Below are 57,671 nucleotides of genomic sequence, written 5' to 3'. Positions count from 1 at the left end.
CATCAACCCAATGCAGGCCGCCCGCGATCTGGGCGCGAACTACGTCATCGAAGGTAGTGTGCGGAAGGCGGGCGAGCGGATTCGCATTACTGCACAGTTGATCGACGCAAGGACAGGCAACCACGTCTGGGCGGAGCGGTATGATCGCGAATGCCACGACATTTTTGCTGTGCAGGACGAAGTCGTGGCAGCAATCGTGACGACGCTCGAGGGGCGAATGGTGGCCGCTGCTGCTCTTCAGGTGCGCAAGCGGCCAACGTCGAGCTGGACGGCCTATGACTTTTTCCTGCAGGGCCGGGAGCTGGCCGACGCCAACATGGAGAAGGAGGCCGTTCCGCTTTTTTCCCGCGCGACGGCGATCGATCCCGATTTTGCGCACGCCCACGCCTGGCTGGCGATCGCTCTCCTCGGCCGCTACTGGTTCGACACCGATCCACTAACGCTGCACGAAGCGTCACTTGCCGCACAAAGAGCCATGGAGTTGGACAGCAACGATCCGACGGTCCACCACGCCAACGGCATGGTCATGGTGTGGCTCCGCGAATACAAACGGGCCGGCGTCCATTTCGACCGCGCCGTCGCTCTCAATCCGGCAGATGCGCAAATTCGCGCGGACCGAGCGAATTGGTTGCGATACGCCGGCCGGCCGGAGGAGGCTCTGGCTTCAATCGACGACGCGCTGAAGAGAACCCCGTTTCCACCACACTGGTTCTGGGTAATTCGCGCCAAAATCTTGTTGGAACTGAGGAGATATGGCGAAGTCGTAGCGGCCTTGGACAACATGCCAAAAAAGGATCACCCCGCTTGGCTCACACTGGCGGCCGCCCATGACCATCTCGGCCATGCCGCTCTCGCTGCGCATGCGCTGGCGAAGGCTCGCGAACTTAGACCCAGCATCTCATCGCGGGAACTGATCGCTGTGAATCCTTATGCTCACCGAGATGCGCTCAAACCTCTGCTCGATGGCCTGCGCAACGCCGGATTGCCGGAGTAAGTAGGCCGCCAATGGGACATTGAAAATTTACACCACGCGACGAGTTCACCGGAACGCATGCGGATGGCTTCGCGGTCGCAAACGATAGTTCGTCCTTTGAGGTTGCGGAACACCGCGCCTCTTGCCCCGGCCGTAGGCTACGCGCGGAGTGGGTGACGAATGCGGCGTTTCGCGTTCGTATCGTGAATGCCCAAAGATGGCGTGATCAAGGCGATGCACGCTTCAGCCGCTCAGTATGTCCAGAGCGGCATTAAAGGACCGGATCGGGTGGGAAGTTCACGTTACTTGCCGCCGATCCGAACGGTTAAGGAGCGTCCCAAGGACGGACATCCAAATCCAAAGAGTAGCCTTCGGCATTGTCCTAGCCTAGTTGTTGTAGCGTCGATCAAATGGACTCGCCCGAGTGGCAGAGGAACTGACATACAGGGATGAAGCTGCGGCCGGTTACGACGGTGCCTTCGCGCGCGTCACGACACACTTCGCACCCTACCTACTTCGCGCGGCTCACATCGCGCCGGGTATGCGCGTCCTCGACATCGCCGCGGGCACAGGTCTCGCAGCCGAAGCGGCCCTAAATATCGTTGGCCCAACCGGCCACGTCATTGCCGCCGACTTGTCGCCCGCAATGGTCGAGAAGTCGCGCGGACGCCTTGGCCACGCAAAAAACGCTTCGGTGGCGGTCGAGGATGGCCAGGCACTTTCATTTCCCGACGAAAGCTTCGATGCGGTCGTGTGCAGCCTCGGACTGATGTTCTTCCCCGACCCGCTGCGCGGACTTGCCGAGTTTCGTCGCGTACTTCGTCCCGGTGGGCGCGTCGCGGTTTCAGTCAACACAGTGCCAGGACGGTCCTATAACACTCGCATTAACCTCGCCATTGCACGGCACGTGCCATCGTTAGCGGCCGCCGCCGCCCGCGTATTTTCGCTTGGCGACGAAATGAAATTGAGGTCGCTGCTCGAGGTCGCGGATTTCCGGGACGTGGAGATCACCACCGAGATGCATCGCTTCGTGCTGCCTTCCTTTCATGCATACTTCGAACCCTTCGAGAAAGGTGCGGGCTCGGCTGGGCAAGCATTTGTCTCGCTTTCCGCGGAGGCGCGCAAAGCCGTGCGCGAGGAAGTACGGAGCGACCTCGGGGATACTGGCGGCATCATCGAGGTAGACGTCGAATACAGGTTGGCTGGCGGGCGACGATAACGGCCGCGTGCATGACCGCTTTGAGTCAACTTGTGCCGTTTGCGTGCTCGAATCCCAACGACTGGAGGCGGGTCGACTCGATCCGTTGCGCGAACGGCAGCTTTTTTTCGCGAGCGACCAAAGCACTCAGCGTTCGTCTCGAGCGTTCAGTTCCGTAGTTGCGTAATAAATTCTTCAAGCACCTTGATGGCTTCGGCTCGGCTAGCGCCTTTCAGGAAGGGCACGTCGATCTCGACCCGCAATCCTTCCTGGATGTGGCGGAGCACCGGCGCGGGAGTCGGTTGATCGCCCCGAATTCCAAGCACCCGATATGACCGAACCGGTTCCGAAAAGCCTTTGATGGTCAGCGGCGTCAGCTCCTCTGACTCGATGTCGTCCTTGACAAGCGCCCAGGTCTCATGCGCCAGCAGGATGCCGCCAAGGTCGGCATGTGCCTGAAGACGCGAGGCGAGATTCACCTCTCCGCCAATGATGGTGTAGTCCATCCGGTCCTCGCTGCCGAAATTGCCGACTGTGCAGTAGCCGGTGTTGATTCCGATACGCAGATGGAAGGGCAGTTTATAGCCTGCGTCCACCCACTCTCTCTGCAGCTCCTTCATGCGCCTCTGCATCGCGATCGCCATGCTGACGCAGGCGAGCGCATCCTCTCTGGTGCCTTTGGTCTCGGGGTCGCCGAAGAAGGCGAGGATGGCGTCCCCAACATACTTGTCGATGGTTGCGCCGTGCTCCAAGGCGATCTTCGCCATCTCGGTCAGGTACTGATTGAGCAGTTCTGTCAATTCCTCGGACTCGAGTTTGTCCGTCGTCGCGGTAAAGTCGGCAATGTCGGAAAAGAACACGGTGAGTTTCTTTCTCGATGAAGAAATCTCGACGTTCCGTTTGCCCGAGAAGATCGATGAATAAACCTGCGGCGAGAGATACTTGGACAGCTTGCTGGAAAGCGATTCGAGCATGCGGTTCTGTTCGCCGACGCGATTGCTCGCTTCCTCCGCCTCGCGCCTGGCAGCCGCCGTTGCAGTGTGAAGTTGAGCGTTTTCCAGCGCGATCGAGGCGAGCTGTCCAAAGCGCTTCAACAACTCGACCTCTTCCTCGCCGAAGTCGAGCGCCGAGGCGTCGTCGTAAGCAATGCCGAGCACGCCAACGACCGTGTCGCCGGACTTGAGCGGCACCCCCATGATCGCCCGAATAGTGATGTCCATTTGGGCTGCGGCAGCGGCCCGTCCCGGCCAGTTCTGATAGTCGGTGATCACGAGCGGCTCGCCAGTATTCCACACCGTGCCGGCTACCCCTTCGTTTATCACCAGCCTCTGGCCGATATGCGTGGCGTAGACCCCGACTCCGACCTTGCGCTCGAGAGATTCACCGGCCTCGTCAACCAGGTAGACGTAGCCGTGCTCGGTACCCAGCAACTGCGCTGCTCGACTCGTGAGATCCGACAGAAGCTCGGCAAGATCGAGCCTCGCGATCAACCCGAGCGACGTGTCATGCAAGGCGCCCAGATATTCGCTCTGGCGGCGAAACCGTCTGGCGAGGTTCTCCTGCTCTCTGCGGCGGTTCTCGAGGTCTCCAATGTTCGAAGCCAGTTGCACGGTCATGCTGTTGAAGCTGGCAGCGAGCTTGCCGATTTCATCGCCTGACTCGACCTTCGCGCGGGCCGCGAGGTCGCCTCTGCGCACGCGATCGGCGACACCGGTCAGTCGCTGGATCGGTCCGGCGATACTGTCCCGGAATATCAGGCCAAGCAGTAAGCCCGACAAAACGGCTGCTGCCCCGACGGTCAGGATTATTTGTTGCGCACGTTCGAGCTGGTCCCGGCCGCCCGCGAGGTCGACTTGAAGCCGCTGCTGCTCTTGAGTGGCGACAGCGTCGAGGAGCGCGAGCATGCGCTCTGCGATCGGCACTGCCTTCGTGCGGAACAGATAAAGGTCCTCGCGTGCGTGTTCGCCCTCCACCGCCTCGAACATCCGCGCGGGCAGCTCGAGGAATGCAGTCCGGCTCTTGGCCATTCTATCGATCAATACAGTCTGGTTAGCCGCAAGCGTGGTGCCCTCTTTCGCGATGTTGGACCAGGCCCCTTCATTGATATTAAGGTTGGCCTGATACTCATATTTGAAGCTCTCCCGTCCAGTGGTGACATAGCCGCGCAGCCCAGCGACCATCGCGTAGAAGGAGCTCTGGAACGAGGCCAGGTCGGCCAAGAGCGCCGTATTGGCAGCCGTCGGATCACGGTTCTGCTGGGCCAGCATCATGGCTTTGGCCGACGCCACCACCGTCGCTATGAGCGGGTTGGCGTCGCTCACAAGGATCTTGAGCGCGGGTTCCCTGCGCAGCTGGTCGTTACGCAGTTCGAATAGCTGCTCGGACAGTGGTTTCCATTCAGCCAACAGTTGACCGATTTCTTGCATGCCGAGCTCGGCATTGCTGCGCCCGGCTGGCGACTCCCCCTTTGCGCGCAGGAGACCCTCGAGCTCGCGCATGTCGCCAAGGAAGGCCTCGTTGGCCAGCCGATAGTCATCCCGATAGGATTCGTCGCCAAGTGCCAGATAACCTCGGACCTCGCCCAGCATGCGGAGCAGATTCGCTTGAGCCCGAGCCGATGCAACCGCGCTTGGCGCGCTGAGATCGGTGGTTCTGTTGATGTTGCGAACGGCCGCTATGCTTCCCAGGTAGTTCAACCCGACGACAAGCAGCATTAAAGCGACCAGGATGCCAAAGCCGACCGTAAGCTTGCCGCCAATGTTGAGCTTGCGCAGCGCCGCCGCGACCCAAGCGGTCAGTTTCCCCAAGGGAGCGGTGTACAACTGCCGAATTTGCCCCGACTTCCCGTCCGCTTGGATGCCTTCTGCGTCCCGGCCGCCTCCGATCACTTCTTGCGATGCCACTTCGCTATGTCCCAGGTTTCAGCGTCCCAAGGGGTAGGATCGTAGCCGGCTATGTCATTGCGCAGGCCCGAAGTATAAGCCCATTCGATGAGCGGAATGACCGCGGCATCGGCGATCAGGAGATCGTTCATCGCCATGAACAGCGCGCCCCGTTTCTCCGGATCGACTTCGGTCGCCGACGCCTGGAACAGCGCATCATACTCGGGATTGCAATAGCGGGCCCAATTCGTTCCCGACCAGTTGTTTTTCTTCTGTGCTGCTTCGGCGCAGGTCCAGCCGATCATGTAGCTGCCGGGATCGGGGCCCTTGTTGCCGTAAGCGAACTCCTCGAGGTCCGCATAGAAGTGCCGTCTGGTGTTCGTATTGTCGGGCGACGACCCCAGGAAGATGCTGGAATCGATCAGCTTGTTTTCCACCCGGACTCCGATCGAGCCGAAGTCCGCCTTTATGAAGTCCTGGGTCGCCTCCCGCACCGGGTTGATGCTGGTCTGAAACACCAGCGCCAGCGGGACGCCGTCCTTGTCGCGGACGCCGTCGCCATCGGTGTCGCGCCATCCGGCTTCGTCCAGCAGAGCGCGCGCCTTATCGAGATTGAACTCCCATTTCGTGTTCGGCGAGGCGAAGGCCGCCGGTGCGACTAGGAGATTGGCGGTGGCGCGGCCACTCCTGCCGTGCAGTTCGGCAGCTTTCCGCCGGTCAACGGCGGCGGCCAGCGCCTGCCGGACGCGCCTGTCGGTCAGGATTGGATGCGGGAACTCCACGCTCGCGCGTTCGCCGTCGGCGGTTTCCCGTCTGGGATCGGTGAAATTGAGCATGATGCGTTCGACATAGGATCCCCAATACAACTCGACCCTACCAACGCCCTTGGTTTCAAGGCTTCGAAGGTCAGCCTCGCCGACCTGAAGGTTCCACGCGTAGTCGACGATGCCTTCGCTCACGGCGTTTGCAGCGGTTCTGGCGTCGCCACCGCCCTGAAGCGTGACCTGCTTGAACGCCAGGCTGTCACGATCACGATACTCGGAATTTGGCTCGAAGATGATCTTGACCGTGTTGACGACGTCCTCGCCGATGAGAAGGACGTCCTCCGTCCGGAACTCCTTGAGTCGGTAAGGACCGGTGCCCACCGGGGCGAGGTTTGCCGGAGCGCTGGCGGCATCTTTGTTATTGTACTGGCCGAATACGTGTTCCGGAATAATCATTCCCTGCACGCCGACGAAGGGCAGCGACCAGGCGGGATTGACGTCCTTGAAGGTGACCTTGACCGTTAAGTTGTCGAGCGCCTCCACCTTCGCGACTGATTTGTACGAGCCCGCGCTCGACGAGCCCACGTCCTCGTTCACTATGTATTGGTAGGTGAAAAGGACATCCTTCGCGGTGAACGGCACGCCGTCGGACCACTTGATGCCCGGCCTAAGCTTCCATGTGACCGATCTGCCATCGGGCGCGACCTGGCCATTCTCAAGCGATGGAATCTCGGCTGCGAGAAAGTGCACCAGCCGGCCCTCTGCGTCGAAGCTGGCCAGTGGCTCGTAGACGATACGGCTTGCCGTTTGATCCTTGATGCCCGGCGCTTGGTGTGGGTTCAGTGTGCTTGGCGCTTGCCACAGCAACAATCTCAACGGATCGCCATCCAGCTCGGTCGGCTGTGCGGGTTGGGGCAAACCGACAACGAGCGTCGCGACCATGAGCAGCAATAACCTGCAAATAGCATTGATGCGGGCCAACGATACACCCTCTCGGCTCCGAGACGCTCGCATCCCTTCCTCCCTGCCCCTGTGATCCTGCGGCCGCAGCTCCCTTTCAGACAGTTGGCTGTGCGAGGAGATGTATATCTCCAGTCTATGAAATTGATCGCAATTGCAGCCGCTGGCAAGACCAATCGGTCCGAGACAATGAACCTGCACCTGGGGCCCGAATGATGCATCCGCTGAAATCGCTGGAGAGGTCACCGCGATATGCAAGCGACTGTGCGCTCGGAATCTGCAACCGCTGTTTAGATGCAAGCGGTAGGCCAAGAATGACAGCCCATCGCTCATGCGAATCCTTGCCCTAACGGTGGAAATGGTGTTTTCGGGTCGCTGGAGGATTGCTGCGAACGAAGGGCACAAAATCGTTGGGATTGAGCCATTCGGCGGGCGTCGGCCGGACGTCAGCTCCTGGCGCTGCCTGTGCGTTCCGGCAGTCGGCTCAGACAGCAAGATTCCACCCGACCCGGTCCTTTAATGCCGCCCTGGACATGCTGAGCGGCTGAAGCGCGCAATCGCCTTGATCGCGCCATATCCTGACCTACACAGCGGGAAAAGGTAAGGTCGCCTCACGCCCCGATTCCCGACGGTGGGGTTGGCTGGGATGGCGACCACCGATCAGTTGATTTGACAATTGGTCGGGTCGGGCTCTGGATGATTTGTTCGTGCGCACCACGCACATGCTAAATGGAGGAAGCGATGAAATCTATGAATCGCAGATCCACACTTGCCTTCGGTATTACAGTTGCAGCAGTTTTGACCGTATGTGGAGGTTCGGCATTCGCGGACGATATGGATGTGACCCTGCTTACGCCTGACAAGCTGGTATGGAAGGATAATCCTAGCCTGCCAAAAGGGGCTAAAGTCGCTGTCTTGACGGGCGATCCGACAAAGACTGGCGAAGTGGTTGTCACACGCTCCAAGTTTCCGCCCAACTATCAGATTCCGCCCCACACTCACCCGTATGCCGAGACCATCACCCTGGTCAGCGGCAGCATTGGCTTTGGAGTCGGCGAAAAGGGCGAAAAGACTGGCGACCTGCTAAAACCCGGAGCCTTCCACGCGCTGCCAGCAAATCAAGCGCATTACGTCTGGACGGGAGGCGAAGAGACTATCATCGAGGTTCATTTCGTCGGACCGTTTCGTATTACTTACATCAACCCGGCTGACGATCCGCGCAAGAAGTGAAATGCGGCTCAGCCGGCTACTTTGCACCTCGCACACCCTTGTTGCCCGGAATAGAAGCGCGAGCTTTACCTCACGCGGATAAATGCAAACCGCATCAACGGAAGCGGAGCTCGGCAGCTCAGGCTCCCTCTCTCTCCTTCTGCCAAAAATCGTGGCCCATTGGCGATATTAAGAAAGCTGGTCCCGGAGACGTTGGAATTTGCCACTGGGGCATGACCGCCTCGGATCATTCCGAACGGGAAGGTCGCGCCAGGAGCGGTCTTTCGATGCTCTGCCGCTGTGATTTCGGCTGTCGTGATTGGGTCACGGATTGTCGTAGCGCTGCCCAGAAGGAAGGGCATGGAAGGGTCGGATCAGGTCGTAGCGCGAACGGCAGGTTTGGAGCAGCGCCATGAAGGTCAGCAAATGGCGCGACCGACCCAGCCGAAGGATTCGTTCTGCCGTACAGCCGCGGAGCGTTCTACATCGCGGTCGAGTGGAAACCGGCCATTTGCCGAGCCGTCTCAAAGCGCTGTCGCGAAACTTGTCTTGGCCCTGCTATACTGACCAAGCCAACCCGCGCTGCGCCGCAGTTAGTGAAATGCCTCACCGCTGCGGACACACAGAATGTTGAACCTGCAGGAGTCGCCAGTCCGGATCAGAAATAAAACGACAGGGAGGATGACGTGTCTCTCGACGCCAATGATTTCGATCAAGCAGTTGAAAAATATCACCTAGCCCTGGATGAGTTCATGAAAGGAAACCCCGCGCCTGCGAAGAAGCTCTTTTCCCAACGAGACGATGTAACACTGGGCAATCCCTTTGGCCCTTTCGCGCATGGATGGAAGCAGGTCGCTGAGACGATGGAGCAAGCGGCATCGAATTACAGGGACGGCGACGCTACCGGCTTCGAGAGCATAGCGAAGTGTGTGACGTCTGAGCTGGCATACCTCGTCGAAGTAGAGCAGCTCAGGTCCAAGGTTGGCGGTCGGAGCGATGTCACACCTCTAGCGTTACGCGTGACGAGCGTCTTTCGCCCAGAAGATGGTCTCTGGAAGATTGTGCATCGTCATGCCGATCCGATAATGACGGCTCAGCCGGCCGATTCGGTACTCCGCCAATAGGCGCGGTTGTGGTTTTGGGGAGCGGTCGATCTCGCAAACCCCTTGCTGCGGCAGCGCGGCTATTCTTCAGTCCGTTCTCTGCGAAGGGTCGGCCCATGTCATCAGGCTCGCAGCATCGGACGGCCGCTTTGGGTCCCATCAAGTCATAGCGCGAACGTCAGGTTTGTAGATGCGCCATGAACGTCGCGAAATGGCGCAACCACGACCCTAAGCGAGGTTCTTGGGATGTCGGCTTTCAGGAAGGGGCAATGCTGATCTCAACGTCCGATTTTGGGCGCATTGCTGCTCGAGAGCATAGTGGGCCGAGAGCAGACCGGCAGCTTCGGGCCGCGAATACTCAAGAGCGGGCATTCAGGTTGCTGTGGCATCGTCGTGACTTTGCCGTCCTTCATCAGCCCATTTCGCTGCCTGATAGCCGACGTTAACCGGAACCAACGTTCCTGACCCCTTGCTGACCTTCTTGAGCCGGTGCTCTTGCCAGAAAGCAGACATTGGCCGCGACCAGTGCTCATGATCCGTTTTTGACCTTGCCTACGAGGTAGGCCGGGGTCGGACTGATAGACTCGTTCACGAAGCGTCGGTACACTGCCGGACTGCTTTCAGATGAGAGCAATCGCCGCACATGACCGACGAACGCATCCAGCGTCGACTCGCCGCCGTAATGGCGGCCGATGTCGTTGGCTACAGCCGCCTCATGGAAACGGATGAGGCCGGCACGCTGGCCGCGCTCAAGTCCCGACGTAAGCAAGTGCTGCAGCCGTTGGTCGCCAGGCACCATGGCCGGGTCTTTAAGGTGACTGGCGACGGCGTGATGGTGGAGTTCGCCAGCGCCGTCAATGCTTTGCAATGCGCCATAGACGTGCAGCATGCGATGGCTGCCGCCAATGCCGCTCTGCCTGAGAAGCTCCGTATCGTGCTGCGCATTGGCGTCAATTTAGGTGATGTGATGGTCGAGGGCAGCGACCTTTATGGCGATGGCGTCAACATCGCTGCGCGCCTGGAAACCACCGCCGAGCCAGGCGGCATCCTCATCTCCGGAACGATCTACGACCACGTCCGAAATAAGATCGAGGTTGGTTTCGAGGATCTCGGGGCCCAGACCGTGAAAAACATTGCCCTGCCAGTTCGCATCTACCGCGTTTCCGGCACGCCGCCTGTTGTGATTTCTACGTCCAAGGCCATTACCGACAAGCCTTCGATTGCCGTTCTGCCATTCACGAACATGAGCAGCGATCCCGAGCAGGAATACTTCGCCGACGGTCTTGCGGAAGACCTGATCACTGACTTGTCGAAGGTGCCTGGTCTGTTGGTGATCGCACGCAACTCCACATTCGCCTACAAGGGGAGGTCAGTCGATGTCCGCTCCGTCGCCAGGGATCTGATGGTGCGTTATGTGCTTGAAGGAAGTGTGCGCAGGGAGAAGGCAAGGGTGCGGATCAATGCCCAGCTAATCGACGCGACGGACAGCAGTCATCTCTGGGCTGATCGCTTCGACCGGGATTTGGCGGACGTATTCCTGTTGCAGGACGAAGTCGTCGGCACGATTGTAAATGCCCTGTCCGGTGTATTGCCAGCCGCTGCGACCTCAAGCACGCGTAGGGCGGCAAGTCTCGAAGCGTATGATCTGTTCGTCCGCGGCCGGGTGCTGGTGATTCAGTCGCCCGAAAGCAACAGGGCCGCGCCGCCGCTCTTGGAAAGGGCCATCGAACTCGATCCCGGCTTCGCCGATGCTCATGCTTGGCTTGCGATGAGCCACCATTTTGCCTGGGCGTATTGGCTGGATGCTCCAGAGCGCCATCATTCGCTGGCTCTGGCGGCAGCCCGGCGCGCCGTATCGCTTGATCCGGAAAATGCCGTGGCCCATGCAATTTTCGGCGACGTTCTGATCTACGATGGCAAGCCGGATGAAGGCGCGGCGGAGCTGGCCACTGCCCTTCGGGTCAACCCCAATCATGCCGATGCCTGGGCATTCCTGGGGCAACTGCAGGCATTCGAGGGAAAGGCTATCGAGGGCATCGGACATTTGCGCCACGCCATTCGCCTCAATCCGCACCCGCCGGGGTGGTACTATTGGCTTCTCGGGCTCGCCCAATACGCAGCGGGTCAATACGCCGATGCCGTCGAGACACTCCGGCATGAGGCCACGCACCGGCTCGGCTCGCAACGCATCTTGGCTGCAAGTCTGGCGCGGCTCGGGCATATGGAAGAGGCCAGGGAGGAAGCAAGGCAATTCCTCGCCTCGAATCAGCATTTCTCGATACAGCACTGGGCAAGCACACAACCGTTCCGGCACGGGGCCGATCGACAACATTTCATCGATGGCTATGAAGACGCCGGCCTGCCACAGTAGGGCCGGACGTGGCCACAACCCCATCCGTGCAAATTTGGATATCTAGCCTTGCTGACCATTCGCACAGCCACACTTGCCGACGCAGACGCCATTTGGAACATAGTCGAACCCATCTTGCGGGCAGGCGAAACCTACGCGCTGCCGCGTGACTGGAGCAGATCCGACGCGCTGTCCTACTGGTTTTCCCCGGATCACGAGGTGTTCGTCGCAGAAACGGACGAACTGGTGATGGGAACTTATTATCTGCACGCGAACCAACGGGGCGCCGGTGCCCACGTCGCCAACTGCGGTTATATAACCGCGCCGGACTCGGTCGGCCGGGGTGTTGCAACGGCGATGTGCCAGCACTCTCTGGGTCACGCGGCTGCGCGAGGCTTCCGGGCCATGCAGTTCAACTGTGTGGTCAGTACCAACGAACGCGCGGTCAAGCTTTGGCGTCATCTTGGATTCGACGTTGTCGGAACGATTCCGCGAGGTTTCGAGCATCCGGTTCTGGGGTTCGTGGACACGCTGGTAATGCACCGATCGCTCTGACTGCCTTGCGCAGGCGCATAGCAGCCCTTCGTTCGCCGCGGCCATGGGCCGGGCGATACCGCAGAGGATCGACGATCAGCAAGAAGGCCGCAGATGGCTGGCGGCGGACTGGCATGGACTCTATTCACTTCAGGCTGTCGAGCATTGCTTTAGCCTCTTTGAGGTCCGATGTCTCAAATCCCTCGGTGAACCACGCATAAACCGGCACGAGCAGATTGCAGGCGTCGGCATGCTTGCCCTCGTCGCGCCAGAGCCGGGCGAGACTGGTGGCAGCGCGTAGCTCCCAGGACTTTGCGGATTGACGCCGGGCGATCTGGATCGCGCTCTGAAACGCGGCGCTTGCCTCGCCTGGTCTTCCGCCGTCCGGCAAAGCTGTCAGGAACTGCCCTCGCAAGCGATACAGTTCGGCCTCCGGCCAACGCTCCCCTGTCCCCTCGACCACTGCCAGAGCCTCATCCAGTGCACCGAGCCCCCGTTGCATGTCTCCCGAGAGGGCACAAGCCTCGGCCAGCAGGCCCAGGAAGAACGGACGCATCCACGCCGCGCCGCTCTTCCCCCAATCCGCAAGCCCGCGCTGGATCGCTTCTATCCCGGCGGCCTCCTGACTGTGGCGAGCCATGGTCCAGCCCTGGACCACGGTCGCGCTGGCGGCCCATAGATCCAACTTGTGTTCCCGGGCCAGCTCCAGCAACGCCGCCGCATGCGCCGCGGCCGCGCTGTCGTCGCGGCCAAAAGCCCCCACCAGCGCGCTGTACATCAGGGCAAACCCGAGGGTGTTCTTATGGCCGACCCGGTGGGCTAAGGCCAATCCCTCGGCTTGTCGGCGGGATGCCTGATCCGGGTAGCCCAGCAGCCACAGCACCCAGGTCAGGTGGGCGAGCGCGGACACGCCAAGGTCCTGGCCAAAAACAAAGGCCGTCGAACCATGCCGTTCCGGGTCGTACAGCGCAACGGCACACTCGAGGTGCTCGCGGGCGGCGAGCAGCTCGCCCCCCACCTCATCTGTCGCGCCGCACATCCGGTGCGCCAAGCACAGCCGCTCGGGGTCTGGGTGCAGCTCGGCCAAGGCGAGAATTTGCCTGGCCAGCTTCTGCTGCTCGGGAAGCGCCATGCGTACGAATTGGACAGCCCAGAACCCATACAGCACAGGAAACTGTTGTGATACGTCGCCTACGGCCTCTACCAACTCCTGCGCCCGGGCGAAAGCGGAGGCGGTCTCAGGTGCTGCGTGGCCGTACCGGGCAATGCACGCCTGACCAAGCATAGTCTGAAGATGAAGTTCGCGCTCTGCCCGGGCGCGGCTCTCGGGCAAGGTCCGCACGAGGTCAATGCTCCGGGTGAGATGGCCGATGGCTTCCGCAACGGCCGAGCGCCGGAAGGTGCGTTCCCCGGCCCGCTGCCAGTAGTCCGCAGCCCGCTCGGTCAGTTCCGCCTGGGTAAAGTGATGGGCCAGCAGCTCAGGCTGGGTTTCGACCACCTCCGGCCAGCGCTCTTCCAGCACCCTGGCGATCCGCGAGTGGAACTTCTGCCGTGTGCTGCGTAGCAGGCTCCCGTAGGCGGCATCCTGAACGAGAGCGTGCTTGAAGGAGTAGATACCTTCGGGCGGGGTGCCGCGGCGGAACGCGAGACCGGCGCTTACGAGCTCGTCCAATCCTCGCGTCAATGCCGCCTCGGGAATTCCCGCCACCGCGGCCAGCAGCTCATAGCTGAACTCTCGGCCGACGACCGCGCCGATCTGTGCCACCTGTTTTGCGACCGGCAACCGATCCAACCGCGCCATCAGTGAAGCCTGCAAGGTGCTCGGCACCGAAAGCGCTGAACCAGCGCTATCGGGCTGACTGGCGCGTTCCAGCACGGCCTTGGTCAATTCCTCGATGAAGAGAGGTACGCCATCGGTCTGCGCCACAATCCGCTCCAGCATCCCCGCCGGAAGCGCCTGACCGACGACAACCTGACTTGCGAGCGTCGTCGCCTGGCGAGGACCAAGCCGGCTCAGCGCCATCAAGCTTAAGCTGGCCTGGCCGACCCAAGGCGCGTGAAACTCTGGCCGGAAGGATATGATCACCATCACCGGCAAAAAGGCCAATCGCATGATTAACCTGTCCAACAGCTCAAGCGAACTTGGGTCGGCCCAATGCGCGTCCTCGAACAGGATCAGCACGGGGGACCGGCGTGCCCTTTCGTCCAGAATCCGGTTCAATGCTCCGAAGGTCTGCTCCTTCTTGCGCTCCGAAGTGAGTTCCAGCGGCGGATACCGCTCTCCACCCGGCACGCCGAGCAACTCGGCAATGAGCGTCACCTCTTCGCGAGTTGCCCCGAGTGGGAGAAGCAGGGCTTCCAGCTTGTCAAGCCGAGCGTCCGCAGACTCGCTGCGCACAAAACCCGCATCGTTCTGCCAGCGTGCGATGACGGGCTGTAGTGCGCTGTCGCGGTGATGCGGCGAGCAGAAATACTTGAGTCTGAGATGCGCCTCCCCGGCCACGCGCTCCTCGAGCGCAGCGATCAGGCGGGATTTGCCGATGCCGGGCTCGCCGGAGATGAGCACTGCCTGCCCTTCGCCGTCCTTTGCTTGCTGCCAGCGGCGCAGCAGCAGATCGAGCTCGTCATCGCGCCCGACCAGCGGCGAGAGGGAGGCCGCGTGCATTGCCGCGAAGCGGCTCTCAACCAAGGCTTCGCCAAGCACTTGCCACGCGCACACAGCGCCAGACAGGCCTTTGAGATGAAATTCGCCAAGCTCGCGGCACTCGAACAAGCCGCCGATGCGCCGCCGTGTTTGTGCGTCGATCACTGCGCAGCCAGGATCAGCGAGGGATTGTAGGCGCGCGGCGAGGTTTGGGGTCTCGCCTATTACCGACTGCTCCTGTGCGGCCCCGGCACCCAGCAGGTCGCCGACGACCGCGAGACCACTGGCTATGCCAATGCGAGCGACCAGCCGTTCGCCGGCTGACGCGGCCTGGCCGACCTCCTCCAGCGTAGCCAAGGCGGCGCGCACAGCGCGCTCGGGATCGGCTTCATCAGCTTGCGGCCAACCGAAGTAGACCAGGACCCCGTCGCCCATATACTTCGCCACGAAGCCGCCGTAGCGGCCAACTGTGTCAGCGACACTGCGATGGTAGGCCCCGATCACCTCGCGCATGTCCTCCGGATCCAAGCGGCCAGCGAGTGCCGTCGAGCCGACGATGTCAACGAACATGACCGTTAGCTGCCGCCGCTCAGCCTCTGGAAGCGGCGGGGCTGTCCCTGGGACCGCCGCCAGGGATCTCGTGGTCGAGGTGGCCGCTCTATCCGAACTAGCGCGCAGGGCGTCGATGGCGGCGAGCAGCTTGCGGCGGTGACCAATCGATGTAACCCCGAGCGCCACGAGATCGTCGGCCGTAAGCTGGAGAAGCGTATCAGCTTCAATGTCGTTGTCGCGAAAAGCCGGCTCGTATTGCTGCAGGCCGAGGCTCAGTAGCCATGCCGCGATATCCACGCCCCTTCTCCTCTTCGGCTGCGGGGGCTGCCCTGTTCTCCCGACTATATCCCAAATTGATGGAGTAGGCGGAAATCTCTTTGGAAGAGGCCGCTGAAAGGGAGATATCGGCCGTGGAACGAGTGGCCTGGCGAGCATAATGTTGCAGACGCTAGAGTGTGCACTCCGCAGGCAAAATCGCCATATAAGCGATGTGTTTCTCTTCTAACTCCGCTTGTTCTCGCATGCTCTTTTCAGGCGCCCTGCGCGCATCGTGAGGTTGGATGCGTCGACCGGCACCACCTCATGCCACAAGTCGCACGGGCAACTGTGCGAGGGCGCGGATGCCAAGGCGCTTGCGCCACTCGATATTCCCCGTCCTGTTGTCGAGGCGCATGTCTGGAAAACGCGCAATGATGCGCTCGAGGGCGATAGCGGCCTCCGCCCGAGCGAGTTGGAAACCGAGGCAGAAATGCGCGCCTGTGCCGAAGGAGAGGTGCGGGTTCGGGTGGCGCGTGATGTCGAAACGGTGCGGATCCTCAAACTTGGCAGGATCGCAATTTGCCGCCGCCAGGAATCCGGCGAACATGTCGCCGCGGCGGAATTGCCGTTCCTGCCAAACCATGTCGCGGGTCGCAAAGCGCGGCTTGGTCATTTGCACTGGCGATACGTAGCGCAGACATTCTTCGACGCAGGTGGGCATCAGGCTTAGTTCGCTCTGCAGCCTGCGGCGTTGATCTTCATGCGATAACAATGCAAAGAGCCCGCCGGAAATCAGATGGGTGGTGGTTTCCTGCCCGGCACCGAAGAGCAGGAAAATCATCGAGACTAGTTCGTCCTCGCTGAGCTTCTGCCCATCGGTTTCGGCATCCCGTAGCGCAGCGATCAGTCCGTCCGGCAAGGCTCCGCCTCCGGGTCGTGAGACGCGGCGAAGATAGCGGACGACACTGATCACGCCGGGAACGGCGCGGATCACCGCTCCGATATTGGCAGTGTCCTTGAGCCCGCCTAACCAGTTCTTGAACCGATCGTGATCCTCCTCCGGCAGGCCGAGCATCGCGCAGATGACCGAAAGAGGCAGGTCCCGGCAGAATTCAGACATGAGATCGACCTCCAGTCTTCCCTCCATCCTGTCGAGAAGCCGATCTGCTATTTGCGCGATCATCGGCTTCATGGCCTCGATGGTTCGGCGCTGGAAAGCCTGATCGACTAGGCCGCGTAGGCGGCGATGCTCCGGGTCATCGTGACCGAGCATATTCAGCGCCAGAAGGCTGATCGTCCTTGGCAGGAACCTCAATATCCGCGCCTGTGTCCTGCTCCCGGCGTTCCTAGGGTCGCGCGCGAAGCTCTCGTGATCCTTCAACAACGCCGCACAGGCTTCATGTGTGACCGCGAGGTACGTGCGGCCAACAATCGGCAGCTTCATGCAAACGACTGGGCCTTCGGCTCGCATGCGGTCAACCGTGGGGAAGGGGTTTGTATGGAAGCCCGGCGATAAGATGTCGAAATCGCGCGTCTCGATCATGCGCTCACTCCCAATGTTGCCAGTCCTTCATGAGGCACTGCTGCGCTTCTCCGGCTAATCCGTCTCGGCACTTGCACGGCACCGGCACGCTAGCAGAAAAGAGTCCAGACTACCTCGGTCGCGCGGCTGAGTGTGATGAATGCAGGTGTCTCAGCTTGTCAGGGTTGGCACCACATAGATTGCTGCAACCTTTCCGTCCTCGATTTCGGGCGCGGTCGTCTGAAGTTCACCATCGGCCCTCTAACGTGGTGAAACCGGTCAATCCGTTGACGAAACCGGCACGAACTAGCTTCGAGCCATTCTTCCGAAAAGAGTCGCCAGGACTTTCATGGACCTCCATGACGGCATCGAAGCCGAAGATCGGCTCGTGACGGCCGTCGGCATGCGGGCACTATAGCTCGGGCCAGACTGAAGCGAGCAAAAGAAGGACAATTCCAACGAACGCGGCATTCCAGACGAGCGACCGGAGCAAAGGAACGCCCGCTGCGTAGAGTAGAAGGTAAACCAATCTGGCGGAAAAATAGAGACCAGCTCCCCATTCGCTGAGGGCGCTCTCACGACCGAGCACGTGAACAAGGAAGACCGCCACCACAAACACCGGGAACGTCTCAAGAAAGTTTCGAAGTGCTCTTTCCAGGCGTCCTGCTACGCCCGTGAGCGGAGAGACTTCGGCGTCACGAGAGCTGGCCGTCCAACGATAACCTCGTTGAAAGCTGGCAGCGTGGGAGGAGACAACAATTTGAATTAAACAGAGCACGCAACTCGCCACAAGCATCGCTAGTTCGAAGCTCATTCAACCCTCACACCTGCCCGTTCTTCAAAGACCCTACCAGAATCGTGCGTTGTATGCCGGTCCGCTGGCCAGGTTGATGTCCGGGAAGGGTCGATCGTTGGGATTCATCAACGCCGGTGGGCAGCGGTCCTTCCTTACTGCCCAGATTCAAGGGAGAGGTGCGGGTTCAGTTTCGCCAAGGCTTTGGTCCATGCGAAGTCATAGGGCAAAAACGCGAAACAAATTGCGATCAGTCCGCCTGCCAGCATATCGACCGTGAAGACCGCAACCGTCGTTGCGGCTACCAGCAGTAGGCCCAGTCGAGGCGTCTGTAGCGGAACAATAGGTAGTTCCAAACCCCATCGGTGACCATAACGGCTATTATCATCACGAGCGAAGCCTTGCTCCCGGGCCTGTAGCATCGCGGAGGCTCCATAGGTCATGATGACATAGAACGCCCCGCCCACGATCATCCATCCCCAAATCGGCAGTGCCCAGCGCGGCTGTTTGAGCGATGCCAAAAAGCGAAAGGGCTTCGGCCCGGACAACCACGCTTCGAGCGCAGCGCAGAACGCCGCCAACATCAGTGCCAGGAGCCAGGGCGAGAAAGGCAGGTAGCTTGATGGCATGGCTCGTTCCACTCGTCGTCCCACGACACGATCAGAAGGGCGCGCAGCTGGCAAGTTCGGCATTTCCGCATGTCCACTCCAGGTCGCGGCGCGAAGATCGGCTCTGGAAAAGCGCCAGGAAAGTCGGCGATTGGCGCAACGTCGACCTACAGCTTGCCGTGGTAACGTCTGCTTTTGGGCAGTGGCAAAGGCGCCTTGAACGGCCGAGATGGGGCGCTGAACGGCTGGGCCGAATACGGAGCGATGACGACCCGGCTTGACTCACGCGAGGTCGCCCTCTGTTAGATTTCAGTTCCCTCGGCCAGCGTCAGTGCATCCTCGACGTCGACGCCGAGATATCGGACGGTGTTCTCAATCTTGGTGTGGCCGAGCAGAATTTGAATTGCTCGGAGATTCCCGGTGGCCTTATAGATGATGGAGGCCTTGGTACGACGAAGCGAATGGGTGCCGAAATCCTCACGGCGAAGGCCAATCGCCGAAACCCATTCATCGACCAGGCGCGCATACTGCCTGGTACTCAAATGGCCGGCATGGTCGACTGGGAAAGGCAAAATCGTCGACCGTGCCACCTCTACGTTCAAGCCATGCAAGGAGGCTTGTTCGGGCGTCTGCCGTCAGTTCGAATTGAACTGGCCTCCCAGTCTTTTGTTGCACAACCATGGCCCGAGTCCGAATCTCAACGAGGCGGATGGCAAACATAGTCTCGGTGGCAGGGCCGGTGGCAGCCAACGCTCGGCTGACTCAGGATTGCCTGCACGAAATCTAGAGCCACGAAAGCGAGGGATGCGCAAAGCTGTAAACATTTAACAACCCACAACCTTTGACCGCGTTGCTGAGATGTGCTCGGAGGCTCGTCGCGACGCCACGTACAGCGCGGTCACAGGAGATGTCTGCTTCCGGGCAACGTCGAGATCGACTTCTACGGCCGACATTGGGGCGCAAAGCTGCCGTTGGTAGTTGCAACATAATGACATAATGATTTGTTTTGGCCAGCAGACGAATAGGCCGTCACGCAGTTCCCCGGAACAGATCCTCTCGAAGCGTGTTGCGCCAGCTCCAAGCTGAATTGGAGCACTACCATGAAGCCCGAAGACGCCACTTACCCTCCTCTTGATGTCGCCAAGCCTGTCGCCCCTGGGATCTGGATCGTCGACAGCGGACCGCTGAGCGTGATGGGCATTCCAATTCCGGTGCGCATGACGGTTATCCAGCTCGAGAATGGCGGTCTCCTGCTGCATTCACCAACACGGTTCGTTTTTGAGCTGAGAAAGCAGCTCGAGCAGATTGGTCCGATAGTGCATCTGGTTGCGCCAAACAGTGCACACTGGACCCTCCTCAAGGAGTGGCAGAACCATGTGCAGGGAGCGTCGACTTGGGCCGCTCCGGGCTTGCGCCATCGGGCACAGGTCCGCCGGGCTGGCGTCAGGATCGATCACGATCTGGCCGCTGCGGCGCCGGAAGCCTGGTCGAAAGATCTCGATCAGGTTCTCATTCCAGGAGCCGGTGGGTTCACCGAAGTCGCATTCTATCACAAGAAGAGCCGAACTATGGTGCTTACGGATCTAGTTCTGAATCTCGAGCCGGAGAAGCTGCCGTTCATCATCAGGCCGGCGGCGCGCCTCTTAGGCGTCACGGCACCTGTGGGGAAGGCCCCCATTTACCTGCGCATAACCATCAAACGGAAGCATGAGCAGGCGAAGGCGGCCGCGGAGCGCCTCGTGGCTTTTCAGCCAAAGCGCGTGATCTTCAGCCATGGCCGGTGGTTCCACAAGGATGGGACGACATTTCTTCGCCAGTCGCTGGCCTGGCTTCTCTGAGGGCGGCCGCAGAAAGATTGTCAGCAGGAAGTAGCCATCAACTCCCGTGCCGTTCCCATTCGACGGGCAAACCCCTGACGAGCGCCTGGAGCTGAACCCCCATGGACTGCCGTCCGTCGAGTATGGCTTCGACCAGATCGGGCGCGAGCAGCGTCAACTGGAGCACATGGGATACGAAGGAGCGGTCAAGCCTTTCGGCCGCGGCAAGTTCGATCACTGTGGCGAACTCGCCTTTCTCCAGCATGTGTTTCCACCGGAACGCCCGCGCCAGCGCCCGGATCAGAGTGTTGTCTATGCGTGGCCGTGCTGGGGTCCATGGCTGTGCGCCGGCGGGCGAGATGATGATCTTGCGGCCACCACGCTTGCGCAGGGTCAGCGGCAGATGGACGGTGAGGGATTTGCCGTCAGGGCTGAGTTCGGCATATTTGGCCTCCGACGGCATCATGCAGTCCTCCTGTGCTCCGGCTGCTGTCAGCTCCGTCGCGAGACTGGCCATGCCTTCCGTGCGGAGCCGGATCGAAATGCGCTCGACGGCGACATCCACCCGCTCGACCAGAAGCTGGACGATGCGAGCTTGCTCGCCCGGGAAGGGAAAGCCCTGGTCGCAGGTCAAGCGTCGCCGCGAACGGGCCCGGAATGCCAGGAGGATGACCGGCTCAGAAATGAAATTTAATAGGCCGTCCCTAGCGTCTTGGTTAGTACGATCTACGGCGCATCCGTTGAAATCATTGGGTAATTCATTGGCGGTCATGCTTAATACCCCCATGTTCCTATCCCAAAAACTTCGTTGAGGAAAAAAAACCTGTGACTTAGAGTGGGACGGGTCTGGGCAAGAGTCGGGTATTTAGTCTGACCCTCCCCCCATCCCATGTGCCATTTTCATTGCGTCTCACCCATGGCGCGAAGCCAAGCGGCTGTCCGCAGCTTTGGGTCGGCGATCGATTGGATCTCACGGGCAATCTTGCGATCGGCAGCCGCCTGAGCCGCGGCGGAAGGCGAGTTATCTCGCTTGCCGCCTTGCAGTGGGTGAACATGGTAATGCGGCGCTTGAGGTTTAGCTCTCTCATTCCTGAGCCCCTTTCGACCGTTCGGAAGGCTCAGCCCGTCGGGATTTCCTCCGATCTGAACCGGCCTATCAACCACGCCAGGTTCCTTAGTTCGGTTCCTTAGTCCGGTTTGTCGCGCATCCTTGCGCGGATCAACCGCGCAACCTTGCGCGCACAAACCGCGCATCCTTGCGCGCTTCGAAGCCGGCCAATCTGGAGGAGTGCCATCCTTCATTCGCCCGTTCCAGTCGGTGACAATGGCCCGGAACTTCTCCCATTGGGGTCGATATGATACGGTATGAAAACGGCCACCGTGGCTCTCCTTTTGGAAGAGACCCTCCGTCACGAGTTCCTTCGTCCCACGGCGCACAGTGGCCTGGTCGATACCGAGCAGCGTGGCCAACCGACCGATGCTTGGATCACAACGACCGTTCACTCGATTGAAGTGGTCGATCAAGGCCGATCCGACCGACTTGCCAGCGCTGGAAATCCTTGGCGCTAGCGCGAGCGCCATGTGGGCGAACAGCACATCTGTTTTCGCAAGGCGCGACATTGGGTCAGGTCACCGCCGGTGCCGTGTTCAGGTCCTTCGTTCCCGACGACGCACGTATCGCGCACACGGCCTCGTGGGCAGTCAGGCCGAAGCGCTGGCGCAGCGTGGGGATAATAGGCCGCTCGCACGCACCTCGGTTCGCGGCGTACCACTGGGCAGCCTCACAAATTGCCATGGTCGCGGCCTGCCGCCAGCCATTCGGCTGCAGCCTGGGGACCGCCACATCAGGTTTTAGGTCGGTCTGCATCATGCGGCATCTTCGATTTCGAAGAGCTTCTTGAGCTTGCCGCGCGATGCTACCCAACGGTTTCCGACCTTTTTTGCCGGTAGTTGATTGGTCTCCAGCAGATTGAAGGTCTGCCTTGGAGTTCGGTGGATAACGGCAGCAATCGCGTCGCAGCCCCAAACGAGGTCGAGCGGTTCATTCTGTTCTGTAATCAAGTACGTTCTCCGTTTTTATGGGGGCAAAATTTTTACGCTAACGCACGCAGGCGCGAACCAAGGGGAATGCAGACCAGCAAGGCTTGAGGCTCGCTTGCTGCGCGAATAACTTGCGTGCCAAAGAAGTTGATTGAGCTATCAAGTGGATCGCCGGGCCTGTTGATAAAAACTAGCATGGGATGTTCGGGATACTCCTCACATCTCCAGAAAAAGACGATCATCTCTCTTTTGCCGGAAATGCAGTCGTCGATCTCGGTTCGATCGGCCGTTTCGATCCACTTGCGAAGGTCGGCGCCGCGCTGGACGAGTTCCCCGATAGACATCTTGAGGTAGGAGAGCGAAGCCAGCATGCACGCTACTAACGCCTCGGAACGTGAGAAGCGACGATAAACCCCGGTGCCGGCTCGCTCGGTCGCGGCATCTGCCTGGATCGCGCCAGCCTCGGCCCACAACTGTACCGTCCGACGCTTCGCGCCCGTGATGCTTGTCACTTCTGCCAAGGTAAATTCGCGATCCATTTCTTCTCCGTAAACCAAGTACGTTTTCCGTTCTTGACATACGTTGCAGATGGCTGTCAAGTGGTTCCAACCGATGACAGCGCGGAGAGGATAAGTGCCGATGTCAGTTCGCAAGCGCACATGGACTAACGACAAGGGTGAAGAGAAAACCGCCTGGGTGGTCGATTACGCCGACGGTAAGGGCGTTCGCCGGCTGAAGACATTCGCGAAGAAAAAGGACGCCGACAACTTCGCCGCCACGGCTAAGGTCGAGGTTCGAGAGGGCTCGCACGTCGCGGACAGCGCCAGCGTCACGGTCAAAGCGGCGGGAGCATTTTGGATTACAACTGGCGAGAATGAGGGGCTCGAACGTTCATCGATCGACCAGCGCAAACGGCACCTGAAACTGCACATCGAGCCGTTCATCGGAACAACTCTACTTTCGCATCTCACAGTGCCGTCCGTCCGAGAGTTCGCCGACACGCTGCGAGAAAATGGACGGTCCCAGATTATGGTCCGAAAGGTTCTCGGCTCGCTTGGCTCCCTCCTAGCGGATGCTCTAGAACGTGGCCTGGCCACGCGCAATCCCGTCAGGGATCTGCGTGGCGGACGCCGCAGAGGCAAGGAGCGTCAGGCGGACAAGCGTCAGAAAGGCAAGCTCAAAATCGGCGTCGACATACCGACACGCGAAGAGATCAAAGCGATCGTCGACGCCTCGTCAGGACGCTGGCGCCCGCTTCTGATCACCTCTGTCTTTACCGGCATGCGATCATCCGAATTGCGCGGTTTGCGCTGGAGCGACGTCGATTTCGAACGCGCGCGTGTCACCGTCCATCAGCGTGCTGACGACTATGGTGAAATAGGGAGACCGAAATCTGAAGCTGGGGAGAGGACGATACCGGTGCCGCCGGCGGTTATTTATGCATTGCGAGAATGGAAGCTCGCCTGCCCGCGTCGCGTGACTGGCAACGACGCCGCGGGCAATCCGGTTAGGGAATTGCACTACGTCTTCCCGACAGGAAACGGCAACATCGAAAGCCGCTCAAACATTACCAAGCGCGGTTTCCTGCCTACCCAGATAACGGCCGGGGTGATGGTTGCGAGTGACGGGACGGACGACAATGGAACAGTCATCATGCTCGCCAAGTATGGTGGCATGCACGCGCTCCGTCACTTTTACGCATCATGGTTGATCAATCGACCGCAAGACGGCGGCCTCGGCCTTCCTCCGAAGGTGATCCAGGAACGGCTCGGACATAGCTCGATCGTGATGACCATGGACGTCTACGGACACCTATTCCCGCGTGGCGATGACGGCGACGAAATGGCTGCAGCAGAGCGGGCTCTTTTGGGTTGAACGCGACATAGACGCGACAAACGACCGATTTCGCCAACGAAATCAATGGCACGACCAAGCATCATAATCCTGGGGTCGGGGGTTCAAGTCCCTCTCCCGCTACCACTTAATTCTCCCACAATGTTCTCTGCATGGACTTCGCGGCCCCGAAACCCCGCAGAACAGCAGGCCCTTCGGCCAAAAGCTGTGGAGTCGCTGTAGTGGTGAGAGCGACTCATTTGCTCTCTGTGGGCCGATATTCTCCAAAGCTGGGGAGTGCGCCTTTTTACTCCCTAGCTTTCCCCCATTGAAATCACAGGGTTTTCCGGCTCGGAAGCTGGGGGTAATTTGGTGCAATGCCGCTATGCGGAGAACACACAAAGCAAACCAACTGGTGACCAATTGGTCACCCTGCCCGGCGATGTCTGGCTTTTGGGCAAGCACCGGCTTATCTGCGGCGACAGCACCAATGCTGAGGATGTCGAGCGGGTCCTTACCGGCCTCAAGCCGCACCTGTGCATTTGCGATCCTCCATATGGCGTCAGCTACGATCCCTCATGGCGAGAGCGGTTCGGCGATGGAGAAGGTCTCGCCAGAGGCAAGGTGCTCAATGACGACCGCGCCGACTGGCGGGAAGCATGGGCGCTGTTTCCGGGAGATGTGATGTATGTCTGGCATGGCGCCCTTCATGCCGCCACGGTCGCTTCAAGCCTTGGGGCCAGCGGCTTTGCCGTCCGCGCGCAGATCATCTGGGACAAGACCCGGCTGGTCATCGGCCGCGGCGACTACCACTGGCAGCATGAGCCGGCCTGGTATGCGGTCAGGAAGGGCAGGAAGGGCCACTGGGCGGGTGATCGCAAGCAGACCACCGTCTGGGCCATTCCGCATCGAAAGTCCGACACGGGCCACGGCACGCGAAAGCCCGTCGAATGCATGCGGCGACCCATCGAGAACAATTCCTCGCCAGGCCAGGCTGTTTACGAGCCCTTCTGCGGCTCTGGCACCACCATCATCGCTGCCGAGATGACTGGCCGCTGCTGTCGTGCCATCGAACTGAACGCAGCCTATGTCGACGTCGCGGTGCTGCGCTGGCAGGCGTTTACAGGCAGCATGGCAATCCTGGAGGGCGACGGCCAGAGCTTTGCCGAGGCAAAGCTTGAGCGGATCAGGACCAGGCCATGACCACCAAGACAGCAATCCTGCAGGCCATACGCCACAAATGTCTGGACTGCTGCGTCTATCAACCCGCCGAGGTTCGGGAGTGTCCCGTCAGCACGTGCGGTTTGTGGCTGTTCAGGTTCGGGATGGACCCCGACCCCAGCCGCACCCGCGGCTTCGCCAAATCCCCCGTGTACACGGACCCTTCGGGGCAAGACATGCCTATCTCGAAGGCGAGGCAGCACATCGGAAACGGAGAGAGCTGAGATGGCCCGCCCCAGCCATCAGCCCGATGCTTTTCATCGCCGGCAGGTAGAGGCGCTGGCAGGCTATGGTGTTCCGGAGGCCGAGATTGCCGGCATGGTCGGTGTCGATCCAAAGACGCTGCGCAAGCACTATAAACACGAACTGGCCTTTGGCCACACCAAGGCCAATGCCAAGGTGGCGGAGAACCTCTTCCGCAAGGCAACGGGCGAAGGTCGTGAAGCGGTCATCGCCGCGATCTTCTGGCTCAAGGCACGCGGCCGCTGGAAGGAGACCTCGGTCAACGAGCACTCAGGCCTGGACGGCAAGCCGATCGAGCAGGTGCATGAGATCCGCCGCATCATCCTTCGCGCTCCGGATCCTGCAAGCTTGGGCAAGTCTCCTGACGGCACGCCGCCAGCGAACAATCTCGTCACCTTCTGGGACGCGGACCGGACCAAATGAACCCCGATATCGAAGCTCCTCTGGAAAACCGGCCACTGAACTCCCGGGTGGAGGCGCTGGCCGGCTTCGGGCTTAGCACGGCCGACATCGCCTGCGTCTCGCCACAGACGAGCAGGACCTCAAGGCGACCTACGCCCATGAACTCGAGAGCGGCGCTATCAAGGCCAACGCACGGTTGCTGAAAGCCTTTACCGCAGAGCGACCGGTGAAGGTCGGGAGGCCGTCACCGCAGCAATTTTCTGGCTGAAGACCAGGGCGCGCTGGAAGGAGACCTCCATCCATGAGCTAGAAGGAAAACTGGACACATCAGGGACCTTCGTTACCACCTATGAAGACAGCAAGCTTCTGTAGGGCGGCATCGCCGACAGTACCGATCTGTCATTCCGACTGTCGTTTTGATTTCGAGTTCGACCCAAGCCCGAAATCAAAATCAACCGAAATCACGACACTAGCGCTGGTCCAGCTTCTTCGCAGCCTCCAGCTGCTTCGATTCGATTTCGTCCAGCACTGCTTCTGGCGCAATGTCCCTCTTAATCTCGCCGACTTCTATATCGCTTAAGGCTGGTTTTGCATTCAACCGATCCGCTATCGAATCGACAAGTTCAGTAAGTTTTGTGAGTTCGTGCTCCGTCAGCAGGCTCACCTGAAGGTCCAGATCCGCCCGTTTGTCTGCGGCAGCTGACATCCGGTTTTGGCTGATCAGTACAAAGGTCGAGAGGAATATGGCCTCGACGGAAGCTACCATAGCCAATATCACGAATGTCGGATCAAATGGCGGAGTGATCGGTATCCAGCCCAAGTTCGAGACGATCCAGCCGCCATACACGGCCAAGTGAAGGTACACGAAACGCATACTGCCCGTAAAAGAGGTAATCGCCTCAGCGATTTTCTCTTCCAAAGTTGCCTCGCTTGCTTCCTTCGCCCGGCGCTCCTCAATCGCTTGGATATTGCGTTTCAGTGCTTGGCTGAGTTCATGCGGAGGTGGCGGAGGCAACGTTGGAGAATCCATGGAACACCCGTTGGATAGCTATCGGTCCTGCCACTCTGGGCAACGTACAAAATCACGGTTATTCGACTTTGTTCCCGACTAGAGCCGCTTCACCTCGCGGATCTTAGGGCGAACAGCCCCGCTCCGCAGATCAAAACTGCGCCGAGAACGGTGGTGATCTTCGGCACCTCGTCGAAAAACAGCAGCCCCCAAAGTGGAACCCAGACGATGGCCGTGTACTCGAAGACGGCAACGTTGCCTGCTGGGGCAAGGCGATAAGCCTGGGAAAGCAATGTCATTCCGGCAGATGCGATCACACCGCAGCCGGCCATCAGCAAAGTATCCTGGAGCGTAGGCCAGACCCATGGGCGCGTGAGGAAGGCAAGACTTGGATGATTGGCGTCTTCAAGGCCGCCCAAGCTCACAAGCGCCGCCAGCGCCGGCGCGCCGGTGAGGAAGGCCAGGTTCTGATAGAAGGTGATAACCGCGGCGACCTCGCTGTCGCCAAGCTTCCTCGCCAAGACCTGGGCCGACGAGTACAGAGCAGCAGCCAGGAGGGTCAACGCAGCTGCCCATTCGAATATAGCAAGACCCGGTTGCAGCGTTATGATGACGCCGAGCAGACCAACAATGAGCGCGATCAGGGTTGCGGTGTGAGGCCGCTCTCCGAGGAAGAGAATCCCGAGACCTGCAATGATGAGCGGGGCGACGAAAAAGAGTGCGACAGCATCGGCCAGAGGAAGCGCTGCGATCGAGAGATAATAGAAGAGGTATGCTCCAAGCGAGATTACCGCTCGGATGGCGAGCAGCCCGGCTCGCTTTGAGAAAATAGACCGTATTCTGGCGGTCGCGCCGACCAGCACCAGCAGAATGGGCAATGCGACGATTGATCGAACAGTCATCGCTTGCGTAACGGGATAGGTGTCCGAGAGGCCCTTCAGGATCACGTCCTGCAGTGAGAAGACGAGAACGCCCAGGCAGAGAAAGCCAGTGGCTGCTAGGGACTTGTTCTGCATGGGTACGTCCTAGTGAAGGGGCGCAGCTAGCTTGGCTAGGGCCGAGCTCGATAGGGCCTGCACAGCCGCACCTGTAATCCACACTGACGTGAACGTTTGTCGCGAGATTGCGTTCTGGCCGCAGACTTAGGACGTGCTCATACGAATTGGAAGTAGCTGCATCCGCGGCGGCTGCGCCTCTGTGGCGGGCGCGATAAGGAAGCAACGTGCTGACAAAGGATGGTTATCTGCACTGGAGGAGAAAACTCGGCGCCCTCATGAAGTGCCTTCCAACAAGTCTGCGTCATATAGGCGGCGCTCCAGCTCAACCGCGTTGCTGCTGAAGCCTAATTCCTGGAAAGAACTTGCTGAACCGTGTGTTGTGAGCACACTGCAAACGGTGGTTTGCAATTTGAACACCCCGGAAAAGCAGCATGACGAGCGCGGTCGCCTACTATCGAGTCTCCACACAGCGGCAAGGACACTCGGGCTTGGGCATCGAGGCCCACCGTGCCGCGGTCGCCCGCTTTGCCGAGGCCGAGGGGATGATCGTCCTCCAGGAGTTCACCGAGATCGAAACCGGAAAGGGCGCGGATGCTCTTGATCGACGGGAGCAATTAAACGCCGCCCTCGCCCTTGCCCGCCAGGCCAAGTGCCCGGTCGTCGTGGCCAAGCTCGATCGCCTGTCTCGTGATGTCGCCTTCATTGCCGGACTAATGGTCCAGCGCGTTCCGTTCATCGTCGCCGAGCTCGGTGCCGATGCCGATCCGTTCATGTTGCACCTTTACGCCGCTTTGGCCGAGAAGGAGCGGCGTATGATCTCGGAGCGCACCAAAGCCGCCCTCGCCTCTCGCAAGACCACTGGAATGAAGCTCGGCAATCCGACCAACACAGCCGAAGCTGCGGCGAAAGGTCGGAAGATCTCGATCCGGGAGGCTGACAGATTTGCCCAGACCGTGCTGCCGATCATCGCCTCCATCCAGCAGTCCGGCATCACCAGCCTGCGTGGCCTGGCAATCGCTCTGAACAATCGAGGCGTTCGAACAGCCCGCAACGGCCAATGGCAGGTCTCGAATGTGCGAAACGTTCTCGCGCGGCAATCCCCTAGTCTTTTATAAGCTATAAGCGGGAAATAGACACCTTGCCGATATCTCCGCAGGCGCTGGTGGGCTGCTTGACGGGTCAAAATATGCCCGCGCCTCAAGTGCCCGCCTGCAACCCCTGCGCCATATGCGATGCAGTCATTTCGCGAAAAAATGAACGGCGTTCCTGCCTGCTCTATTGCGGGTGCACTTCGCCGTTGTTGACCTGTGAAAGTGCAGCCACCGGCGTCCAGGCAGCCTTGTGTTCTCAAGCTACATTCTTCTCATATTGGGAGCGCTCAGAGACCGGCGGCTCGTTGTTTCCGCTCGAAAGTTCTCATGGCCCGATGGATGTTCCGGAGAGCTTGGCTGGAATCGTGCCAGCCTTCGAATTCGATTTGTTTGTCGGTGCCGGACACCGACGCGAGGAAAAACTGCTCGATCTCGGATCGCAGACGATCCGGAACATTCTCACCAAGGAGAGACTCGCTATGGGCGTCTTGCTTGTGCGGGCAAAATACAAAGCGATCGTTTCTCACGGTCTCGCCGTTCTCCGTTTGCATGACACAAAGGGCCGCCAGCAGATCGCACTTGATGACAACACCGGGAGCGCTGGTGGCCTCATGGATGACCAGGCCGTCGAGGGCGTCGCCATCGTCGCCCAGTGTAGAAGGCAGAAAGCCCCAGTCGTACGGGTAGGCCAGGCCCGCTGGAAGCGGCCGCGTATATTCGAAAAGCTTCTTCTTGGGCTTGTAAGTCAACTTTGCTTCGGCGCCACGCGGTGTTTCCACGACCACCCTGATCCGACCCTTCGATGTAGTCGTAGGCAGTGTCAGATAATTCGCCACGTTTGGTCCTCGCCACGCCATGCCAATGGCTCTAGGTTTCTCTAAGCAGCGGATGGCCGATTTGTTCCCAACGTGCCTACCCGGGTCTTCACGAAAACCGGTGCGGATTGGACGCGCAAATACACTTGGCTCATGCGAAGCCGCCAGAGAGCTTGAGATCGAGAATGCGATCCTTGGCGGCCAGGCTTCAGAAACACGCCGGTCCACCGCCCAAAGAGTTGAAGAAAGGGCCGGCGATGCAATGAGTACAGCCAGAGGTGGTGAAGCTGCGCATCAGGCATCTCTGCGGCGAGCATGGCCATATCCGACATCGTTCTATGCCGGGTATCAGCGAACATGAAACGGCTTATTATTCGTCCCAGCCGGCGGACACGGCCCATACCCCCGCCGGTTAGGCTCGGCGGTCGGTTGCCTACTCCCGCAGCGGCTGTCGGGCGACCATCTCAGCGAGGATGCAGTGGAAGCGCCAGAGACGATCCAAAACGCCTGGGCCGGCCTTAAGCTGGTTCGCATGGCTATTGAACAGACCTGCCCGGCTGGCGTGTTGCCGAGCGAGGAAGCTGTCCTGCTGCTCTATGGTCCTGAGCCGGTCCATAAGGGCGAAGCGCTGGCCAAAGCGATAATTGAAACGGTGGAAAAAGCTGACCCGTTGCCCACCGCATTGATCCGCTACCGACCGGCTAGGGCAGCTCGATGATTTTCAGAAATGGGCCAAGAAGGCCGTCCGGACAGTCAGGGATCTGAACGCGAAGCGGCCGCCGCACAGCGATCTCTTCTGGAAGGACGAAGCAAGGGATCGCCTCACAAGGACGGGTTGACTCAGACCACGATTATCGAACGCCTGGAAGCGTTCGGGGCGCCGGACTTTTCAACAATATCGGCCGAGATAGGACACTCCACTGTAGGGAGCGGCTGTGCAAAGCGCACAATCTACAGACGGCGGCAAGCGACACAGCGACGCATTCCCGACGGGATTGTCAGACTTGCCGCCTGGTTTCACTCTGCGGCCGGGCCGGTTCGTGGATCCAGCCGCAGCGATTCAGGCGTCCCAGCCTGCTCGACCGGCAGTGTCCTGAACGCCTCCTTGGCAGCCTGCGATACCGGAGCGCGGCTCCTGATGCTGACCAGCGCGTATACGGCGAGCAGAGTGTGCGCGAGAGCGGTAGCGAGGAACAAGCTCTCGGGCCGCATCTCGGCCATCAGCACGGCCCCCAGAACCGGCCCGACCATCGTGCCGAAGCCATAGAACAGCAGCAGACCGCTCGACACCTTGACGAACTCCTCTGGACGGGCGCGGTCGTTGGCATGCGCCACTGCGACCGAATAGAGGGTGTAGGCCAGGGCACCGTAGGCCGCGGTGGTAATTATGACCAATGCGGCCGACCGCGGCTGGAGGACGAAGACGAGGAGCGCGAAGACGGCCGCTCCGACCGCCGCACCGGCCAGCACATTGCGGCGGTCGGTGATATCGGACAGCCGGCCCACCGGAAACTGGAGAGCGGCACCGGCGAGAACAACTGCGCTTGCCATCACTGCAATACCTGTGTTGCTGATACCGATGCGGGCACCATAGACGGCTCCGAGCGTTCCCCAGGCTCCGTTGGCAACGCCGGTCAGGAAACAGCCGATCAGGGCGAGCGGTGAAGTGGCATAGATACCTTTCAGATCGAGGGCGACATCCTCTAGCGGTTTTGGCGTCGCTGCCGATGACACTGCCGTCGGGATTAAGGCGAGGCAGAAGAAGATCCCGGCGACCATGAACAGCGACGCGTTCCTCACGTCTCCCAAGACGACGATCATCTGGCCGGCCACGAGCGAGGCATATGAGACAATCATGTAAAGGCCGAAGACGGTGCCCCGGCTCTCATTGGTCGCCTTCTCGTTTAACCAGCTCTCGACGATCATGTAAGCGCCGGCCATCACGAAGCCAGTGAAGGCGCGCAGAACAATCCATACGTACTGGTCAACCATCAGGCCGGTGAGCAGCGCGATGATTGCGCCAGAAGCCGCAAAGGTGCCGAATGCGCGGACGTGCCCGATCTGGCGAACAAGCCGAGGTGCGAAGATGCAGCCGGCGACGAAACCGCCCGCCCAGGCGGTTCCGAGTAACCCAAGGGACGCAGTCGAGAACCCCTCCGCCTGCCCGCGCAGCGGCAAGAGCAAGCTATGCAACCCTGTTGCTGCAAGCAGGAAACCCGTGCCGCGAAGAAGCGACAGGATGGGGCGGTAGCCGAGAGGTAAGAGGTAACCTAGCATCTTCCGAAGGGCACAACAGCTTTGGTGCCCCCACTAAATTGGCCGCGCCCGCCTAATGTCAACGCATAAGGCCTACATCGGTCCGCTTTCCCCCTTGAGCGGTCACTGCCGCCTCGCGATAAGAAGGTCCACTTGGGGTCAATTTACGTAGAACGCTTGTGATGGCTTCTCATCCCGATCGCTCGGGAGTGCGTCTGATGGAGGAAACCGGCTGGTGCGCCCTGCTACGCCCCGCCGGTGACCGGAAGTTTTCATAAACAACCACTTAGAAGTTGCTTCTCATTCTCCTGTGAGCACACCCCAGGGATTAGCAACATGCCGCGCGCGGTCGCCTACTATCAAGTCTCCACTCAGAGGCAAGGACGTTCAGGCTTGGGCATCGAGGCCCAACGTGCCGCGGTCGCCCGCTTTGCCGAGGCGGAGGGAATGATCATCCTCCAGGAGTTCACCGAGATCGAAACCGGAAAGGGCGCGGATGCTTTTGATCGACGTCCGCAACTGACAGCTGCCCTCGCCCTTGCCCGGCAGTTCAAATGCCCGGTCGTTGTGGCGAAGCTCGACCGCCTGTCGCGAGATGTCGCCTTCATAGCCGGCCTGCGCGTTCCTTTCATTGTGGCCGAACTCGGTGCCGATGCCGATCCGTTCATGTTGCACCTCTATGCCGCGCTCGCCGAGAAAGAGCGGCGAATGATCTCGGAACGAACCAAGGCCGCCCTCGCCTCGCGCAAGACCACTGGCATGAAACTCGGCAACCCGACCAGCACCGCTGAGGCCGCGGCGAAAGGCCGGAAGATGTCGATCGAAGAAGCCGACCGGTTTGCCCAGACCGTGCTACAATCCCCTAATTGGGTTCTGTATTCAGCAATTGCGTGAGCGACAACTAACGCAGCACAAGACTGGTTCGGCTCTCTGCTCGTAAGCTGATTGAGATAGATGTTCAGCGAACAAGGTTTCCTCCGCACCTCGATTTTTGCAACGGTTGCCGTCGCGGCCTTTGGAATTGTCTTCGGCCTGTTGTCGGGCTCGTTCTCGATCGCTTTTGACGGCGCCTATTCTCTTGGCGATGCGGGGATGACAATCCTGGCTCTTTGGGTATCCAGCCTCATTGTAAGATCGGCGAAGACCGATGCATTGTCGGGCAGGCTGCGCAATCGCTTCACGATGGGATTCTGGCATCTGGAGCCTATCGTGCTTGGCCTCAATGGCACCCTCCTTATTGCCGTTGCAAGCTACGCCCTTATCAACGGGGTAATCACCATTTTACACGGGGGCAACGAACTGCGCTTTGGCATCGCGATTGTCTATGCCGTTATCACCCTCGCGGTCTGTCTGGCAATGGCGTTAATAGGCACGCGGGTAAATAGGAGTCTGCAGTCGGATTTTATCGCATTGGATGTCAAGGCATGGATAATGTCCGCCGGCATAACGTCGGCCCTCTTGATCGCTTTCCTAATCGGTCAGGCGGTAGGCGGAACACCACTTGCCTGGATTTCGCCATACGTCGATCCTGTCGTTCTGGCGTTGGTTTGCGTAGTGATTATCCCGTTGCCCATCGGCGCCGTGCGCCAAGCTCTGTCCGAGATCTTGCTCATAACACCTGTCGATCTCAAAGCTCACGTTGACCGAATTGCCACCGAGACAGTACAGCGGGAAGGATTTCTGTCCCATAGAGCTTACGCCGCAAAAGTTGGACGGGCCACGCAAATAGAACTCTACTTTATCGTGCCGGCGAACCTACCTCCAAAGAGCGTCGAGGAGTGGGATCGCATCCGCGACCAGATAGGTACAGCAATTGGCGATGAAGGACACAATCGCTGGTTAACAATAGCCTTTACTGCGGACGTCGGCTGGGCCGAATAGCGATACCGTCATGAGGTATCCGTTCTCAATCCGCTAGCGCAATTTACGCAGACCCGCATCGCGCGACCGAGGTCGACCTTGCGGGAGACGCGTTCCAAGAAGAGTGTCTGATGACGAGGAGGTCACGCCGGCGAGGAGAAGATCAAAATGCTATCCTCATGGTGTCGCCTTGCGTTCCAGATGGATAATGACGCAGCCGCATCGTAAAATCCGTCCCATGGCACAGTGATGACGCACATCGCGGGCCACGACTTGTCCTTCGGGGTAGACAATGGGCGCTGGGCATCTGGGTGCATCGATGCGAGTGCTCGACCTATCGAGCGGATTTCCGAAGTGCTTTTCGGCCTTATAATGGCGCTTACCTTTACCGGCTCGATGAGCGTTGCAGGGGTGGGCCGACTGGAAGTGCGTACAATGCTGGTCGGCGCGATCGGCTGCAATCTGGCTTGGGCTCTCATCGATGCAATCATGTATCTCATGGGGTGTCTTGCCGATCGGGCAGCAGACCAGCGCACCATTGCCAAGGTGCACCAGGCTGCCACACCCGAAGAGGCACGGGCGGCAATAGCTGACAGGCTGCCTTTGCTGGTGGCGTCGGTATTGACGCCTGCCGATCTCGGCAGGGTGCATTCCACGCTGTCGAAGGTCACGAAGGCGAAAACGCGGGCAGGACTCAAGAGAGAGGACTGACTAGGCGCCGCGGCTGTTTTTGTTCTGGTGTTCGGCTCTACGATGCCCATCATTGTTCCGTTCTTGCTTGTGCAGGATGCCCGAACTGCGCTTCGGATCTCAAACTCAATCGCCATTGCGATAATGCTGATCGCTGGTTACGCGTTCGGACACCTGGTAGAATACCGGCCGTGGTGGACGGCCGGTTCCATGGTTTTGCTCGGTTGCCTGTTGGTTGCGCTGACCATCGCGTTAGGCGGTTGAGGGACCGCGGCTGGTCGGCTGCACACGTGCTGTTCTGTCGGACAGATCGCAGCGGGCGAACCCGACGCTCCAACCTGCGGCATCAACACCGTGCCATGGCCTGTTTCCTCGATTGCCGTAACTTTCGCCTCGTTCCTTGTCAGGTCCACCAATTCGTGCCAATCTTAGCGGCATGAGGGCGTAGATACCGGGCGACCCGCGCCCAAAGCTGCCTACATAGCGTTGAGGTCGTCAGCGCAGCGAACGCCTACGTTCTCTGGTTAACTTCAAATCTATAGCACCAAGACGCCAACGTCGTTAACATAGTTTATAGCCAACCGCCTGCTAGACCTCTATCAGGCTTGCAGATACGCATGGTTGCTGCTGTCGGCGTGTAGTCCACAACGATTGTGCCGATGAGGGTCAGATTCAGGATGCATGTACCCTTCACATCACTCTATTTCTGCGATAAGCTCGAAAATTAGCTCGAATCTCACCGAAAACTTGGGCCCAAGGGTGGGTTAAGCCATGCGTGAAGTTCAAGCATTCCCAATTGCGATCATCGACGAAGACTACGAGGGCAAGAGCGCTGCCGGTCGCGGGATGCAGCAACTGGCTGCCGCGATCGAGAAAGAGGGCTTCCGCGTAGTCGCGGGCCTCACCTACAAGGACGCCCGGCGGCTTGCCCAAATCTTCAACAATGAGTCCTGCTGGCTGATCTCTGTCGACGGCTCGGAGGATGCCGAGACCCGATGGCAGGTGCTAGAAGAGGTCTTGGCGGCCAAGCGCAGTCGTAACGATCGACTGCCGATATTCCTCTTCGGCGACGAACTCACCGCCGAGATGGTTCCGACCAGGGTCCTGAAGCACGCCAATGCCTTCATGCGGCTGTTCGAGGACTCGCCTGAGTTCATTGCGCGGGTCATCGTGCGCGCGGCGCAGCTCTACCTCGAGCGCCTTCCACCGCCGATGTTCAAGGCGCTCATGGAATACACTTTGCAGGCCAGCTACTCCTGGCACACGCCCGGTCACGGCGGTGGTGTGGCTTTCCGCAAGAGTCCGGTCGGTCTGCTCTTCTACGAGTTCTTCGGCGAAAACACCTTGCGGTCCGATATCTCCGTATCGGTCGGCAAGCTTGGATCGCTCCTGGACCACACCGGTCCCATCGCGGAAGGCGAGCGTAACGCTGCGCGAATCTTCGGAGCGGACGAGACATTGTTCGTCGTGGGCGGTACATCCACGGCCAACAAAATCGTCTGGCACGGAACCGTTAGCCGTGGCGATCTGGTTTTGTGCGACCGTAACTGTCACAAGTCGATACTGCACTCATTGATCATGACGGGTGCAACGCCGATCTATCTTGTGCCGTCCCGTAACGGCTTGGGCATCATTGGTCCGATATCCAGGGACCAGTTCACGCCACAGTCGATCAAGAAGAAGATCGCGGCGAGTGAGTTTGCCAAGGAGACCGACGGCAAGGTCCGCCTGATGGTGATGACCAACTCAACCTATGACGGTCTTTGCTACAATATCGATGCGGTAAAGCAGACCATCGGCAATTCTGTCGAGATACTTCATTTCGACGAGGCTTGGTACGCTTACGCCAATTTCCACGAATTCTACGATGGCTATCACGGCATCTCATCGGCCAGTCCTGCGCGTTCGGCTAACGCGATCACCTTCGCAACCCACTCGACACACAAGCTGCTGGCTGCCTGGTCGCAGGCGTCCATGATCCACGTACAGCATGCCGAGAAGAAGCGGCTGGACATGGCCCGCTTCAACGACGCGTTCATGATGCACACCTCGACCTCGCCGCAATACGGCATCATTGCTTCCTGCGATGTCGCCGCGGCGATGATGGAACAACCTGCAGGCCGGGCTCTCGTGCAGGAAACCATTGAGGAGGCGCTCAGCTTCCGCCGCGCAATGGCGGCCGTCAGAAAGCAGGTCCACGGTTCATGGTGGTTCGACGTCTGGCAGCCTGATGCCATCGCTGAGCTGCCTGCCGGGACAAGGTTCGAGTGGGTCCTGAAACCAGGTGATCCTTGGCACGGCTTCGAGGGTCTGGCTGACAATCATGTACTCGTGGACCCGATCAAGGTCACCATCCTCAGCCCGGGCCTGTCGGCGAATGGCTACATGCAGGAACATGGCATCCCTGCTGCCGTGGTCGTCAAGTTCTTGTCGGCGCGACGCATCGAGATCGAAAAGACAGGACTCTATTCTTTCCTGGTGCTGTTCTCGATGGGAATCACCAAGGGCAAGTGGAGCACGCTGGTGACGGAGCTGCTTAATTTCAAGGAACTATACGATGCCAATGCGCCTCTGAAGGGTGTGCTACCGGCGCTCGTCGACGCGCATCCGGGGGCTTATGGAAAAATGGGCCTCAAGGACCTGTGCGATCAGGTTCACAAGATCTATCGCGAAGACAATCTACCCAAGGCGCAGCGCGAGATGTACACGACGTTGCCCGAGATGGCGATGCGGCCCTGCGATGCCTATGAAAGCCTCGTGCGCGGCCGTGTGGAAAGCGTTGAGATCGACGCGCTGATGGGACGAACGCTTGGCGTAATGGTGGTGCCGTACCCGCCAGGCATACCTTTGATCATGCCTGGTGAACGTATCACCGAGGCAACCAAGTCGATCTACGACTATCTGCTCTACGCTCGGGACTTCGACAAGAAGTTTCCAGGCTTTGAAACCGACATTCACGGGCTGCGCTTCGAGCCTACTACGGAGGGAAGACGCTACCTGATTGACTGCATTGCGAAAGGGGTAGCCAAATGATCCCTCGTGACGTCAGATCCCCGACTGCCGCGATCCCATTCCACAAACTACTCAAGATCGTCGCGATCGTTGACGACAGCAATCCCCTGACGAAGAATTTGCTCGAGCAGATCGCAGCCGATGGCTTCGAGATCGAGATCGCTGACAATCCCAACCGCGACGTTTCCGAGGATGCCTCCGTCGGGGCCTACATTGCATCCATCGACGGCGATCGACTCGAAGCTGCGCGCAGCCTGGCGAGGGCGGTGAGGGCAATTGGGTTCCGTACGCCGCTGTGGGCGCTGGCCGATGCGCACCAGCTCGCTGACATGGCGGTACTCATCCAGACGGGCGAGGTTGACGGCTATATCTACCTCGGTCAGCAGACCCCGGCCTTCTACGCCAAGCAGGTGGTCGCCAGCCTGCTGATGTACGGAAAGACGCTGTTGCCCCCATTCTTCGGGGGGTTGATGGCTTATGACGGCGAGGCCAACATAGCCTTCGACTGCCCGGGACATCAGGGCGGTCAGTTCTACCAGAAGTCCCCGACCGGCCAGCTGTTCTTCAAGCATTTCGGCGAGAACATCTTTCGCAACGACTTGTGCAACGCCGATGTTGATCTCGGAGATCTCCTCATTCACGAGGGCCCGGCCGTAGAAGCACAGCGCTACGCCGCACGGGTATTCGGCGCCGACAAAACCTACTTCGTCCTCAATGGCACGAGCACCTCCAACAAGATCGTGGCAAACGCCGCTCTCAAGCACGACGATCTGGTTTTGTTCGATCGCAACAATCACAAATCGCTACACCAGGGCGCACTGGTCCAGGCCGGCGCGATCCCCATCTTCCTGCCGACCGCCCGCAATTCCTTCGGCATGATCGGCGCCGTCGACTGGAATGCTTGGGACGAAGACTATCTCCGCGAGCAAATCCGCACCAATCCTCTCGTAAAGGATCCTGACCGGCACAGGGCGGAACGCCCCTTCCGGCTCGCGTGCATTCAACTCGCAACCTACGATGGCACCGTCTACAATGTCCGCAAGGTCATGGAGAAAATCGGTCATCTCTGCGACTACATCCTCTGGGACGAAGCGTGGATCGGCTACAATGCCTTCCACCCCCTTTTCGAAGACCATAGCCCCATGCGCCTGGAGGACCTTGGGCCGCAGATGGCGGGTCTTTTCTCCACGCAATCCGTTCACAAGCAGGGCGCGGGCTTCTCGCAGGCATCGCAAATCCACAAGCGCGACCAGCATATCAGCGGCCAGCGCCGGTTCATCGAGCACAAGCGGTTCAACGAATCCTTCCTGATGAACGTGTCGACGTCGCCGTTCTATCCGCTGTTCGCCTCGCTGGAGGTAAACGCGAAGGTGCACGAAGGCAAGGCCGGCGAGATGCTTTGGGATCGTTGCATCGCGCTCGGGATCGACTGCCGCAAAAAGCTGCGCGAATTCTGCCGATTCTACGAGGATAACGGCGAGGGCGACGAAGAGAAATGGTTCTTCGACCCGTTCGTACCCGACAAGGTGACGATCCGCGGCTCCGCCATAACCCCGGACGTTGAGGCTGCTCCATGGGAGAGCCTTCCCACGGACGTGCTTAAGCGCGAGCAGCAATGCTGGAATTTCCATCCGGAGGCCACGTGGCACGGCTACTCAGGCTATGTGGACGGCTATGCGATGGTCGATCCCAACAAGCTGGCGCTGGTGACGCCTGGGATTGATCGGAGGACCGGCGACTATTTGAACTTCGGCGTGCCCGCGACGGTTGTGGCCAACTATCTGCGTGAACAGCGCGTCGTGCCGGAAAAGTGCGATCTCAACAGCATACTCTTTCTCATGACACCGGCGGAGGACGAGAGCAAGCTCAACACGCTGATTGCGAAATTGGTCAAGTTCAAGAACCTATGGGATCGCGATGCGCCGTTGCCGGAGGTCCTGCCGACCGTGTGCGCGGCGAACAGCCAACGCTATGCCGGCTATACGATCCGCAAGATCTGCAATGAGATGCACGACTTCTATCGTGCGGCCAACGTCAAGGGACTTCAACTGCAATGCTTCAGGGCGTCCAGCTTCCCTGAACTCGCGATGCCTTCCAAGAAGGCTTACGAGGCGCTCGTCGCGAACGATGTCGACTATATACCTCTGGCCAACATCAAAGACCGGATATCGGCCACGCTTGCGCTGATTTACCCGCCTGGCATCGGCGTCGTCGTGCCCGGCGAACGCTGGGACGAGAGAGCCCGTCCGATGCTCGACTACTTCCTTGCTTTCGAAGAATCGTTCAATCGGTTTCCTGGATTCAACTACGAGGTTCAGGGCGTTTTCCAGGAAAAGATCGACGGCCGTATTAAGTTTCACACTTACGTGGTCCGTGAATAACGGCCAGGGCGAGGAACTGGGGAGGACTGGCTATGCCTGAACAGCCGAAACGAATGAACTTGGTCCAGCTGACCTTCATCGTCGCTGTGAATATGATGGGGTCCGGCATCATTATGCTGCCGACGAACATGGCAAAGGTTGGTGCGATATCGCTGCTGTCCTGGATTGTGACAGCAGTGGGATCGATGGCGATCGCGTACGGGTTCGCGCAGGCGGGCCTGTTTAATCAGCGTCCTGGCGGCATGTCGGCCTATGCCGAAGATGCTTACGGGAAGCCAGGCTACTTTTTGGTGTTCCTGCTCTACTTCCTTTCGCTGGCCATTGGAAACGTGGCGATTGGCATCTCCGCCGTCGGCTACCTGGCCGGCTTCTTCCCGGTGCTTTCGTCGACCCCGATAGCAACCTGCATCGGACTTATCGCACTGCTTTGGTTGACTACCGTTGCGAACTTCGGCGGCCCGAGCGTCACAGGAAGGATTGGCGCGATTACGGTCTGGGGCGTGATCATTCCAGTTGCCGGAATATCGATCATAGGCTGGTTCTGGTTCAGCTCAGAGACCTTCGCGCAGGCATGGAATCCGAACGGGCTTTCGCTCGCGGAAGGCATGGGATCGAGCATTGCCCTGACGCTATGGGCCTTTCTGGGCATGGAATCGGCCGCGCAGAATTCGGCTGCGGTGGAGAACCCGAAGCGCGACGTCCCGCTGGCATGCCTGTTCGGGACCTTGGGCGCGGCGGTGATCTATATTCTATCCACGACCGTGATCCAGGGCATCGTGCCAAACGCCGACCTAGCCCAGTCAACCGGCCCGTTCGCGCTGGCATATGCGCGGATGTTCAATCCGTTTATCGGAAACATTGTCATGGCGCTCGCAATTCTTGCCTGCCTCGGCTCGCTGCTCGGCTGGCAGTTCACGATCGCCCAGACCGGAAAGTCGGCTGCCGACGAACGCATGTTCCCCGCATTCTTTTCCCGAGTAAACAGCATGGGTGCGCCGGTCACAGGAATGATCGTTCTCGGCGTCGTGCAATCGCTGCTGGCACTGATGACGATCTCGCCTACGCTGAGCGAGCAGTTCTCGGCTCTAGTGAATCTCGCGGTCGTGACGAACGTCATTCCTTACATCATCGCTCTGTCTGCGCTCATAATGATGATGAAGACCGCGAACATTGCCGGGACAAAGTACCGGGCAAATGTCGCTGTTGCTTTAGTGGCCATGCTTTACAGCACCTATGCTCTCTACGCATCAGGGCACGAGGCTGTCATGGGCGGCATGCTGGTGACGGCGCTTACCTTTATCATTTGGGGCTTTATCGCGCCTCGCTTCGCGACCAGGCAGCGCGAGGCGGTCGAACCAACCACGGCCCCTTGACTGCCGGGGAGCAAGGCCCTCGAGAGGAGACTAAACATGCAATGCGCCCAACAGTTTTCATTGCGGCATCATAGCCACCGGCAGACCTTGCTAGTCCTGGCAGTCGCGTTTGCGTTGGGGCTTTTGTATACGGTTCCATCCCCGGCCGCCACGCTGGACCGCATCCGCGAGGCGCACAAGCTCTTGCTCGGCTACCGGCCGGACGTGCGGCCGTTCTCGTTCGCGGAGCAATCGGGTGGTCCCGCCGGCTATTCGGTTTCGTTGTGCCAAAAGATTGCCGAAGAGATCAGAGCCGAGCTCAATCTTTCTGACCTGGAGATCGAATGGGTGCCTGTGACTGTCGGGGAGGGTTTCGATCCAGTCGTGCAGGGCAAGGTCGATCTGCTGTGCGGACCGGACGCGGTCACCCTTGAGAGACGAAAGACTGTCTCGTTCTCGATTCCGATCTATCCGTCCGGAGTAGCCGCGATGCTCAGGGCGGATGCTCCCCCGGCTCTGAGGGATGTGCTGGAGGGCCGCCCTCCGGCGGGACCGATCTGGCGCGCCTCGCCGGCTCATATTCTCGAGGAGCAGACCTTTTCCGTCGTGGCCGGCACGAGCGCGGAAACCTGGCTCTCAGAGCGCCTCAAACACTTTCAGATTCCCGCGGAGGTCGTTCCAGTCGAGAGCTTCGAAGCCGGCGTGCGTGGCCTTCTGGAAGGCGCCACGGATGTCTTCTTCGGGCCCCGGCCGATCCTGGTGGAGACCACAGCGGAAATTGAAGAGAAGGACAGCTTGATGATTTTGCAGAGGTTCTTCACCCATGAGCCCGTCGCGCTCACGCTGGCAAGGAACGATGACGATTTTCGGCTGTCTGTCGATCGTTCGCTCAGCCGGCACTTCAGGTCCAGTGAGTTCCAAGACACTTACGCGAAATGGTTCGGCGCGCCGGACGAGGCGGTCCTGACTTTCTTCCTTCAAAGCGCATTGCCGGATTGATGGCGCTCGGAGACATGATCTGGTGCAATAATAACACAAGGATACGCGAATGCGGTGATGCGGTATGGCTGCCGTGTTTACACCATCGTGCAGGGGCGTATTCTGGAATGGGGTGGCTAGAAAACACGATTACAGGGGAACGACATGGCCGCATTTGTTCGTAACATTTCCCGTACTGTCTATGCCACAATATTCTCACGATCAATGGTTGCAATTCCTTTCATACTGCTGTCAGCAAACACGCAGGCAGTTGAGCAGGAAATCGCGCCCACAGCTCCCCCTCCGCCGCCTCTCGCGGCCACTCCGGGGGTCCCCTTCGACGTTGCGTTTGGCATCGCCTTGACGACCGACTATGTTTCGCGCGGTATAACCAACTCCAACAGCGAACCTGCAATCCAAGGCTATGTCGAGCCTAGTATCGAACTACCGACGATAGGCACGGCATATGTGAATGTGTGGTCGTCGAACGTCGACTATGGCGAAGGTTTTGAAGGAGCAGAGATCGATGTCGCCGCGGGTATCAGGCCGGAATTCGGTCCGCTGTCGCTCGATCTTGGTTACGTTCACTACTTCTATACACCGGAGCATGTTAGCCCCGATTATGGGGAAATTTTCGCTAAGGCCGACTACAACGTCGAAGACATGTTCACTATTGGCGGCCGCGTATTTTTTGCTCCCGACTTCAACCAGAGTGGAAATACAGCTACCTGGGTTGCCGGCGGCGTGAGGGTACCTTTGCCGCATGACTTCTCGGCGTATGCTGGCATCGGCTACCAGTTCATCGATGATCCCGACGCATTCGAGCAACTCGCATGGATGGCCGGCATCTCGTACAGCTGGAAATCGCTGACCCTCGATGTTCGTTACTGGGGCACCGATCTTTCCGACGAGGGCTGCACGGCTCGCAGTGGCTTCTCCGATGGTTGCGATGACAGGGTGGTGGCGACCATTTCCTTCGATACGAGCTGGTCGGCGGTGAGGGACTGGTTATCTGACAAGTAGCCTGTCTGCTTTGACAGAGGCCTAGCAAGTCGCAGTTTTGGCGGGATCTGGGTAAGCGGAATCGACAACACGTCGAAACAGTCAACGCGGTTGGATGAGCGGAACTTCGAGGTTCCAGGCAGGCCCGAGCGAAGGGCGATCATCGTACTTCAAGGTCTTTGAACCGGCACTGTGACCACTGCTAGCAGGGATTGAGCGCTTCCTTGACAACGCAAGCACCGGACCCGACCAAAAGTGCACCTGCCGCAGGGCCTGCAGTTGCTGTGGCGGAGCACGGTCTCACGACCGGAAAAAGCCTTGGTATGGCGGCGTGTACGGCTATCGTGGTCGGCAACATGGTCGGGTCGGGCTTCTATCTGTCGCCCGCGGCCCTCGCTCCCTATGGCAATCTCGCCATTGTCATCTGGATCGTGATGGGTGCAGGAGCGATCTGCCTCGGCCTGACCTTCGCGAAACTGGCGCGATTGGCGCCCGCAACCGGCGGACCCTACGCTTACACCCGCTTGGCTTACGGTGACTTCCCTGGCTTTCTGGTTGCTTGGGGTTATTGGATATCGATCTGGGCGTCACTGCCAGTAATCGCCATTGCCTTTGCCGGTTCGGTCGTCGACCTGTTCCCGATTCTGCGGGGGAGGACGATGATCGTTGTCTTTACCCTCGGTGCGATCTGGGTTGTGGTCCTGATCAATCTGCGAGGTGTCAAAGCTGCCGGCCTCGTGTCTCAGCTAATGACTTACGCCAAGCTGGTGCCGTTCGGTGCAGTAGCTGTTATTGGTCTGCTCTACATAGACACGTCGCATTTCAGCGAGTTCAATCCGAGCGGCCAGCCGTTGCTGCAAGCCACTGCCGCGCTGGCGCCGCTGACCATGTTCGCCTTCCTTGGGCTTGAATCTGCGACCGTCCCCGCTGGCGACGTTCGCAATCCCGAGCGCACGATTCCTCGTTCGACGGTGCTGGGAATTGTGATCGCGGCGACCCTCTACGTGTTCGGAACGATTGTGGTGATGGGCGTGTTGCCGCGGCACGAACTCGTCCATTCGATCTCGCCGTTCTCCGATGCAGCCCGAGCGATGTGGGGGCCTGCAGGCGAGATTTCGATCTCCATCGCCGTGATCCTGTCATCTATCGGCGCCCTTAATGGCTGGACCTTGCTGATGGGGCAGGTGCCGATGGCGGCAGCGCGCGATGGGCTATTCCCACCCTTGTTCGGCAACCTTTCGCAGCAAAACGTGCCGGCGATCGGAATCGTGGTCTCGGCCGTGTTGGCGACGCTGCTCATTCTCGTTCAGGCCATAGGCGCGGAGGGCTTCTCGGCGTTCTACAATCTGGTCGTCGGCTTGAGCACGATGGCTGCAGTCATCCCTTACGCGTTCTGCGCACTAGCCGGCAGCCTGGTTTCAGCTCGCGTCAGCGGCGGCGTGCATGTTCCCCGTGTGACGATCGTCGAGATCGTAGCCTTCCTATTCGCCATCTTCACGCTCTACGGCTGCGGGGCAGAGCCCGTTCTTTACGGACTGGTGCTCTTGCTGTTGGGCATTCCTGTGTTTGTCTGGCAACGACGGCGCACAGGCGCGATTGCCATGTAGGAACAGATTGTAGAACTATGAGCTTGCGAGACATCTTTTCTTCAACGGCGAACGCGCTGGTGTTTTCGAACGTTCTGGCCTCGATCCTCGTCGCGATGAATTTTGCACAAGGGCTGGTGGGCGCGTTCAACACCATCATCCTGCTTGCGGTGATGTCGAGCCTCCTGCCCTACGCGCTCTGCTCGCTCGCCGAGCTTATGATCCTGATTCGGACTGGCCGGACAGTGGCTGGCGCCGGCGTCACCAAGGTCGCGATACTGGGCGGCGTTGGCTTCACCTATTCGCTCTGGGCGATCTACGGCGGGGGGGGGCCCAAACAGTCTTTCTCGGTTCCTGCTCATTCTCGTGGGAATTCCCATTCACGTCCTGATCAAATGGCGCAATGCCCGCGCCGGAGCCCACGGGGCCGCCGGTCTCAAGTAAGGGAGGTTCGACTATGCAACTCGGTGTTCATTCGGAAATCGGCAAGCTCCGCAAAGTGATGGTGTCGCGCCCGTCGCTGGCGCACGAAAGGCTGACGCCGGGTAACTGCCACGATCTCTTGTTCGACGACGTGATCTGGGTGCAGAAGGCACGATCCGATCATGCCGACTTCGTACTCAAAATGAAGGACCGCGGCATCGAGGTTTACGACATCCAGGACCTGCTGACGGAAGTCTTCGACACGGTGCCGGAGGGTCGTAAGTTCGTTCTGGACCGGAGAATAACGGACAATCAGGTCGGTCCCACGCTCTCGCGAATCCTGCGACCATGGCTCGACGAACTGGACGGTCATGCCCTCGCGCGGCACCTGCTCGGCGGCATTGTGCGCGATGACCTACCGGCCGACATGGTGACGCCCATCATGCAAGAGGTGCTGTCAGCGAGCGAGTTTATGGTCCGGCCTGTCCCGAACGCGCTGTTCCAGCGCGACCCGTCCTGCTGGATCTATGGCGGAGTGACCTGCAATCCGATGTTCTGGCCGGCGCGCCAGCCCGAGACGCTTTATCAGCGGGCCGTCTACAAGTTCCATCCCCTTTTCACGAAGAACGAATTCGAGATCTGGTGGGGCGACAGCGACGAGGACTGGGGCAATACCAGCATGGAGGGCGGCGACGTCATGCCGATCGGCAAGGGGGTGGTGCTGATCGGCATGGGCGAGCGCACCACACGGCAGGCGGTGAACCAGGTCGCCAACCGGCTGTTCGCCAAGCAAGCCGCCGAACGCGTTATCGCCTGCGTCATGCCGAAATCGCGGGCGGCGATGCATCTCGACACGGTGTTCACCTGCCTCGATCACGACAAGGTAACCGCCTTCCGCGAGGTAGTCGATGAGATCAACTGCTTCTCGCTGCGTCCAGGCGGCGATGCCGGTCTCGAGATCCATAAGGAGAACAAGCACCTGTTCGATATCTATAAGGAGGCGCTCGGGCTCGACGACCTGCACGTCATCGGCACCGGAGGCAACGCGTTCGAGCAGGAGCGGGAGCAATGGGACGACGGCAACAACGTCGTCGCGCTCGAGCCCGGGGTCATCATCGGCTACGACCGCAACACCCACACCAACACGCTGCTGCGCCGCGCAGGCGTCGAGGTCATCACCATCGGAAGCCAGGAACTCGGCCGCGGCCGCGGCGGTGGGCACTGCATGACCTGCCCGATCCTGCGCGACCCTGCCTACTGAGCCTTCGCCAACCAATTTCAGGGAGAAACATCATGGCATTCAATCTCAAGGGCCGCAGCTACCTCAAGATTGCGGATTTCACCCAGCGCGAGATGCTCTACCTGCTCGACCTTTCGCGTGATCTCAAGCGTGCGAAGTACGCCCGTTCCGAGCAGCAGGCGCTGAAGGACAAGAACATCTGCCTGATTTTCGAGAAAACCTCGACGCGCACCCGCTGCGCGTTCGAAGTCGCCGCCCACGACCAGGGCGCCCACATCACCTATCTCGATCCGGGCGGCAGCCAGATCGGCCACAAAGAATCCATGAAGGACACCGCCCGCGTCCTCGGGCGCATGTTCGATGCCATCGAGTACCGCGGCTCCGGTCAGGGATTGGTCGAGGAGCTTGCCCAACACGCCGGCGTGCCGGTCTATAACGGCCTGACCGACGACTGGCACCCCACCCAGATGCTCGCCGATATGCTGACCATGGTCGAGCATGCCGACAAGCCGCGTACCCAGATCTCGTATGCTTTCCTAGGCGACGCACGCAACAATATGGGCAATTCGCTGCTGATGTTGGGCGCGATCATGGGCTGCGACGTGCGCATGGTGGCTCCGAAGGAGAACCAACCGCATGAGGATGTGCGCGAGATGGCGGCCAAGCGCGCCGCCGAGACCGGCGCACGCATCACCATCACCGACGACGTGGCGAAAGGCGTTAAGGGGGTCGACTTTGTGCACACCGACGTCTGGGTGTCGATGGGAGAGGCAAAGGAAGTCTGGAAGAGTCGGATCGAGCTGCTGACGCCCTACCAGGTCAACATGAAGGTGATGAAGGCGACCGGCAACGCGAACGCGAAGTTCATGCACTGCCTGCCGGCCTTCCACAACACCGACACCAAGGTCGGCAAAGAAATGGCCGAGAAGTTCGGTATCACCGAAATGGAGGTAACTGAGGAAGTATTCGAGAGCCCGATGAACATCGCCTTCGAGCAGGCGGAAAACCGCATGCATACGATCAAGGCGATCCTTGTCGCCACGCTGGGGGCCTGAGCCATGGGACGCGTGGTGGTAGCACTCGGCGGCAACGCGCTTTTGAAACGCGGCGAGGACATGACCGCCACGAATCAACGCAAGAATGCCAAGGTCGCAGCCGAAGCCTTGGCGCCGCTATGCCTGGTGCACGAGACCGTCATCACTCACGGAAACGGCCCGCAGGTCGGACTGTTAGCCCTCCAGGAGATCGCTTACGAGGGCGAAGACTCTCCGTTGGATGTGCTCGGGGCAGAGACCGAGGGCATGATCGGCTACATGGTCGAACAGGAACTCGGCAACATCCTGCCGTTCGAAAAGCCGATCGCTACGATTCTGACCATGGTCGAGGTCAACCCCGATGATCCTGCGTTCAAGGACCCGACCAAGTTCATTGGAAAGGTTTACACCGAAGAGGAGGCGAAATCGGAGGCGGCGGCGAAAGGTTGGCAAGTCAAGCCCGACGGCAAGTATTGGCGCCGGGTCGTGGCCTCTCCGCTGCCACAGCGCATTTTCCAGCTCCGCCCGATCAAGTGGCTGCTTGAAAAGGACGCGGTGGTGATCGCCGCCGGCGGGGGCGGCATCCCGACGATGTATGAACCGGGCAAGGAGAGGCATCTGATCGGCGTCGAATGCGTGATCGACAAGGATCGTGCCTCGGCCCTGCTCGCTAAGGAAATCGGGGCGGATTTTTTCGTCGTCGCGACCGACACGGATGCTGTTTATCTCGATTGGGGCAAGCCTGGACAGCGCGCGATTCGCTCGGCTACGCCCGACGCGCTCGACGCCTACACCTTTCCTGCGGGCTCGATGGGGCCGAAAGTCGAGGCGGCGCAGGACTTCGCCCGGGTAACCGGTGGACGCGCCATCATCTGTGCCCTGCCGGATGTGCCCGCCGCGGTGCGAGGTGAAAAAGGTACTACCATCTCCGTCGATGCTGGAGACATTGTCTTCGGCTGAAGCGGGCAGTGCCGCCGCCACGGGGTACATCGGCGGCCCGACCATGTACGTTCGCAGACCGAAAAGTTCTTGCGCTTGCACTGGTCACATTCCCCGCAAATGATGGTGAAGGGAACGACGATGCGGTCTCCCTTCCTAAGCGCGCCGTTTACCCCGGATTCAACTTCCACCACCTCACCCATCATTTCGTGGCCCATAATGTCGCCTGGCAGAATTGCCGGAATGAGGTTGTGATAGAGATGCAGGTCCGAGCCGCAGATCGCGCAGCTCGTCACCTTGACGATGACGTCGCGCGGGTCCTCGATTTCGGGATCGGTAACCTCATCGCAACGTATGTCTTCTTTTCCATGCCAAACCAGCGCTCGCATGCTTAATCTCCGTAGGCCCGGTTCGCGGCGTCATGAGAGCGAGCTCGGCCGCTTTCCTTCAGGCTGCGAATTGGCTTTCCGGGGTCCAACCGCGAGGCAGCATCCATGTATCGGGTTGGATGCAGGGACACTGCCGGCTTCACTCGAACTCGCGCGCTATGCCGCTTGGCCCCTACTGGCCGGCGTGGCTGTCGCACTGGTAACCGCTATCCTGATGCGTGAAACCTACCCCGTGCAAGCGCCCGCCCCAGTACCGAACCATGTTTGACCGTGTAGTGGCCTTGCTTCGGATGATCGTGGGCTTCGCATTGCTGTGCGGGTTGGTTTTCTCTCCGACGCCTGCCGCAGCACAGAAACATCAACCGATTCGGGTGGCATCGGGGGTGCAGTATCAGTTCCTGGAGAGCTGGGATGTCGACCGGCTGAACAAAATCCTTCAAACGGACGCGCCTGGATGAAAGCGTACGCCAGGGAGGTGAGCGACAAATTTTGCAACGGTTCGACTGACTGAACGTCCGCTTCCGAGGTGAATTGGGCGGCGGGAAGGTCCGGTCAGGGTCAATTTACGTCGTAGAACGCTTGTGATGGCTTCTCATCCCCGTCGCCTAGTCCGGAGTGCGTCTGATACAGGAAACCGGCTGGTGCGCCATGCTACGCTCGCCGTAACCGGAAGAATTGCATAATCAACCACTAGAAGTTGATTCTCATTCGCCTGTGAGCAAACTGCAAACGGTGGTTTGCAGTTTGAACACCCCGGAAACAGCAGCATGACGAGCGCGGTCGCCTACTATCGGGTCTCGACACAGCGGCAAGGACGTTCAGGCTTGGGCATCGAGGCCCAGCGTGCCGCGGTCGCCCGCTTTGCCGAGGCCGAGGGAATGATCATCCTCCAGGAGTTCACCGAGATCGAAACCGGAAAGGGCGCGGATGCTCTTGATCGACGGCCGCAATTGAATGCCGCCCTCGCCCTTGCCCGCCAGGCCAGGTGCCCGGTCGTCGTGGCCAAGCTCGACCGCCTGTCGCGAGATGTCGCCTTCATAGCCGGCCTGATGGTCCAGCGCGTTCCTTTCATCGTCGCCGAACTAGGCGCCGATGCCGATCCGTTCATGTTGCACCTTTACGCCGCTTTGGCAGAGAAGGAGCGCCGGCTGATTTCGGAGCGCACCAAAGCCGCCCTCGCCTCTCGCAAGACCACTGGAATGAAGCTCGGCAATCCGACCAACACAGCGGAAGCTGCAGCGAGAGGTCGGAAGATCTCGATCCGGGAAGCTGACAGATTTGCCCAGACCGTGCTGCCGATCATCGCCTCCATCCAGCAGTCCGGCACCACCGGCCTGCGTGGCCTGGCCATCGCCCTGAACAATCGAGGCGTTCGAACAGCCCGCAACGGCCGATGGCAAGTTTCAAACGTGCGCAACATTTTGGCGCGGCAAGCTTCTGCAAACTTGCTTTTATAGGCGGGAATTTGCCAAGGGGGCGCCAGGACACCTGCTAGGGGAGCCGTGTCATCGAGCCAATGGACAGGTTTGCGGCGACTTCCGATATGCCTCTTCGCAACGCGGCGAACAAAACCATGGCCCTTCCGGGGCAGCCCGTCGATAGGATGCATAAGGAGCATGCATCTTGCACACCGGATCGATCCAGGCCGGGTCAGGCGAGGGGGCAAGTTCGATCTCATAAATGGGAACTTCGCCAGCTACCGATCGAAGGGCTACCTTTCCGAGATCTCGCACCAGGATGCCTTTGGCGGCAGCCGCATCGGCAATGGATTGAGTCGCAAGCAATTGACCGGGGGACGCAAGCGAAGCAATGCGTGCCGCTATGTTGACGGTCGATCCAAACAGATCACCCGCCCGGCGAATGACCGGCCCAGGTTCAGCGCGGCCCGCGTCAGCGGCAGGCGCGGTTCTTTTCGGCATGCCTGCAACAGCGCTCCAAGCGCCTGGATCGCTAACTCCGGCTCCGGAAACGAGGAGCATCGCTTCATCCCCGATCCATTTGATCGGAGGCTCGTAGCCAGCAAGCGCCTCGCGGACCATGCTCTCGAAAATCTCGAGCACATCGATTGCCGCTGCATCTCCATAAATGTCCGCGATGGCGCTAAAGCCCGCAAGATCGATGAATGCCACCGTAGCCGAAGCGCCGACGGAACTCTGCGTCTGGCTCAAATCCCTTTCCATGCGAAGTTATTTAACGCCGGTCGCACGGTCTCGCGAATCTCAGACGCCCAGCGGCGAGCGAGGAGGCGTCCATCTCGGCCTCAGCGTGCGCAAAGCTTGTAGCATCGCTCCAACAACCTCCGGGAACGTGCTGGCCATATCGCGGCAGAACGAAGCGTTCATTTTTGCAGAAAACCCCTTGACCTTCCAGTAACTGGAACCGCGGCGTTCGAACAGCGCGCAATGGCCGATGGCAGGTGTCAAACGTGCGCAACATTTTGGGGCGGCAAGCTTCTGCGAACCAAAGGTTCGTCCCATGCGCCGTGGCGGCCGACTCTACCGGTAAATATCTGGGTCTTGGCCTTCTACACTTCGTCTGCGGGGTGATCGGATCACTGCGGCTGTTAGAGTTGCGTCCGGGAAACGACAACAATCACCGTTGAAAGACAAGCAGTGCGACGGCGAGGCATGGGGAACCAGAACAACCGCGATCTGCAAAAGCGGCCATTTCGCTGAGCAGTTGCCTTCATGCCGGCGAAACGCATGCGCCTGGTGTTCAGTGCGAACAATAGCCCGCGCCCCACGAGGAAAGGACGCGGGCCGATCGGTGCATCTCCGATCTGCAGCCCATCGTTGGGAGGGAACAAGATTGCTGCACTTCCCGAACATTCATCTCAAGCATGTGTTCCAGAGAAAGCGAAATATGCCTGGAAAGTTTGCGCCATTGATCGCAACAAAACCCTCCCGCCGGCGTTCCGGTTCAATCCAAGTGCAAAAGGCTCACCATGGGCGAGGAAGAAAAGTCCGACCGCGACCGAATGACGGATTTCCAGGCGCAGTTCCTCGCCAAGGAAGCCGGAATAACTGAAGCTCAAGCGCGCGAGCTGATCGAGTTGATCGGCACCGATCGGGCATCACTACTTCGGGAAGCTCGGCTACTGAAAAGCCGGCTGAAGCCGCCGGACTCTTAGGAGCATTCAAAATGCTATCCATATGGGACAATTTTGAATAGAAGCGGCTCGATTGAATGAGGGTCGCGCGCGAGCAGATATCGATGATCTTCGCCAGACGATAAACGATACCCGCCGCCTAATACTGGCACCCGTAAGCTGTTGGATCGGCATTGCCGCAGACGATACGCTGAGCAGTAATCAAGCGCCTAAAATCCCGCACCCCAAATCGCACAGCATTCCACGCTCGACCTTTGCACATCGGCCGTCGATTCACGCGGCCTGCGGAGAGGACCGCGGCTGATTGTAGGGCGCAGGTGCAGCGTGCCATCTACGACTTCTTGGTCTTCGAATTCCTCTTCGGTTTCGGTGCCGATGCAGCAGGGAGAGCAGTCTCGGCTTTAAGTCGTTGCTCCCGCAGCCGAGCCGTCTTTGCGTCTCGTGCGACGCGCTCAATGTCTGTTAATGCCCGCGCAGCATCCGACGTGCGCTCCTGTCGGTCGTATTTTTCTTTATCGGTTAAGCCTTGCCTTTCCCGCATTGTTGTACCTCGATCTTGTACGGCGCTTTTGTTGGCGCCCGAACGATTGTCGCCAGATCGTGTTCCCCCCAGACAACAAAAAGCCCGCCACACCTTTCGGCACGGCGGGCTATCAGTCGTTTGCACAGGGCGGGCGGGGATCGTAAGAAAATCCTACGCGCGCCGGCTGCGCTGCGTCCACCAACCGGCAGTTGGAATGTTTCAACAGCTTGCCGTCATCCCGCATCCTTGCCGGCCGCAACCTGACGGTACCGGAACTGATTCCGGATGTGCTCGTTGAAATAGCGGCCTTTCGCAAAGGCGGCTTTGAACGCGGCGAAGGTCTCCGGCGGCACTTCCTCAAATTCGTATCGTTTGCCGCTGGCGACGAACCACACCGAGAGGATTCTGCTGTCGGGATCGTAGGCCATTTTTCGTATCGAGGTCGATGGCATGATATGGCTCGATCAAAAGTCTTCAACGATCGCAGAGCCTGTCACGTTCCTTCGCGGTATTGCTCCCGAGCAGCGCACGAGGATTTTCTCCGGCCACCTAACGCATCGCGGCATCGCAAGCGCGGCAGCGGGCACGGTCTTCCGGGTCTCTCTTTTCTACACCGGCAGCGAACTTCAACCTTCCAATCGCTTCGACCGCTTGGGCTAGGCGCTGTTGAATAGCCAATTCGACCCTCATACATAGGCGATCACACCTATCCGAGTTCAGCAGGAAGCGCAGCGATGCTGATGATCGCGAGTTTGGCCCTGGTGGATCGGCCTTTTGCAGCCGGAGCGGGAATGTTCTTGTTCGCCCCACGTTTCGGCGCGAAGATCTGGTACAGGCGTTGATCACGAACCGCCAGTTCTTTGCCCGAGACGCCTGCGTTGTCGCTCGCGATATGATTGGCGCCACGCTTCTTGTGCACGGCGTGGGCGGGATCGTCGTCGAAACGGAAGCCTATCGCGCCGATGACCCAGCCTCACACAGTTTTGGCGGTCGGACTTCGCGAAACAGCGCGATCTTCGGCGCCCCAGGAAGCGCATACGTCTATCGCTCCTATGGTCTGCATTGGTGCCTGAATGCCGTCTGTCTTGCCGGAAGTGCTGTCCTTGTGCGCGCAATCGAACCGCAATCAAAGCTCGACCTGATGCGGGCCAAACGCGGCGTTGATGACCTTCGATTTCTTTGTTCGGGCCCGGGTCGCGTTTGCCAAGCGCTCGCTGTCGATGCATCTTATGACGGGCTGCCACTGGACCAGCTTCCGTTCCAGTTCAAGCAGCCGCCAGAAGCCAGAGCCAGCTCCATCTTGGCGGGACGCCGGATCGGCATCTCCAAGGCTGTCGATGTCGTGTGGCGGTTCGGACTGGCAGGCTCGTTGTACTTGAGGCGCAAGTTTTAAGTTGCGTCTGCACGAGTAATTGCCTGGTGACGAGTTCGGGTAATCAGCAAAGTGCAGGGTCCCTACGCGACGCTAGTTTGGCCCGCGATTTCGTCTAGCTTCAATCAGGAGGCGATGGAGCCTAGCTTTCAAGTGATGGTCGGTTGCATGCTGGAGCGGCTGGATGCCAAGAGGCACCAGCTCCCGACCGCCCACGCCCAGAATCCCCGCCGGCCGGCGCCAAAGTTAAAACATAATCAGCCGACCACCACGATTGGCTGAGATGGTAGAAAGCTGGTTATTCTCATTGGTCGCTCGAACAAGCCACTGAGGTCCTGGGCAGGGCAGTATCGCTATCACATGAACTCGTCGCATGGGGTGGCGCAGTGTTTCTGCAGACGGCGGATGTTTGTTTGCGGGCGCAGGTCTGCACCTGCATCCTTTGGCGCTTTCATACGTTTGCCCGCGAAGAAGATGCTCCGGGCCGGCAGCCATGTCGAAAAAAACAACCGACGACGCTTACGAAGATCAAGTGCAGCTTGAGCGGCGGGCCAGACGGCAGGGCCGCGGACGCAATGCCGAATGGCCCTCAGAGATCCCCAGCCGTGGCTGGAAAGACGTGCTGTGGCGGGTCTTTGCTGAAGTAAACGAGGACCGTGTTATGCTGATCGCGGCCGGGGCCGCATTCTATCTGCTCCTTGCCCTCTTTCCCGCGCTTGCCGCGTTCGTGTCCATCTACGGTTTTGTCGCCGACCCTCAGACCATCGCTGAGCACATTGCGTTCCTTGGGGGCGTACTGCCTTCGGGCGGTCTGGATATTATCAGATCTCAGCTTGCGTCCTTGGCCGCTCAGAAGACTGGCGCGCTCAGCTTCGGCTTCATGTTCGGCCTTGCCGTCGCACTGTGGAGCGCCAGTAACGGCATCAAGACGCTATTCGAAGCCATGAACATCGCCTACGAGGAGAGTGAAAAGCGCGGCTTTATCCATCTGAATCTTCTGGCCTTGGGCTTCACACTTGGCGCCATCCTCATCGGTATCGGCTTTATCGTCTCGGTGGGGATCGTGCCGGCCATGCTTGCGCTGCTGAACCTCGGCGGTTGGACCGAAGCCCTTGTGCGGATCTTTCGGTGGCCGATGATGCTGATCCTGGTCGGCCTCGGGATCACGCTGATCTACCGCTACGGCCCCAGCCGCGAAAGGGCAAAGTGGCAATGGGCGACATGGGGCGCCTTCCTCGCGGCTGGGGTGTGGATCGCGGTCTCGATAGGGTTTTCCTATTACCTTGAAAACTTCGCCGACTACAACGCGACGTATGGAGCCCTGGGGGCAGTCATCGGCTTGATGATGTGGACCTGGATCTCCGTGATTGTCCTGATTGTGGGGGCGGAGCTGAATGCCGAGATGGAGCATCAGACCGCCAAGGACACCACCACAGGTGCGCAGCAGCCGATGGGCGCGCGAGGTGCCACGGTCGCCGACACGCTGGGCGGATCGGCCGATGCCGCCGACCAGCAGTCGCGTTCGGGCGAGCACAACACTTAGCGCGCAGATCCTTGGAATCTCCGCGCAACTTCGCTTGGCGCAAATGACGGTGTTAGATGCCGTCATCTTTCGAACTGGCCTATGGAGGATGTGGGTTATCCTCCCCACTACGGACGACAAAGCAGGGTTCAGATGCCGCTCCCTCGGTAGCGAACTCCCAGATCATGCAAGTGCCGGTTCGCGGAGCGATTTATGCCGTGAAGAATATGATTGCGAAAGGAGTAGGCTGTGGGAACGCTAATGCGCGATGCGTCGGTTGAATTGCCGACGACGGTGGCGCTCGTCGCTACCGCGACTTTCGCCGAAGCCGCCGATTATAGGGGCTAGTCGGTTTTCCCCAGCAACCGCTCATATTCCCGCTCCGGCTCGCTGTAGGTGCCATCGGCCAACTGGAACAGACCATCACGATCCCTGATGACGATCTCACCCCGCGTGGCTCTGATTAGGCCCCTGCCCTCAAGCTCCTGGATTGCAACCGTGACACCCGGGCGCCGCACACCGAGCATGACGGATATGAATTCGTGGGTGATTGCAAGCCGGTCGGTGCGGACGCGATCGTGGCACATCAGAAGCCAGCGAGCCAAACGTTCGTCCAACTTCGACCGTGCGTTTACCAGGGCGGTGTAGCTGGTCTGAATATAGAGGGTCTGGACATAGAGAAGCAGAACAGCCTTCAGCGTAGTGCTCTCAGACAGAGCAGACGACAGTGCCGGGGCTGGAACTCGCAAGCCGCTTCCCGCCAGTTGCATATAGGTGTCATGTGCGGCGCGATCGCCGCCTAGGGCCACTAAGGCTCCGGTCATGCCTTCCATGCCGATCAGGCCGACCTCGGTATCCCGGCCCTTAGGTAGTTTGGCGACTACCGACGCGATGCCGTCTTCCAGGAAATACACGTGTTCGATAACGGACTTCGTCGACTCAAGCTGGGTCCGCATCGGCAGCGCTACCCGTTCCAGGTTGGGTTCGATCGATGCCAGATCGCCAGGGGAAAGTCGCCGCAATAAAGCATTTTGATAGGGAATATTGGGCTGGTTAAACATAACTCCACCCTCGGTAGGGCAAGAGCTTTCTGATCTCCCAGCCGTTCGCGCCCGTGACAACGTGCGAACGATAAGACTACATATGGGGGTGCTAAAGTCCCGAAGCCAATCACTTTAAGCACTAAGGGCGGGTACCGGGCATTCTGGCGGCATCCGAGAAGGGAAATCGAAACACCAATGCGTGTTTTTCGTCGCATATCTCAAAGATCGCGCCTGTCAGCATGGGCTTCCCGCTGAGCAGTCCTTCCGCCAGGATCTCCTTGGCGGAGGCCATCGCGTTCTCCTCAGCCTGCGCCAAATCCGCAAACTCCTGCCCCTCGAGGTCCTCCATGAGGTGCCCCTCCTCGTTCCGGATATGGAAAAAATATCTTGGCATGCCAGTCCACCTCCATGGACTATCTAGATGCATGGAGGCTCATGGATAGTGTCGGAAACGTACCAACCGGGGACATGTATGAACCGGACATTCGACGTGTCTGAGCGCTGGCGCAGGCCAGCGGGTCAGCTGACGCTGTCGGTGATTTCTGACCTGTCGAACAGCACGCCGAGACCATGTTCGACGGCACAGGCGGCGATCATGTCGTCAAGGGCTTTCCCGGACACAGGGCAATTGGGGAGGACTTCCCGTATGGCGGTTTCAGCTCTCGATGTTGAAACCACATCGTGCCGCCTTTTCCTGGTCTCCATATAGTGCTCGACCAGGGTTTTAAGACGCCTTGCCGCAATCTCATCTGCAAACATTGTTGTTCACTCCTGATTAGTCAGGTCGCCGGGAAACAATGGCCCGCCCCTGTACGAGGGCGGGCCAATCCAATCGAGTGACCGGTGATCCGAGTGAGGGACCTGGATCGCTAAAGTAAGTTTGAGCCGGATTGTTCGTTCCATGGCGGCTACGGCTTGGTAATTCCCGTACATTGATTCCTATACTGAGGTCTGCGGGCGGGCAAAGGGGAAGCCTCGGTTGCGAGCGACACCAACCCCTCTTATGGGTACGCCGGACCTCGCCGCCGGTCAGGCGGCGCAGGAATTCAGCAAGAGAGCAGGTCGGATGATGCGCGCGCCAGCGGTCATAAGCTTCACTGTTTCGCGCGCTTAATGCTTTGTTTCACCTGACTTTCTCGCA

General features: G+C 59.6%; 51 protein-coding genes and 3 pseudogenes (1 of these 54 cut by a window edge). 30 read left to right on the top strand and 24 right to left on the bottom strand.

Annotated elements, in window-relative coordinates; genetic code table 11:
* Together AC0L15_RS06445 and AC0L15_RS06440 are read left to right on the top strand one after the other, a co-directional pair.
* Window positions 1-994: the 3' portion of an adenylate/guanylate cyclase domain-containing protein gene (locus AC0L15_RS06445; RefSeq protein WP_287246518.1), read on the top strand. It extends 731 nt beyond the left edge of the window; only the last 994 of its 1,725 coding nucleotides appear in the window; the start codon falls outside the window, past its left edge; it ends in the stop codon at window positions 992-994.
* Window positions 995-1,397: 403 nt separating this feature from the next.
* On the top strand, window positions 1,398-2,192 hold the full coding sequence (locus AC0L15_RS06440; RefSeq protein ID WP_287246519.1) for a class I SAM-dependent methyltransferase: 795 nt from the start codon (window positions 1,398-1,400) through the stop codon (window positions 2,190-2,192).
* Between the two features lie 146 nt (window positions 2,193-2,338).
* On the opposite strand, the gene AC0L15_RS06435 is transcribed toward AC0L15_RS06440, so the two are convergent.
* Both AC0L15_RS06435 and AC0L15_RS06430 read right to left on the bottom strand, forming a co-directional pair.
* Window positions 2,339-5,074 carry an adenylate/guanylate cyclase domain-containing protein gene (locus AC0L15_RS06435; protein ID WP_287246520.1) on the bottom strand — a complete coding sequence of 912 codons (2,736 nt, stop codon included), beginning with the start codon at window positions 5,072-5,074 and terminating at the stop codon, window positions 2,339-2,341.
* The gene (locus AC0L15_RS06430) at window positions 5,056-7,035 is read right to left on the bottom strand and encodes a peptide ABC transporter substrate-binding protein (RefSeq protein WP_473496026.1); all 1,980 of its coding nucleotides are present in this window, start codon (window positions 7,033-7,035) and stop codon (window positions 5,056-5,058) included. Before AC0L15_RS06430 ends, AC0L15_RS06435 begins: the two co-directional genes overlap by 19 nt.
* 483 nt (window positions 7,036-7,518) lie before the next feature.
* Here AC0L15_RS06430 and AC0L15_RS06425 point away from each other — a divergent pair, with 483 nt between their 5' ends.
* From AC0L15_RS06425 to AC0L15_RS06410, 4 genes are all read left to right on the top strand, one after another.
* Window positions 7,519-8,007 (top strand): cupin domain-containing protein, encoded by a 489-nt coding sequence (locus tag AC0L15_RS06425; protein WP_245277707.1) that lies wholly within the window; start codon window positions 7,519-7,521, stop codon window positions 8,005-8,007.
* A gap of 665 nt (window positions 8,008-8,672) precedes the next feature.
* Entirely contained in the window at window positions 8,673-9,110 is a 438-nt protein-coding gene (locus AC0L15_RS06420) for a YybH family protein (protein ID WP_027152611.1), read from the top strand.
* A gap of 622 nt (window positions 9,111-9,732) precedes the next feature.
* On the top strand, window positions 9,733-11,460 hold the full coding sequence (locus tag AC0L15_RS06415) for an adenylate/guanylate cyclase domain-containing protein (RefSeq protein WP_287246522.1): 1,728 nt from the start codon (window positions 9,733-9,735) through the stop codon (window positions 11,458-11,460).
* Between the two features lie 51 nt (window positions 11,461-11,511).
* Entirely contained in the window at window positions 11,512-11,994 is a 483-nt protein-coding gene (locus tag AC0L15_RS06410; RefSeq protein WP_287240018.1) for a GNAT family N-acetyltransferase, read from the top strand.
* A gap of 124 nt (window positions 11,995-12,118) precedes the next feature.
* Here the strand turns inward: AC0L15_RS06410 and AC0L15_RS06405 are convergent, their stop codons facing one another.
* From AC0L15_RS06405 to AC0L15_RS06380, 6 genes and pseudogenes are all read right to left on the bottom strand, one after another.
* Window positions 12,119-15,466, bottom strand: coding sequence for an AAA family ATPase (locus tag AC0L15_RS06405; RefSeq protein WP_473496025.1), 3,348 nt, complete (start codon window positions 15,464-15,466; stop codon window positions 12,119-12,121).
* Window positions 15,467-15,749: 283 nt separating this feature from the next.
* Entirely contained in the window at window positions 15,750-16,970 is a 1,221-nt protein-coding gene (locus tag AC0L15_RS06400; RefSeq protein ID WP_473496024.1) for a cytochrome P450 family protein, read from the bottom strand.
* 109 nt (window positions 16,971-17,079) lie between these two features.
* A pseudogene (locus AC0L15_RS06395) lies at window positions 17,080-17,355 on the bottom strand (RNA polymerase sigma factor SigJ); the annotation flags it as partial.
* Between the two features lie 6 nt (window positions 17,356-17,361).
* The gene (locus AC0L15_RS06390; RefSeq protein WP_287239886.1) at window positions 17,362-17,763 is read right to left on the bottom strand and encodes an MAPEG family protein; all 402 of its coding nucleotides are present in this window, start codon (window positions 17,761-17,763) and stop codon (window positions 17,362-17,364) included.
* 134 nt (window positions 17,764-17,897) lie between these two features.
* On the bottom strand, window positions 17,898-18,371 hold the full coding sequence (locus AC0L15_RS06385; RefSeq protein ID WP_287246525.1) for a hypothetical protein: 474 nt from the start codon (window positions 18,369-18,371) through the stop codon (window positions 17,898-17,900).
* 281 nt (window positions 18,372-18,652) lie between these two features.
* Window positions 18,653-19,046, bottom strand: a pseudogene (locus AC0L15_RS06380) (tyrosine-type recombinase/integrase); the annotation flags it as partial.
* Between the two features lie 404 nt (window positions 19,047-19,450).
* On the opposite strand from AC0L15_RS06380, the gene AC0L15_RS06375 reads away from it, so the two are divergent.
* Window positions 19,451-20,188 (top strand): DUF4336 domain-containing protein, encoded by a 738-nt coding sequence (locus tag AC0L15_RS06375; RefSeq protein WP_287246251.1) that lies wholly within the window; start codon window positions 19,451-19,453, stop codon window positions 20,186-20,188.
* Window positions 20,189-20,225: 37 nt separating this feature from the next.
* On the opposite strand, the gene AC0L15_RS06370 is transcribed toward AC0L15_RS06375, so the two are convergent.
* From AC0L15_RS06370 to AC0L15_RS06350, 5 genes are all read right to left on the bottom strand, one after another.
* Window positions 20,226-20,939, bottom strand: coding sequence for a hypothetical protein (locus AC0L15_RS06370; protein ID WP_287246250.1), 714 nt, complete (start codon window positions 20,937-20,939; stop codon window positions 20,226-20,228).
* 128 nt (window positions 20,940-21,067) lie between these two features.
* A complete protein-coding gene (locus AC0L15_RS06365) occupies window positions 21,068-21,787 on the bottom strand; it encodes a helix-turn-helix domain-containing protein (RefSeq protein WP_287246249.1) in 720 nt (239 codons plus the stop codon).
* Window positions 21,788-21,791: 4 nt separating this feature from the next.
* Window positions 21,792-22,037, bottom strand: a complete 246-nt coding sequence (locus tag AC0L15_RS06360) for a hypothetical protein (protein WP_287246248.1) — start codon at window positions 22,035-22,037, stop codon at window positions 21,792-21,794.
* Entirely contained in the window at window positions 22,034-22,228 is a 195-nt protein-coding gene (locus tag AC0L15_RS06355) for a DNA-binding protein (protein ID WP_353813019.1), read from the bottom strand. The genes AC0L15_RS06360 and AC0L15_RS06355 overlap by 4 nt, the downstream gene beginning before the upstream one ends.
* 32 nt (window positions 22,229-22,260) lie before the next feature.
* The gene (locus AC0L15_RS06350; RefSeq protein WP_287246247.1) at window positions 22,261-22,746 is read right to left on the bottom strand and encodes a hypothetical protein; all 486 of its coding nucleotides are present in this window, start codon (window positions 22,744-22,746) and stop codon (window positions 22,261-22,263) included.
* Window positions 22,747-22,846: 100 nt separating this feature from the next.
* Here AC0L15_RS06350 and AC0L15_RS06345 point away from each other — a divergent pair, with 100 nt between their 5' ends.
* The 3 genes from AC0L15_RS06345 (at window position 22,847) to AC0L15_RS06335 (ending at window position 25,927) form a co-directional block, all read left to right on the top strand.
* The gene (locus AC0L15_RS06345) at window positions 22,847-24,082 is read left to right on the top strand and encodes a site-specific integrase (RefSeq protein ID WP_287246246.1); all 1,236 of its coding nucleotides are present in this window, start codon (window positions 22,847-22,849) and stop codon (window positions 24,080-24,082) included.
* A gap of 381 nt (window positions 24,083-24,463) precedes the next feature.
* Entirely contained in the window at window positions 24,464-25,243 is a 780-nt protein-coding gene (locus AC0L15_RS06340; protein WP_473496023.1) for a DNA-methyltransferase, read from the top strand.
* 243 nt (window positions 25,244-25,486) lie between these two features.
* On the top strand, window positions 25,487-25,927 hold the full coding sequence (locus AC0L15_RS06335; protein ID WP_287246244.1) for a hypothetical protein: 441 nt from the start codon (window positions 25,487-25,489) through the stop codon (window positions 25,925-25,927).
* Between the two features lie 448 nt (window positions 25,928-26,375).
* Here AC0L15_RS06335 and AC0L15_RS06330 read toward each other — a convergent pair whose 3' ends face one another.
* The gene (locus tag AC0L15_RS06330; RefSeq protein WP_287246242.1) at window positions 26,376-26,936 is read right to left on the bottom strand and encodes a DUF1003 domain-containing protein; all 561 of its coding nucleotides are present in this window, start codon (window positions 26,934-26,936) and stop codon (window positions 26,376-26,378) included.
* A gap of 89 nt (window positions 26,937-27,025) precedes the next feature.
* Entirely contained in the window at window positions 27,026-27,931 is a 906-nt protein-coding gene (locus tag AC0L15_RS06325; RefSeq protein ID WP_287065229.1) for a DMT family transporter, read from the bottom strand.
* Between the two features lie 413 nt (window positions 27,932-28,344).
* Between AC0L15_RS06325 and AC0L15_RS06320 the strand changes: the two genes are divergently transcribed.
* A complete protein-coding gene (locus tag AC0L15_RS06320; protein WP_473496022.1) occupies window positions 28,345-29,028 on the top strand; it encodes a recombinase family protein in 684 nt (227 codons plus the stop codon).
* Window positions 29,029-29,291: 263 nt separating this feature from the next.
* Here the strand turns inward: AC0L15_RS06320 and AC0L15_RS06315 are convergent, their stop codons facing one another.
* On the bottom strand, window positions 29,292-29,783 hold the full coding sequence (locus tag AC0L15_RS06315; RefSeq protein ID WP_287065231.1) for an inorganic diphosphatase: 492 nt from the start codon (window positions 29,781-29,783) through the stop codon (window positions 29,292-29,294).
* Window positions 29,784-30,351: 568 nt separating this feature from the next.
* Here AC0L15_RS06315 and AC0L15_RS06310 point away from each other — a divergent pair.
* Window positions 30,352-30,537 (top strand): hypothetical protein, encoded by a 186-nt coding sequence (locus AC0L15_RS06310; RefSeq protein WP_287246236.1) that lies wholly within the window; start codon window positions 30,352-30,354, stop codon window positions 30,535-30,537.
* 299 nt (window positions 30,538-30,836) lie between these two features.
* On the opposite strand, the gene AC0L15_RS06305 is transcribed toward AC0L15_RS06310, so the two are convergent.
* The gene (locus AC0L15_RS06305) at window positions 30,837-32,096 is read right to left on the bottom strand and encodes an MFS transporter (RefSeq protein WP_473496021.1); all 1,260 of its coding nucleotides are present in this window, start codon (window positions 32,094-32,096) and stop codon (window positions 30,837-30,839) included.
* A gap of 315 nt (window positions 32,097-32,411) precedes the next feature.
* Between AC0L15_RS06305 and AC0L15_RS06300 the strand changes: the two genes are divergently transcribed.
* From AC0L15_RS06300 to arcC, 13 genes are all read left to right on the top strand, one after another.
* On the top strand, window positions 32,412-32,969 hold the full coding sequence (locus AC0L15_RS06300; RefSeq protein ID WP_473496020.1) for a recombinase family protein: 558 nt from the start codon (window positions 32,412-32,414) through the stop codon (window positions 32,967-32,969).
* Between the two features lie 60 nt (window positions 32,970-33,029).
* Entirely contained in the window at window positions 33,030-33,956 is a 927-nt protein-coding gene (locus tag AC0L15_RS06295; RefSeq protein WP_473496019.1) for a cation diffusion facilitator family transporter, read from the top strand.
* A gap of 228 nt (window positions 33,957-34,184) precedes the next feature.
* The gene (locus tag AC0L15_RS06290; RefSeq protein ID WP_473496018.1) at window positions 34,185-34,646 is read left to right on the top strand and encodes a hypothetical protein; all 462 of its coding nucleotides are present in this window, start codon (window positions 34,185-34,187) and stop codon (window positions 34,644-34,646) included.
* 750 nt (window positions 34,647-35,396) lie between these two features.
* The gene (locus AC0L15_RS06285) at window positions 35,397-37,658 is read left to right on the top strand and encodes an Orn/Lys/Arg family decarboxylase (protein WP_473496017.1); all 2,262 of its coding nucleotides are present in this window, start codon (window positions 35,397-35,399) and stop codon (window positions 37,656-37,658) included.
* Window positions 37,655-40,018 carry an ornithine decarboxylase gene (speC, locus tag AC0L15_RS06280; RefSeq protein ID WP_473496016.1) on the top strand — a complete coding sequence of 788 codons (2,364 nt, stop codon included), beginning with the start codon at window positions 37,655-37,657 and terminating at the stop codon, window positions 40,016-40,018. Before AC0L15_RS06285 ends, speC begins: the two co-directional genes overlap by 4 nt.
* Before the next feature lie 32 nt (window positions 40,019-40,050).
* Window positions 40,051-41,391, top strand: a complete 1,341-nt coding sequence (potE, locus tag AC0L15_RS06275) for a putrescine-ornithine antiporter (RefSeq protein ID WP_473496015.1) — start codon at window positions 40,051-40,053, stop codon at window positions 41,389-41,391.
* A gap of 36 nt (window positions 41,392-41,427) precedes the next feature.
* Window positions 41,428-42,369, top strand: a complete 942-nt coding sequence (locus tag AC0L15_RS06270) for an amino acid ABC transporter substrate-binding protein (RefSeq protein ID WP_473496014.1) — start codon at window positions 41,428-41,430, stop codon at window positions 42,367-42,369.
* 144 nt (window positions 42,370-42,513) lie between these two features.
* Complete coding sequence (locus AC0L15_RS06265; protein ID WP_128245727.1) at window positions 42,514-43,371, top strand: TorF family putative porin; 858 nt, start codon at window positions 42,514-42,516, stop codon at window positions 43,369-43,371.
* Between the two features lie 302 nt (window positions 43,372-43,673).
* Window positions 43,674-44,957: an amino acid permease gene (locus tag AC0L15_RS06260; RefSeq protein WP_473496028.1), complete on the top strand. Its 1,284-nt coding sequence runs from the start codon at window positions 43,674-43,676 to the stop codon at window positions 44,955-44,957.
* A 23-nt stretch (window positions 44,958-44,980) separates the two neighbouring features.
* The gene (locus AC0L15_RS06255; RefSeq protein WP_473496013.1) at window positions 44,981-45,439 is read left to right on the top strand and encodes a hypothetical protein; all 459 of its coding nucleotides are present in this window, start codon (window positions 44,981-44,983) and stop codon (window positions 45,437-45,439) included.
* Entirely contained in the window at window positions 45,394-46,620 is a 1,227-nt protein-coding gene (arcA, locus tag AC0L15_RS06250) for an arginine deiminase (RefSeq protein WP_287242168.1), read from the top strand. The genes AC0L15_RS06255 and arcA overlap by 46 nt, the downstream gene beginning before the upstream one ends.
* A gap of 32 nt (window positions 46,621-46,652) precedes the next feature.
* Window positions 46,653-47,654: an ornithine carbamoyltransferase gene (locus AC0L15_RS06245; RefSeq protein WP_473496012.1), complete on the top strand. Its 1,002-nt coding sequence runs from the start codon at window positions 46,653-46,655 to the stop codon at window positions 47,652-47,654.
* Window positions 47,655-47,657: 3 nt separating this feature from the next.
* Window positions 47,658-48,593 carry a carbamate kinase gene (arcC, locus tag AC0L15_RS06240; RefSeq protein WP_473496011.1) on the top strand — a complete coding sequence of 312 codons (936 nt, stop codon included), beginning with the start codon at window positions 47,658-47,660 and terminating at the stop codon, window positions 48,591-48,593.
* A gap of 44 nt (window positions 48,594-48,637) precedes the next feature.
* Here the strand turns inward: arcC and AC0L15_RS06235 are convergent.
* Window positions 48,638-48,961, bottom strand: a pseudogene (locus tag AC0L15_RS06235) (alcohol dehydrogenase catalytic domain-containing protein); the annotation flags it as partial.
* A 767-nt stretch (window positions 48,962-49,728) separates the two neighbouring features.
* Between AC0L15_RS06235 and AC0L15_RS06230 the strand changes: the two are divergent.
* Complete coding sequence (locus AC0L15_RS06230) at window positions 49,729-50,418, top strand: recombinase family protein (RefSeq protein WP_473496010.1); 690 nt, start codon at window positions 49,729-49,731, stop codon at window positions 50,416-50,418.
* A gap of 48 nt (window positions 50,419-50,466) precedes the next feature.
* Here the strand turns inward: AC0L15_RS06230 and AC0L15_RS06225 are convergent, their stop codons facing one another.
* Window positions 50,467-51,129: an adenylate/guanylate cyclase domain-containing protein gene (locus AC0L15_RS06225; protein ID WP_473496009.1), complete on the bottom strand. Its 663-nt coding sequence runs from the start codon at window positions 51,127-51,129 to the stop codon at window positions 50,467-50,469.
* Window positions 51,130-51,905: 776 nt separating this feature from the next.
* Between AC0L15_RS06225 and AC0L15_RS06220 the strand changes: the two genes are divergently transcribed.
* Entirely contained in the window at window positions 51,906-52,091 is a 186-nt protein-coding gene (locus tag AC0L15_RS06220; RefSeq protein WP_128186764.1) for a hypothetical protein, read from the top strand.
* Window positions 52,092-52,826: 735 nt separating this feature from the next.
* On the opposite strand, the gene AC0L15_RS06215 is transcribed toward AC0L15_RS06220, so the two are convergent.
* Window positions 52,827-53,045, bottom strand: coding sequence for a KTSC domain-containing protein (locus AC0L15_RS06215; protein ID WP_287246223.1), 219 nt, complete (start codon window positions 53,043-53,045; stop codon window positions 52,827-52,829).
* Between AC0L15_RS06215 and AC0L15_RS06210 the strand changes: the two genes are divergently transcribed.
* Window positions 53,044-53,253 carry a hypothetical protein gene (locus tag AC0L15_RS06210; protein WP_287246221.1) on the top strand — a complete coding sequence of 70 codons (210 nt, stop codon included), beginning with the start codon at window positions 53,044-53,046 and terminating at the stop codon, window positions 53,251-53,253. The genes AC0L15_RS06215 and AC0L15_RS06210 overlap by 2 nt on opposite strands.
* Window positions 53,254-53,299: 46 nt before the next feature.
* Here AC0L15_RS06210 and AC0L15_RS06205 read toward each other — a convergent pair whose 3' ends face one another.
* The gene (locus AC0L15_RS06205) at window positions 53,300-53,512 is read right to left on the bottom strand and encodes a hypothetical protein (protein ID WP_287322620.1); all 213 of its coding nucleotides are present in this window, start codon (window positions 53,510-53,512) and stop codon (window positions 53,300-53,302) included.
* Here AC0L15_RS06205 and AC0L15_RS06200 point away from each other — a divergent pair.
* Both AC0L15_RS06200 and AC0L15_RS06195 read left to right on the top strand, forming a co-directional pair.
* The gene (locus AC0L15_RS06200) at window positions 53,486-53,986 is read left to right on the top strand and encodes a DNA-3-methyladenine glycosylase (RefSeq protein ID WP_473496008.1); all 501 of its coding nucleotides are present in this window, start codon (window positions 53,486-53,488) and stop codon (window positions 53,984-53,986) included. The two genes, AC0L15_RS06205 and AC0L15_RS06200, sit on opposite strands and share 27 nt — an antisense overlap.
* A 472-nt stretch (window positions 53,987-54,458) precedes the next feature.
* Window positions 54,459-55,508, top strand: a complete 1,050-nt coding sequence (locus AC0L15_RS06195; protein ID WP_473496007.1) for a YihY/virulence factor BrkB family protein — start codon at window positions 54,459-54,461, stop codon at window positions 55,506-55,508.
* A 323-nt stretch (window positions 55,509-55,831) separates the two neighbouring features.
* On the opposite strand, the gene AC0L15_RS06190 is transcribed toward AC0L15_RS06195, so the two are convergent.
* From AC0L15_RS06190 to AC0L15_RS06180, 3 genes are all read right to left on the bottom strand, one after another.
* On the bottom strand, window positions 55,832-56,548 hold the full coding sequence (locus tag AC0L15_RS06190) for a Crp/Fnr family transcriptional regulator (RefSeq protein WP_287068290.1): 717 nt from the start codon (window positions 56,546-56,548) through the stop codon (window positions 55,832-55,834).
* 121 nt (window positions 56,549-56,669) lie between these two features.
* Entirely contained in the window at window positions 56,670-56,924 is a 255-nt protein-coding gene (locus AC0L15_RS06185; protein ID WP_473496006.1) for a DUF6894 family protein, read from the bottom strand.
* Between the two features lie 125 nt (window positions 56,925-57,049).
* The gene (locus AC0L15_RS06180; RefSeq protein WP_287068288.1) at window positions 57,050-57,289 is read right to left on the bottom strand and encodes a hypothetical protein; all 240 of its coding nucleotides are present in this window, start codon (window positions 57,287-57,289) and stop codon (window positions 57,050-57,052) included.
* Window positions 57,290-57,671 lie beyond the last annotated feature (382 nt).

The sequence above is a fragment of the Mesorhizobium sp. WSM4846 genome (genome assembly GCF_055811415.1).
This window is presented reverse-complemented; position numbering and strand designations above follow the sequence as displayed.

Bases quoted from the DNA above. Each gene is read 5' to 3' on its own strand.
- AC0L15_RS06260 (WP_473496028.1), top strand. From the start codon at position 43,674: ATGGCGGCGTGTACGGCTATCGTGGTCGGCAACATGGTCGGGTCGGGC.
- AC0L15_RS06425 (WP_245277707.1), top strand. From the start codon at position 7,519: ATGAAATCTATGAATCGCAGATCCACACTTGCCTTCGGTATTACAGTT.
- AC0L15_RS06300 (WP_473496020.1), top strand. From the start codon at position 32,412: ATGCCGCGCGCGGTCGCCTACTATCAAGTCTCCACTCAGAGGCAAGGA.
- AC0L15_RS06390 (WP_287239886.1), bottom strand. From the start codon at position 17,763: ATGAGCTTCGAACTAGCGATGCTTGTGGCGAGTTGCGTGCTCTGTTTA.
- AC0L15_RS06385 (WP_287246525.1), bottom strand. From the start codon at position 18,371: ATGCCATCAAGCTACCTGCCTTTCTCGCCCTGGCTCCTGGCACTGATG.
- AC0L15_RS06320 (WP_473496022.1), top strand. From the start codon at position 28,345: ATGACGAGCGCGGTCGCCTACTATCGAGTCTCCACACAGCGGCAAGGA.
- AC0L15_RS06200 (WP_473496008.1), top strand. From the start codon at position 53,486: ATGATTGGCGCCACGCTTCTTGTGCACGGCGTGGGCGGGATCGTCGTC.
- AC0L15_RS06400 (WP_473496024.1), bottom strand. From the start codon at position 16,970: ATGATCGAGACGCGCGATTTCGACATCTTATCGCCGGGCTTCCATACA.
- AC0L15_RS06365 (WP_287246249.1), bottom strand. From the start codon at position 21,787: ATGTCGCGCCTTGCGAAAACAGATGTGCTGTTCGCCCACATGGCGCTC.
- AC0L15_RS06305 (WP_473496021.1), bottom strand. From the start codon at position 32,096: ATGCTAGGTTACCTCTTACCTCTCGGCTACCGCCCCATCCTGTCGCTT.
- AC0L15_RS06310 (WP_287246236.1), top strand. From the start codon at position 30,352: ATGGCTATTGAACAGACCTGCCCGGCTGGCGTGTTGCCGAGCGAGGAA.
- AC0L15_RS06415 (WP_287246522.1), top strand. From the start codon at position 9,733: ATGACCGACGAACGCATCCAGCGTCGACTCGCCGCCGTAATGGCGGCC.
- AC0L15_RS06285 (WP_473496017.1), top strand. From the start codon at position 35,397: ATGCGTGAAGTTCAAGCATTCCCAATTGCGATCATCGACGAAGACTAC.
- AC0L15_RS06290 (WP_473496018.1), top strand. From the start codon at position 34,185: ATGACGCACATCGCGGGCCACGACTTGTCCTTCGGGGTAGACAATGGG.
- AC0L15_RS06375 (WP_287246251.1), top strand. From the start codon at position 19,451: ATGAAGCCCGAAGACGCCACTTACCCTCCTCTTGATGTCGCCAAGCCT.
- AC0L15_RS06220 (WP_128186764.1), top strand. From the start codon at position 51,906: ATGGGCGAGGAAGAAAAGTCCGACCGCGACCGAATGACGGATTTCCAG.
- arcC (WP_473496011.1), top strand. From the start codon at position 47,658: ATGGGACGCGTGGTGGTAGCACTCGGCGGCAACGCGCTTTTGAAACGC.
- AC0L15_RS06345 (WP_287246246.1), top strand. From the start codon at position 22,847: ATGTCAGTTCGCAAGCGCACATGGACTAACGACAAGGGTGAAGAGAAA.
- AC0L15_RS06325 (WP_287065229.1), bottom strand. From the start codon at position 27,931: ATGCAGAACAAGTCCCTAGCAGCCACTGGCTTTCTCTGCCTGGGCGTT.
- AC0L15_RS06185 (WP_473496006.1), bottom strand. From the start codon at position 56,924: ATGCCAAGATATTTTTTCCATATCCGGAACGAGGAGGGGCACCTCATG.
- AC0L15_RS06295 (WP_473496019.1), top strand. From the start codon at position 33,030: ATGTTCAGCGAACAAGGTTTCCTCCGCACCTCGATTTTTGCAACGGTT.
- AC0L15_RS06190 (WP_287068290.1), bottom strand. From the start codon at position 56,548: ATGTTTAACCAGCCCAATATTCCCTATCAAAATGCTTTATTGCGGCGA.
- arcA (WP_287242168.1), top strand. From the start codon at position 45,394: ATGCAACTCGGTGTTCATTCGGAAATCGGCAAGCTCCGCAAAGTGATG.
- AC0L15_RS06350 (WP_287246247.1), bottom strand. From the start codon at position 22,746: ATGGATCGCGAATTTACCTTGGCAGAAGTGACAAGCATCACGGGCGCG.
- AC0L15_RS06195 (WP_473496007.1), top strand. From the start codon at position 54,459: ATGTCGAAAAAAACAACCGACGACGCTTACGAAGATCAAGTGCAGCTT.
- AC0L15_RS06215 (WP_287246223.1), bottom strand. From the start codon at position 53,045: ATGCCATCGACCTCGATACGAAAAATGGCCTACGATCCCGACAGCAGA.
- speC (WP_473496016.1), top strand. From the start codon at position 37,655: ATGATCCCTCGTGACGTCAGATCCCCGACTGCCGCGATCCCATTCCAC.
- AC0L15_RS06180 (WP_287068288.1), bottom strand. From the start codon at position 57,289: ATGTTTGCAGATGAGATTGCGGCAAGGCGTCTTAAAACCCTGGTCGAG.
- AC0L15_RS06210 (WP_287246221.1), top strand. From the start codon at position 53,044: ATGATATGGCTCGATCAAAAGTCTTCAACGATCGCAGAGCCTGTCACG.
- AC0L15_RS06330 (WP_287246242.1), bottom strand. From the start codon at position 26,936: ATGGATTCTCCAACGTTGCCTCCGCCACCTCCGCATGAACTCAGCCAA.
- AC0L15_RS06230 (WP_473496010.1), top strand. From the start codon at position 49,729: ATGACGAGCGCGGTCGCCTACTATCGGGTCTCGACACAGCGGCAAGGA.
- potE (WP_473496015.1), top strand. From the start codon at position 40,051: ATGCCTGAACAGCCGAAACGAATGAACTTGGTCCAGCTGACCTTCATC.
- AC0L15_RS06335 (WP_287246244.1), top strand. From the start codon at position 25,487: ATGGCCCGCCCCAGCCATCAGCCCGATGCTTTTCATCGCCGGCAGGTA.
- AC0L15_RS06245 (WP_473496012.1), top strand. From the start codon at position 46,653: ATGGCATTCAATCTCAAGGGCCGCAGCTACCTCAAGATTGCGGATTTC.
- AC0L15_RS06265 (WP_128245727.1), top strand. From the start codon at position 42,514: ATGGCCGCATTTGTTCGTAACATTTCCCGTACTGTCTATGCCACAATA.
- AC0L15_RS06370 (WP_287246250.1), bottom strand. From the start codon at position 20,939: ATGACCGCCAATGAATTACCCAATGATTTCAACGGATGCGCCGTAGAT.
- AC0L15_RS06360 (WP_287246248.1), bottom strand. From the start codon at position 22,037: ATGATGCAGACCGACCTAAAACCTGATGTGGCGGTCCCCAGGCTGCAG.
- AC0L15_RS06270 (WP_473496014.1), top strand. From the start codon at position 41,428: ATGCAATGCGCCCAACAGTTTTCATTGCGGCATCATAGCCACCGGCAG.